At 42.4% G+C, this 57,671-nt stretch carries 62 protein-coding genes and 1 riboswitch (1 of these 63 only partly in view); of the genes, 12 read left to right on the top strand and 50 right to left on the bottom strand.

Annotation, left to right across the window (positions count from 1 at the left end):
• Positions 1-4: 4 nt before the first annotated feature.
• Positions 5-754, bottom strand: coding sequence for a prepilin peptidase (locus tag V6C11_RS11415; RefSeq protein ID WP_333531289.1), 750 nt, complete (start codon positions 752-754; stop codon positions 5-7).
• 180 nt (positions 755-934) lie between these two features.
• Between V6C11_RS11415 and V6C11_RS11410 the strand changes: the two genes are divergently transcribed.
• Positions 935-2,146, top strand: coding sequence for a hypothetical protein (locus V6C11_RS11410; RefSeq protein WP_333531288.1), 1,212 nt, complete (start codon positions 935-937; stop codon positions 2,144-2,146).
• A gap of 171 nt (positions 2,147-2,317) precedes the next feature.
• Positions 2,318-3,136: an EFR1 family ferrodoxin gene (locus tag V6C11_RS11405; RefSeq protein WP_333531287.1), complete on the top strand. Its 819-nt coding sequence runs from the start codon at positions 2,318-2,320 to the stop codon at positions 3,134-3,136.
• A 12-nt stretch (positions 3,137-3,148) separates the two neighbouring features.
• Here the strand turns inward: V6C11_RS11405 and V6C11_RS18720 are convergent, their stop codons facing one another.
• Positions 3,149-3,433 (bottom strand): DUF5658 family protein, encoded by a 285-nt coding sequence (locus V6C11_RS18720; protein ID WP_442886068.1) that lies wholly within the window; start codon positions 3,431-3,433, stop codon positions 3,149-3,151.
• 199 nt (positions 3,434-3,632) lie between these two features.
• Here V6C11_RS18720 and V6C11_RS11400 point away from each other — a divergent pair, with 199 nt between their 5' ends.
• The 4 genes from V6C11_RS11400 (at position 3,633) to V6C11_RS11385 (ending at position 7,148) form a co-directional block, all read left to right on the top strand.
• A complete protein-coding gene (locus V6C11_RS11400; protein WP_333531286.1) occupies positions 3,633-4,397 on the top strand; it encodes an ABC transporter permease in 765 nt (254 codons plus the stop codon).
• Positions 4,384-5,127, top strand: a complete 744-nt coding sequence (locus tag V6C11_RS11395) for an ABC transporter ATP-binding protein (protein ID WP_333531285.1) — start codon at positions 4,384-4,386, stop codon at positions 5,125-5,127. The genes V6C11_RS11400 and V6C11_RS11395 overlap by 14 nt, the downstream gene beginning before the upstream one ends.
• 18 nt (positions 5,128-5,145) lie before the next feature.
• The gene (locus V6C11_RS11390) at positions 5,146-6,132 is read left to right on the top strand and encodes an ABC transporter substrate-binding protein (RefSeq protein WP_333531284.1); all 987 of its coding nucleotides are present in this window, start codon (positions 5,146-5,148) and stop codon (positions 6,130-6,132) included.
• A gap of 182 nt (positions 6,133-6,314) precedes the next feature.
• Entirely contained in the window at positions 6,315-7,148 is an 834-nt protein-coding gene (locus V6C11_RS11385) for an S-layer homology domain-containing protein (RefSeq protein WP_333531283.1), read from the top strand.
• Positions 7,149-7,227: 79 nt separating this feature from the next.
• On the opposite strand, the gene V6C11_RS11380 is transcribed toward V6C11_RS11385, so the two are convergent.
• The 16 genes from V6C11_RS11380 to V6C11_RS11305 all read right to left on the bottom strand — a co-directional run bounded on the left by V6C11_RS11380 (position 7,228) and on the right by V6C11_RS11305 (position 24,088).
• Positions 7,228-9,099 carry a methyl-accepting chemotaxis protein gene (locus tag V6C11_RS11380; RefSeq protein WP_333531282.1) on the bottom strand — a complete coding sequence of 624 codons (1,872 nt, stop codon included), beginning with the start codon at positions 9,097-9,099 and terminating at the stop codon, positions 7,228-7,230.
• A gap of 460 nt (positions 9,100-9,559) precedes the next feature.
• Positions 9,560-10,390 (bottom strand): 4Fe-4S binding protein, encoded by an 831-nt coding sequence (locus V6C11_RS11375; protein WP_333531281.1) that lies wholly within the window; start codon positions 10,388-10,390, stop codon positions 9,560-9,562.
• Entirely contained in the window at positions 10,383-10,541 is a 159-nt protein-coding gene (locus V6C11_RS11370) for a CD1871A family CXXC motif-containing protein (RefSeq protein ID WP_442886066.1), read from the bottom strand. The genes V6C11_RS11375 and V6C11_RS11370 overlap by 8 nt, the downstream gene beginning before the upstream one ends.
• A gap of 67 nt (positions 10,542-10,608) precedes the next feature.
• The gene (locus V6C11_RS11365; protein WP_333531280.1) at positions 10,609-11,694 is read right to left on the bottom strand and encodes a TlpA family protein disulfide reductase; all 1,086 of its coding nucleotides are present in this window, start codon (positions 11,692-11,694) and stop codon (positions 10,609-10,611) included.
• Between the two features lie 488 nt (positions 11,695-12,182).
• Positions 12,183-12,689: a PilW family protein gene (locus V6C11_RS11360; RefSeq protein WP_333531279.1), complete on the bottom strand. Its 507-nt coding sequence runs from the start codon at positions 12,687-12,689 to the stop codon at positions 12,183-12,185.
• 17 nt (positions 12,690-12,706) lie between these two features.
• Positions 12,707-13,195: a prepilin-type N-terminal cleavage/methylation domain-containing protein gene (locus tag V6C11_RS11355; RefSeq protein ID WP_333531278.1), complete on the bottom strand. Its 489-nt coding sequence runs from the start codon at positions 13,193-13,195 to the stop codon at positions 12,707-12,709.
• Positions 13,180-14,682: a DUF7305 domain-containing protein gene (locus V6C11_RS11350; protein WP_333531277.1), complete on the bottom strand. Its 1,503-nt coding sequence runs from the start codon at positions 14,680-14,682 to the stop codon at positions 13,180-13,182. Before V6C11_RS11350 ends, V6C11_RS11355 begins: the two co-directional genes overlap by 16 nt.
• A 595-nt stretch (positions 14,683-15,277) precedes the next feature.
• Positions 15,278-15,652: a type II secretion system protein gene (locus V6C11_RS11345; RefSeq protein WP_333531276.1), complete on the bottom strand. Its 375-nt coding sequence runs from the start codon at positions 15,650-15,652 to the stop codon at positions 15,278-15,280.
• Between the two features lie 30 nt (positions 15,653-15,682).
• On the bottom strand, positions 15,683-16,792 hold the full coding sequence (locus V6C11_RS11340) for a hypothetical protein (RefSeq protein ID WP_333531275.1): 1,110 nt from the start codon (positions 16,790-16,792) through the stop codon (positions 15,683-15,685).
• A 104-nt stretch (positions 16,793-16,896) separates the two neighbouring features.
• Positions 16,897-17,529: a hypothetical protein gene (locus V6C11_RS11335; protein ID WP_333531274.1), complete on the bottom strand. Its 633-nt coding sequence runs from the start codon at positions 17,527-17,529 to the stop codon at positions 16,897-16,899.
• Positions 17,530-17,571: 42 nt separating this feature from the next.
• A complete protein-coding gene (locus V6C11_RS11330; RefSeq protein WP_333531273.1) occupies positions 17,572-18,105 on the bottom strand; it encodes a type 4a pilus biogenesis protein PilO in 534 nt (177 codons plus the stop codon).
• A 2-nt stretch (positions 18,106-18,107) separates the two neighbouring features.
• A complete protein-coding gene (locus tag V6C11_RS11325) occupies positions 18,108-18,824 on the bottom strand; it encodes a PilN domain-containing protein (protein ID WP_333531272.1) in 717 nt (238 codons plus the stop codon).
• Positions 18,825-18,828: 4 nt separating this feature from the next.
• A complete protein-coding gene (pilM, locus tag V6C11_RS11320; RefSeq protein ID WP_333531271.1) occupies positions 18,829-19,872 on the bottom strand; it encodes a type IV pilus biogenesis protein PilM in 1,044 nt (347 codons plus the stop codon).
• A 114-nt stretch (positions 19,873-19,986) separates the two neighbouring features.
• Positions 19,987-21,189 carry a type II secretion system F family protein gene (locus tag V6C11_RS11315; protein ID WP_333531270.1) on the bottom strand — a complete coding sequence of 401 codons (1,203 nt, stop codon included), beginning with the start codon at positions 21,187-21,189 and terminating at the stop codon, positions 19,987-19,989.
• A 139-nt stretch (positions 21,190-21,328) separates the two neighbouring features.
• On the bottom strand, positions 21,329-22,411 hold the full coding sequence (locus tag V6C11_RS11310) for a type IV pilus twitching motility protein PilT (protein ID WP_333531269.1): 1,083 nt from the start codon (positions 22,409-22,411) through the stop codon (positions 21,329-21,331).
• The gene (locus tag V6C11_RS11305; RefSeq protein ID WP_333531268.1) at positions 22,412-24,088 is read right to left on the bottom strand and encodes a GspE/PulE family protein; all 1,677 of its coding nucleotides are present in this window, start codon (positions 24,086-24,088) and stop codon (positions 22,412-22,414) included.
• A gap of 77 nt (positions 24,089-24,165) precedes the next feature.
• A riboswitch (cyclic di-GMP riboswitch) is annotated at positions 24,166-24,249 on the bottom strand.
• Positions 24,250-24,434: 185 nt separating this feature from the next.
• On the opposite strand from V6C11_RS11305, the gene V6C11_RS11300 reads away from it, so the two are divergent.
• The gene (locus V6C11_RS11300) at positions 24,435-24,995 is read left to right on the top strand and encodes a Uma2 family endonuclease (RefSeq protein WP_333531267.1); all 561 of its coding nucleotides are present in this window, start codon (positions 24,435-24,437) and stop codon (positions 24,993-24,995) included.
• 42 nt (positions 24,996-25,037) lie between these two features.
• On the opposite strand, the gene V6C11_RS11295 is transcribed toward V6C11_RS11300, so the two are convergent.
• The 14 genes from V6C11_RS11295 to V6C11_RS11230 form a co-directional block, all read right to left on the bottom strand.
• Positions 25,038-26,489, bottom strand: coding sequence for a TldD/PmbA family protein (locus V6C11_RS11295; RefSeq protein WP_333531266.1), 1,452 nt, complete (start codon positions 26,487-26,489; stop codon positions 25,038-25,040).
• Positions 26,490-26,575: 86 nt separating this feature from the next.
• Complete coding sequence (gene pilO / locus V6C11_RS11290; protein ID WP_333531265.1) at positions 26,576-27,199, bottom strand: type 4a pilus biogenesis protein PilO; 624 nt, start codon at positions 27,197-27,199, stop codon at positions 26,576-26,578.
• Between the two features lie 64 nt (positions 27,200-27,263).
• Positions 27,264-27,944 carry a hypothetical protein gene (locus tag V6C11_RS11285; protein ID WP_333531264.1) on the bottom strand — a complete coding sequence of 227 codons (681 nt, stop codon included), beginning with the start codon at positions 27,942-27,944 and terminating at the stop codon, positions 27,264-27,266.
• Positions 27,941-28,873, bottom strand: a complete 933-nt coding sequence (gene pilM, locus V6C11_RS11280; RefSeq protein ID WP_333531263.1) for a type IV pilus biogenesis protein PilM — start codon at positions 28,871-28,873, stop codon at positions 27,941-27,943. The genes V6C11_RS11285 and pilM (V6C11_RS11280) overlap by 4 nt, the downstream gene beginning before the upstream one ends.
• A 20-nt stretch (positions 28,874-28,893) precedes the next feature.
• On the bottom strand, positions 28,894-30,237 hold the full coding sequence (locus V6C11_RS11275) for a hypothetical protein (protein WP_333531262.1): 1,344 nt from the start codon (positions 30,235-30,237) through the stop codon (positions 28,894-28,896).
• A gap of 57 nt (positions 30,238-30,294) precedes the next feature.
• Positions 30,295-30,933 (bottom strand): PulJ/GspJ family protein, encoded by a 639-nt coding sequence (locus tag V6C11_RS11270; protein ID WP_333531261.1) that lies wholly within the window; start codon positions 30,931-30,933, stop codon positions 30,295-30,297.
• The gene (locus V6C11_RS11265; protein ID WP_333531260.1) at positions 30,897-31,328 is read right to left on the bottom strand and encodes a type IV pilus modification PilV family protein; all 432 of its coding nucleotides are present in this window, start codon (positions 31,326-31,328) and stop codon (positions 30,897-30,899) included. Before V6C11_RS11265 ends, V6C11_RS11270 begins: the two co-directional genes overlap by 37 nt.
• An 11-nt stretch (positions 31,329-31,339) precedes the next feature.
• Positions 31,340-31,912: a hypothetical protein gene (locus tag V6C11_RS11260; RefSeq protein WP_333531259.1), complete on the bottom strand. Its 573-nt coding sequence runs from the start codon at positions 31,910-31,912 to the stop codon at positions 31,340-31,342.
• Positions 31,842-32,321 (bottom strand): type II secretion system protein GspG, encoded by a 480-nt coding sequence (locus V6C11_RS11255; RefSeq protein WP_333531258.1) that lies wholly within the window; start codon positions 32,319-32,321, stop codon positions 31,842-31,844. The genes V6C11_RS11260 and V6C11_RS11255 overlap by 71 nt, the downstream gene beginning before the upstream one ends.
• Positions 32,322-32,347: 26 nt before the next feature.
• A complete protein-coding gene (locus V6C11_RS11250) occupies positions 32,348-33,559 on the bottom strand; it encodes a type II secretion system F family protein (RefSeq protein ID WP_333531257.1) in 1,212 nt (403 codons plus the stop codon).
• A 262-nt stretch (positions 33,560-33,821) separates the two neighbouring features.
• The gene (locus V6C11_RS11245; protein ID WP_333531256.1) at positions 33,822-35,381 is read right to left on the bottom strand and encodes a GspE/PulE family protein; all 1,560 of its coding nucleotides are present in this window, start codon (positions 35,379-35,381) and stop codon (positions 33,822-33,824) included.
• Positions 35,378-35,905: a shikimate kinase gene (locus V6C11_RS11240; protein WP_333531255.1), complete on the bottom strand. Its 528-nt coding sequence runs from the start codon at positions 35,903-35,905 to the stop codon at positions 35,378-35,380. Before V6C11_RS11240 ends, V6C11_RS11245 begins: the two co-directional genes overlap by 4 nt.
• 117 nt (positions 35,906-36,022) lie before the next feature.
• Positions 36,023-36,904, bottom strand: a complete 882-nt coding sequence (gene aroE, locus V6C11_RS11235) for a shikimate dehydrogenase (protein ID WP_333531254.1) — start codon at positions 36,902-36,904, stop codon at positions 36,023-36,025.
• Positions 36,905-36,954: 50 nt separating this feature from the next.
• Complete coding sequence (locus tag V6C11_RS11230) at positions 36,955-37,455, bottom strand: YqeG family HAD IIIA-type phosphatase (protein WP_333531253.1); 501 nt, start codon at positions 37,453-37,455, stop codon at positions 36,955-36,957.
• A gap of 166 nt (positions 37,456-37,621) precedes the next feature.
• Between V6C11_RS11230 and sigK the strand changes: the two genes are divergently transcribed.
• Positions 37,622-38,329, top strand: a complete 708-nt coding sequence (gene sigK / locus V6C11_RS11225) for an RNA polymerase sporulation sigma factor SigK (protein ID WP_333531252.1) — start codon at positions 37,622-37,624, stop codon at positions 38,327-38,329.
• A 12-nt stretch (positions 38,330-38,341) separates the two neighbouring features.
• Here sigK and V6C11_RS11220 read toward each other — a convergent pair whose 3' ends face one another.
• The 5 genes from V6C11_RS11220 to V6C11_RS11205 form a co-directional block, all read right to left on the bottom strand.
• Entirely contained in the window at positions 38,342-38,983 is a 642-nt protein-coding gene (locus V6C11_RS11220; protein ID WP_333531251.1) for a lactate utilization protein, read from the bottom strand.
• Between the two features lie 27 nt (positions 38,984-39,010).
• Positions 39,011-40,699, bottom strand: a complete 1,689-nt coding sequence (locus tag V6C11_RS11215) for a bifunctional diguanylate cyclase/phosphohydrolase (RefSeq protein ID WP_333531250.1) — start codon at positions 40,697-40,699, stop codon at positions 39,011-39,013.
• 66 nt (positions 40,700-40,765) lie between these two features.
• Entirely contained in the window at positions 40,766-40,897 is a 132-nt protein-coding gene (locus tag V6C11_RS18715; protein ID WP_442886065.1) for a cyclic lactone autoinducer peptide, read from the bottom strand.
• Between the two features lies 1 nt (position 40,898).
• A complete protein-coding gene (locus tag V6C11_RS11210; RefSeq protein ID WP_333531249.1) occupies positions 40,899-41,525 on the bottom strand; it encodes an accessory gene regulator ArgB-like protein in 627 nt (208 codons plus the stop codon).
• Entirely contained in the window at positions 41,515-41,970 is a 456-nt protein-coding gene (locus tag V6C11_RS11205) for a hypothetical protein (protein WP_333531248.1), read from the bottom strand. Before V6C11_RS11205 ends, V6C11_RS11210 begins: the two co-directional genes overlap by 11 nt.
• 379 nt (positions 41,971-42,349) lie before the next feature.
• Between V6C11_RS11205 and V6C11_RS11200 the strand changes: the two genes are divergently transcribed.
• The gene (locus V6C11_RS11200) at positions 42,350-43,549 is read left to right on the top strand and encodes a dicarboxylate/amino acid:cation symporter (protein ID WP_333531247.1); all 1,200 of its coding nucleotides are present in this window, start codon (positions 42,350-42,352) and stop codon (positions 43,547-43,549) included.
• A 96-nt stretch (positions 43,550-43,645) separates the two neighbouring features.
• Positions 43,646-43,852 (top strand): DUF3892 domain-containing protein, encoded by a 207-nt coding sequence (locus V6C11_RS11195; RefSeq protein ID WP_333531246.1) that lies wholly within the window; start codon positions 43,646-43,648, stop codon positions 43,850-43,852.
• 59 nt (positions 43,853-43,911) lie between these two features.
• Here V6C11_RS11195 and V6C11_RS11190 read toward each other — a convergent pair whose 3' ends face one another.
• The 8 genes from V6C11_RS11190 to V6C11_RS11155 all read right to left on the bottom strand — a co-directional run bounded on the left by V6C11_RS11190 (position 43,912) and on the right by V6C11_RS11155 (position 51,523).
• Entirely contained in the window at positions 43,912-44,175 is a 264-nt protein-coding gene (locus V6C11_RS11190) for a DUF3243 domain-containing protein (protein WP_333531245.1), read from the bottom strand.
• Between the two features lie 202 nt (positions 44,176-44,377).
• The gene (lgt, locus tag V6C11_RS11185) at positions 44,378-45,184 is read right to left on the bottom strand and encodes a prolipoprotein diacylglyceryl transferase (protein ID WP_333531244.1); all 807 of its coding nucleotides are present in this window, start codon (positions 45,182-45,184) and stop codon (positions 44,378-44,380) included.
• Positions 45,185-45,376: 192 nt separating this feature from the next.
• Positions 45,377-45,694: a thioredoxin gene (gene trxA, locus V6C11_RS11180; protein ID WP_333531243.1), complete on the bottom strand. Its 318-nt coding sequence runs from the start codon at positions 45,692-45,694 to the stop codon at positions 45,377-45,379.
• Positions 45,695-45,802: 108 nt separating this feature from the next.
• Positions 45,803-46,570: a helix-turn-helix domain-containing protein gene (locus tag V6C11_RS11175; protein ID WP_333531242.1), complete on the bottom strand. Its 768-nt coding sequence runs from the start codon at positions 46,568-46,570 to the stop codon at positions 45,803-45,805.
• 60 nt (positions 46,571-46,630) lie between these two features.
• Positions 46,631-48,331, bottom strand: coding sequence for a peptidoglycan D,D-transpeptidase FtsI family protein (locus V6C11_RS11170; RefSeq protein WP_333531241.1), 1,701 nt, complete (start codon positions 48,329-48,331; stop codon positions 46,631-46,633).
• Positions 48,332-48,396: 65 nt separating this feature from the next.
• Positions 48,397-49,620 carry a peptidase U32 family protein gene (locus tag V6C11_RS11165; protein ID WP_333531240.1) on the bottom strand — a complete coding sequence of 408 codons (1,224 nt, stop codon included), beginning with the start codon at positions 49,618-49,620 and terminating at the stop codon, positions 48,397-48,399.
• Between the two features lie 5 nt (positions 49,621-49,625).
• Positions 49,626-50,654 carry an endolytic transglycosylase MltG gene (gene mltG / locus V6C11_RS11160; RefSeq protein ID WP_333531370.1) on the bottom strand — a complete coding sequence of 343 codons (1,029 nt, stop codon included), beginning with the start codon at positions 50,652-50,654 and terminating at the stop codon, positions 49,626-49,628.
• A gap of 128 nt (positions 50,655-50,782) precedes the next feature.
• On the bottom strand, positions 50,783-51,523 hold the full coding sequence (locus tag V6C11_RS11155) for a hypothetical protein (protein ID WP_333531239.1): 741 nt from the start codon (positions 51,521-51,523) through the stop codon (positions 50,783-50,785).
• A gap of 275 nt (positions 51,524-51,798) precedes the next feature.
• On the opposite strand from V6C11_RS11155, the gene V6C11_RS11150 reads away from it, so the two are divergent.
• Positions 51,799-52,347: an SPOCS domain-containing protein gene (locus V6C11_RS11150; RefSeq protein ID WP_333531238.1), complete on the top strand. Its 549-nt coding sequence runs from the start codon at positions 51,799-51,801 to the stop codon at positions 52,345-52,347.
• A 150-nt stretch (positions 52,348-52,497) separates the two neighbouring features.
• Here the strand turns inward: V6C11_RS11150 and V6C11_RS11145 are convergent, their stop codons facing one another.
• Entirely contained in the window at positions 52,498-52,794 is a 297-nt protein-coding gene (locus V6C11_RS11145; protein ID WP_333531237.1) for a hypothetical protein, read from the bottom strand.
• Positions 52,795-53,144: 350 nt separating this feature from the next.
• Here V6C11_RS11145 and V6C11_RS11140 point away from each other — a divergent pair, with 350 nt between their 5' ends.
• Positions 53,145-54,239, top strand: coding sequence for a CotH kinase family protein (locus V6C11_RS11140; protein WP_333531236.1), 1,095 nt, complete (start codon positions 53,145-53,147; stop codon positions 54,237-54,239).
• A 61-nt stretch (positions 54,240-54,300) separates the two neighbouring features.
• Here the strand turns inward: V6C11_RS11140 and V6C11_RS11135 are convergent, their stop codons facing one another.
• The 4 genes from V6C11_RS11135 to V6C11_RS11120 all read right to left on the bottom strand — a co-directional run.
• Entirely contained in the window at positions 54,301-55,293 is a 993-nt protein-coding gene (locus V6C11_RS11135) for an ABC transporter ATP-binding protein (RefSeq protein ID WP_333531235.1), read from the bottom strand.
• Between the two features lie 14 nt (positions 55,294-55,307).
• Complete coding sequence (locus tag V6C11_RS11130) at positions 55,308-56,120, bottom strand: ABC transporter permease (RefSeq protein WP_333531234.1); 813 nt, start codon at positions 56,118-56,120, stop codon at positions 55,308-55,310.
• A gap of 5 nt (positions 56,121-56,125) precedes the next feature.
• Positions 56,126-56,914, bottom strand: coding sequence for an ABC transporter permease (locus V6C11_RS11125; RefSeq protein WP_333531233.1), 789 nt, complete (start codon positions 56,912-56,914; stop codon positions 56,126-56,128).
• Positions 56,915-57,168: 254 nt separating this feature from the next.
• Positions 57,169-57,671, bottom strand: partial view of an amino acid ABC transporter ATP-binding protein gene (locus V6C11_RS11120; protein ID WP_333531232.1) — the 3' portion only. The gene runs 238 nt beyond the window's last position; only the last 503 of its 741 coding nucleotides appear in the window; its start codon lies beyond the right edge, outside the window; its stop codon occupies positions 57,169-57,171.

Below are 57,671 nucleotides of genomic sequence, written 5' to 3'. Positions count from 1 at the left end.
ATATTTAAAAAAAGCCTAGGTACCAGGCAAAAATTTTCTCCCCCCAAAAGGCTGCTATAATTGCCCCAAGGGCCAAAAAGGGCCCAAAGGGAACCGCATCCTTGCGCCCTTTGATACCAGTAGCCAATAATAAAATACCCAGCAAACCACCTAATAAAAAGGAAAGAAACAGGGCCAGGGCCACGTACTTTAACCCCAGATAAAGCCCCATCACAGCTGCCAACTTAATATCACCGCCACCCATACCACCCTTGGAAGCAATGGCAATCAAAAGTAATACGAGACCAGCAGCAAGGAACCCAATCGCACCCCATTTTAATTGATCCATTGATTGCAAGAAAACCATGGGTACTCCCAGCAATCCCCCAACCAACAAAACACCATCCGGGATAATTTGGTGGTATAAATCAATAACCGTGGTGACCACCAACATAGAAAAAAACGTAAGCATAGCCAGGGCCTCCCAGGATATACCCCAGGTAAACACCGTGGCCAAAAAGAGTAAACCAGTGGCCAACTCAACGAACGGATACTGCCAGGATACTTGCACACCACAGTAACGACATTTACCCCTTAAAAGAACATAGCTAAGCACAGGGACTAAATCCCTCGGCCTTAGGCGATTGCCGCAGGCAAAACAGTGGGAGGGCGTGGTAACCACCGTTTCCCCCAAGGGAATCCGGTAAATGCAAACATTTAAAAAGCTGCCCACCACCAACCCAGTAATAAAAATAACACTGTAAAATACAATCACTTTGTTTCCTCCATCAAAGACTACCCTGCAATTAAAGACATGGGGGTCCATTCGGTATTTATTTCTTCTTGGGTTTATAAAAACCCTGTAGACTTCTATCTGAATGGAACCGTTTTTTTGTATAATATATGAAATACTGTTAATTACCTGTACCTTTGCGTCAAGGAGGAATAGAAAATAATGTTTAGAAAAACCATGAGCGGGTTTCTCGTGCTGTTAACTTCCTTATTATTAATCGCCTTTCCTTCCGTTCAAGCCTGGGGGGCAGGTCTAACAATTGAATTTGAAAAGGAGCAAGGCGGTAAAGAGGTTGACCGAGGCATCAGAGCCATCCACACTGCGGACGGCGGTTATCTTGTGTTGGCCGAGACCATGTCGTCCTATCTGCAGGGGCATGGCAAAAACGACGCCTTACTAATTAAATTTGATGACAAAGGCCTGGTTAAATGGCAGAAAACCTACGGTGGGGGCGACGACGACCGGGTCTTCTCCGTAAAACAAACCAAAGACGGTGGATTTATCATGACCGGCGTTAGCCAATCCTTTACCTGGGATTTGGACAAAAACCTTTACCTCGTAAAAACCGATAACTTGGGCCAGCAAAAATGGTACAAAATCTATGGGGGCAAAGGTGATGACAGCGGCAGGTGGGCAGAGGAAACCTCCGATGGCGGTTTTATCGTTGTGGGGGAAACAAACTCTTCCGGTGCCGGGGACAAAGATATTTACCTCATTAAAACCAATGACCAGGGTAAACTGCAATGGGAGCAAACCCTTGGTGGTAAAAAATATGAATCCGGGGTCCAGGTATTCGAAACCAAGGATGGCGGCTACATCCTGGCTGGCCAGACCAATTCCACAAAAACAGGTGATTTTGACATCTACTTGGCTAAGGTTGATCCCAAAGGAAAAAAACAGTGGGACAAAACCCTTGGTGGCAGCGGCTTAGACAGTGTAAATTATTTGCAGCAGACATCCGATGGCGGCTACATCCTGGCCGGGGAAACATCTAGCTTTAACACCACTGGTTCGGATGCTTATCTGCTAAAGACCGATCAGCTAGGCAATCTTCAGTGGGAAAAAACCTTCCCCGGTAACGGCTGGGCAGTGGCTAAATCCGTGCAGCAAGACCAGGAGGGCTCCTTCCTGCTAGCTGGCTGGACCACCGCCAAGGATGGAAAAGGTTTTGATCTTTACCTGGTTAAAACCGACCAAACCGGCAATAAATTATGGGACAAAACCCTGGCCGGAAGTAAATTTGACCAGAGTTTCTCTATCCAACAGAACAACAACAGCATTTTAATCACCGGCTGGTTCACCGAAAAACTTAAGTGGACTAAAAACCACAATAACGATGTGCAGATTTATTTTATGAAGCTTAATCTCGAATAAGGTAATCGCATCCGGCTTGCATTAGGGCAGTTTAATTTTGCAAAATGCCAGCCGGACCCCGTTTTTTGATATATAATATTGAACAAATTAAATATAAAATGACAAAAAACAAGTCCGGAAAGTCATTTTCCGGAAAAGAACAGACAAAAAATATTATTGAGGAGGGTTACGGTGAATAAAAAAATTCATGCCATGTATTTTAGTCCCACTGGTACAACCAGTAAAGTGGTTTCTGGCCTAGCAAAGAAGCTTTCAGAGAATATGCCGGGGACAACTGTCCTTAATCGTATCAATTTTACATTGCCGGGAGTAAGAAAAGAACAATTCTCTTTTTCACAAGAGGATGTTGTCATTATGGGAGTACCGGTCTATGCCGGAAGGGTGCCCAATGTCTTGCTAAATTTTTTAAATACCCTTCAAGGCAATGGTGCGTTAGCCATTGCAGTCGTTGTCTATGGAAACAGAAATTATGACGATGCCTTAATCGAGCTAAGGGATATTCTTGAGTCATGCGGTTTTAAAGTTTTTGCGGGGGGAGCATTTATAGGGGAACACTCATTCTCTAAAACCCTTGCCCAGAACAGACCGGATGACAAAGATATGGCCATCGTAAGTGATTTTGCTGATCAAATATTTAATAAATTAACGACTCAAGATACTTGGCAAACGGTAGTTGTAAAAGGAAATAAACCTTATAGAGCCTATTATAAGCCTAAAAACAAAGAAGATATCCCTGTGGACATTCGGAAAGTCACACCAAAAACCAATAGCGATTGCATCGATTGCAAGCTTTGCGTCGAGGTCTGTCCCATGGGATCGATTGATGATGAAGATGTCTCAAAATTAAATGGCATTTGTATTAAATGTGGTGCCTGTATTAAAAATTGCCCAACAGAAGCGAAGTTTTATGATGACCCCGATTATTTAAGACACAAATATGAATTAGAAGTTGACTTTGCCAGCAGAAGAGAGCCAGAATTCTTTTTATAAAAACAGCTTAACCTAGAATAAGGCAACCTTTAATAACCATCTGCAATGTAAAATCATAACACCCAGCTTTGTGACCATAATAAGCTTTAGTGCTGACGGGAGCCAGGAAATTCGATGGTATACTCTGTAAAGAAAAAGGCAAGCGGAACTGACGAAGCAAAATGCACCTACCATGGTAAATACCGGTTCGTTTGAAAACAACCAGGACAATAATGGGTTCCCTTCCTTAATAACACCCAGACTTATGCCATAGTGGGTTAATAATAGATCCAGCAATGTCAGCAAGCATATAAACATTAACATTTTCAATGCACTACCCCGTATTTTTATAGGGTAGTATAACCAATCTTAGGGGTCAGGCTTACATAGTCTGACCCCTAAGATTGGTTATACGAAACAAAGTACTGCATCTTAGAAATTAAATCTGTGTTACAATTAAATTAAAAAATATTTTCTTCCGTTTAACCTAACAGATTTTCTTTCTAGGGAGGTTTTTATGCAGCGGCTAAAGGGTATTGTTATTCCACTCATGATTCTTTTGCTATGGCTTATTGGTTCAGCCACAGAATCGATCAACCAATATATTATTCCTCCTCCCTCTAGAATCTGGCAAACCTTCCTTTACCTTTCCGCCAGCGGCGTATTGCTTGATCATATCGCCATTAGCCTGTACAGGGTCTTTGCAGGTTTTCTTTTAACTGTCATGTTTGCCTTCCCATTGGCTGTTTTAGTTGGGATGAACCAAAGATTGGCACCTTTTATCGATCCTGTGCTGGATTTTCTGGGGCATATTCCGCCCATTTCCTGCATCCCGATTCTCATTCTCTGGTTTGGCATTGATGAAGCTTCCAAGCTGGCAGTTATTATCTTGGCTACCTTTTTCCCAGTCTTTCTAAACACCGCCAATGGTATCTTAGGCTGCAGCAAGCAACTGCTGGAGGTAGGCGATGTGTTTGGCTTTAATACCTGGGACAAGTTTTCACGCATTATTATGCCTGCAGCCCTCCCCTCCATCATTGTGGGATTCCGACTGGGGTTAGGCTACAGCTGGCGATCACTGATTGGTGCAGAACTGATTGCAGCCTCCTCAGGCATTGGCTATATGATCATCGAAGCGGAACAGCTTTCTCGGCCAGATATTATTATTGTGGGCATTCTTACCATCGGCTTGTTCGGCTATATGATTGATTTCTGTTTCTTTAAACTAACGAATTACCTACTCCCCTGGAATGGAAAGAGGGAATTATATGGCAGGAGTTAACATCGAAGATCTTAGCAAAACATACCTCATTCATGATCAAGAGGTACAGGCCCTCTCAACTATTAATTTAACGATCCAGGACGGTAGTTTTGTCGCACTGGTGGGGAAGAGTGGTTCTGGTAAAACCACTTTGCTGAGACTTCTCTGCGGCTTAGAACAGATGACGAAGGGCCGAATTTCATTTCTTTCACCAGAAAAGCCAACGGCCACAGGAAAAGAAAGAATCAGTATTGTCTTTCAGGAACCCAGGCTGATGCCCTGGTTAACCGTGCAAGAAAATATGGCCCTCCCTTTAATTAAGGAAAAGAACCGCCAGCAGGTAAGCCAAACGGTTGCCCACTTTTTAGATTTGCTGGGTTTGAAAAAGTTTAAAGATGCTTATCCCTCACAGATCTCCGGCGGCATGGCCCAGAGGGTTGCTCTGGGTAGAACCCTTTGCTACGACCCTGACGTCATTCTGATGGACGAGCCGCTGGGGGCTCTGGACGCCTTTACCAGAAAGAATTTACAAACCGAATTGATTGATATTTTTCTATTACAGAAAAAGACCATTATTTTTGTTACACATGATGTGGATGAGGCCGTCTTTCTTAGCCAACGGGTGGTGATTTTTGATGGAGGAAAGATAATGGAGGATGTTCCAGTGCCACTGGACTATCCTCGGGACCCACTGGCGAAGGATTTTTTCCAGATTAGAGAACAGATTTTGCGCACAATTACCGGAAAATAAAGGAAATAAGGTGAAGTTATGAAAAGAATTTCTCAATTGATTGCTATTCTTATACTGACAACACTGGTACTGACAGGGTGCGGCGGGCAGCAAGCTCAACCCACTCCTTCCCCGGCCCAGGATGAGCCAAACCAACCAAAGGTTGAGAGTATTAAAATCTCCTATGTGAAACTACCACTTAATGTTCCTTCCATTGTGGAAAAGAAAATGGGATTATTTGAAAAAGAATTTGAACGGGATCATATACAAGTTGTCTTTCCGGAAATTACCGAAGGTCCAAAAATGACAGCCGCCCTTGCTTCTGGATCTTTGGATTTTTGCAATGCCCTGGGCGGAACTTCTGCCATACTGGCAGCAGCCAACGGCGTTGATCTAAAGATTATTGGTATGTACAGCAGAGCACCCAAGGCCTTTACCCTCATGGCCAAAGACCCCAGTATTCAATCTGTAGCCGACCTAAAGGGTAAAAAAGTTGCCGGTCCTAAAGGTACCATCCTGCACCAACTGCTTTTGGCCAGTCTGCAGGAAAATAACCTAAAAGCCGAAGACGTAGAATACATTAATATGCCCATACCTTCCGGCTTAACTGCCCTGCAATCGGGTAATGTCGCCGCCGCCCTTATTGCCGGCCCGGCGGTACCAGGTGCCCTGGCCAGCGGTGCCCGGATTATCACCACCGGAGAAGGTCTCTTGGATGCCACCATTGTTATAGCTGTATCCGGGGACTTTTACAAAAATCATCCCGATCTGGTGCAGCGCTATTTAAAGGTCCATGCAGAAAGTCTTCAATACATGAAAGATAAACCCGAAGAGGTTTATGCCATGGCTGCCGAAGAAACGAATATCTCCCTGGCAGACGTCAAGCAGATGTACGACTGGTATGATTTTAACCCCTCCATCACAGACAAGGATATCGAAGACCTTGAGAAAACCCAGGAATTTCTGCTACAAAACGATATGTTAACGAATAAAATCGATATTAAGGAACTCATTGTAACACCTTAATTAAAATAAAAAACAAACTCCCCTATCCTTAAATATCCCGCAGAAAGATAGAAGAGTTTGGCTATTTGGGGTCAGGCTTTCCATACTGTAAGCCTGACCCCAAAAAATTCCTGTTACTTTACTAATAATTTCACGTCTTATTGATTAGAAACAAAATAACCAACAACTAGGAGTTGATCCACTTGAAAAAAAAGTTATTTCCATTCGTTTTAAGTGCCCTTATGCTATTTCCTAACATCGGTTTTGGCCAAACTCATTTTACAGATGTTGCAGGCCACTGGGCTGCCAGCGAAATTGAAACCATTTACCAAAAGGGTTATCTAAAGGGCATTAGCAGTGATAAATTTAGCCCTAACACCCAAGTCAGCCGGACCGAGCTGGCCACTGCCTTGGATCGGATTTTTGAATTTAATTCCCATGATTTAAAAATTATCACCCAGGCTAACCCCAATCAGCCAGTGACCAGATTGGAAATTGCTAAAGCCATCAATGATTCATTTAAAGCCAAAAACCTAGGACTTATCACCACCCTAATGATGCCCGTCTATGAGGATACCTTAAATCTGTCCCAGGAAGACCAAAATATCATCGTCCTTATTTTTAACACAGGTATCATGAAAGGCAAGACTACTCAAAACTTTCATCCCCATGACAATGTTACCAGAGCAGAGCTAGCTGTTATTCTTAATCGAACACTTAATGCCAAACAATATGCTTTCCCCCTGAAAGAGGAATCGGACACTCAGCAAAAAACAGATCTCCGGGGTAAAATAATGGATATTACTACTGGTGAGGAAAATACCGAACTTTTTATTGAAGGTCCGATTGAAAAGGACACCCTGTATGATAAAGCCAGGGTGAGGATCACGGAAGAGACCCTATTTATGAAAGGGCCCTCTGAAATTTCACTGCAGGATCTTAAAACAGATTTAAACGTTGAAGTGGAATTTACTGGTCCGGTTACTAAATCCTACCCCGCCATTGGCACCGCTAAGGTTATTCGGGTTATAGAATAAGCCAAAAACTCGGGGTCAGGTTGCATTATGGCCGTTTCAATTTGCCATAACACAACCTGACCCCGACGATCCAATTTCCTTAAACTTTAAATTTTTGTACCATTGTATCAAGTTGACTGGCGATACCGGCAAGGGATTCTGCATTGGCAGACACTTCTTGCATAGAGGCAGTTTGTTCCTCTGTGGAGGCTGCGATGTTTTGAATACCTGAAGCCATTTGCTCAATATGGGACGTAACGCTTTCAATTTCTAGGGTCAGGCCTTGGACACCATTAATGATGTCCTTAAATTTATAGCCCACTTCTTGAACAACCACATTACCCGACTCAACTTCCTTTCTACTTTCTGCCATCGTATTTACTGCCCTCGTGGATTCGTTCTGAATGGCACTGACCAAACCGGATATCTCCTTCGCTGCCTGTCTGGATTGTTCTGCCAGTTTACGAACCTCATCCGATACAACGGCAAAGCCTCTGCCGTTTTCGCCCGCTCTGGCAGCCTCAATGGCAGCATTCAAGGCAAGCAGATTGGTCTGGTCTGCGATTTTGGTGATCAACTCCACGATATGGTTGATCTCTTGGGACTTTTTGCTAACCCCATCAACGGCCAGAGAAACATCTCTGGTAGTATGGGCGATGGTGTCCATTTGCTGAATTACCCGTTCAATACCTTGGTTGCCTTCGTTAGCGATGTTATTTGTTGAATTAGACACCCCCGCTACCCTTTGCATCGTGACACTGACCGTATCGACTGTGTTGGATATTTGGCCCATCGTGATGGCTGTTTCATTGGCATTCGTAACAACTTGGCTAGCCGCCGAGGTAAATTGAGAAGACATATTGGTTAGTTGGCGAGTATTTTGGCCAATGCCTTTGATGATGGAGCTAAATTGATCCAGCATTTTTTGATAGGCACCTGCCATGATACCCACTTCATCCTGTGACTTAACACTTACTTTATGATAGAGTTCCCCAGCGGCAACTTTATTACTGATTTGAGCCAACTCTTCCAGTGGTTTAGCCAGGGATTTAGAAAACAGGAAGATCAAGACAATCAAAATAATGCTTATTCCTAAACAAACAGCAATAATTCTTTGCTGTTGTTTTCCGATTTCCTGAGCAACTCCAGATTTTAGACTGTTCGTTGCTAACCCGATAATAAAATAATTGGCCTCATCCGGCACTACAACCTGCACAAATTCTTGGCCGTTTTTTTCGATGATCTCAGACTGTTCCTGATTCAGCTTTTCTGTTGGGAAAACTTCCAATTCTATCCCTGACGCAAGTTCAACCTTACCTTCCTTATTAACAACCATGACATAATCAACAATGTCCTTTTCAACCAGGTTATCAATAAAGGTTTTCATGCCCAGCTTCTCCTTAAGTTGGACAACCTTTTCTGCTTCCATACCAACCTGAACAATACCTGGTTGGTCGCTTCTACCGACTCCAACATATTTAAAATATTTATCGTCCAAATCTCGATTCATGGATGGTTGGGTAACAACTTCACCGGGCTTACCAATCAACTTGCGAAATTCACTGGCCTGAGCAGCGGGATCAGTGGGAAATACCCAGCCCGTCCCTGCATCCACATTCGTTAATGTTACAATACCCTTGGCATCTGTAATCCAAAACTCCCCAATGCCCGTTTGCTTAGCAATCTGCTTCAATCTTTCATTGGTAACCTTGCCTTGTTTTAATAGTTCATCCATTAAAAAGGCTTGGGCCATCATATCCTGATTTAGGATATCTTCCGCAATATGCTCGGCCTCCTTTGCCGTGTGTCCGTTATTAATTAGTACTTTGGAAATCGTTAAGGCCTGATCCTTAAAGGATGAGAACAACGCTTTTTCAGAATTTAGATAGGAAAAATACCCGATTAATGACCCACCAAGAAATAATAATAATGCTATCGTGGCAGTAAGTTTTGTTGAGATGCTATTTTTCATTTATGTTTTTCGGATATGTAAAACTGCAAAAACATAACCCAACACCTCCCTTTTGTTATTTCTTTAACTTGCAGTTTTAAAAACTACCAAAACTGGCGTTTTTATTAACCCAGCTCCTTCCTAAAAACAAACACCACCCTATCAGGGAAACCTAAAAGTGGCTTCATTCTGATTTTTTAAGATTTGTGTTATATTATGTAGACCTTTAATGGCAATTTTCCTTTGATGATATTTATTTGTATTTTACTAACTTTATCAGAAAATAAAATCTTTTTCATTTCTTTTTTTTTAATTTATTCTTAAAAATTTAAAAGCCAACCAGTCTCTAAAAAACCGTTGGCTTGGAAAAACTGCTATAGATAGGATTAGGTTTCTGCTTCAATCTGGTTATCTTAGGAATTTCTATATACTTCAACTTTGCAGCCATCGCCTAACACAGAGAGTATACCCCTTTAAGATGCTATAATTCAATGCCGCTTTTTAGAGATTTTGTGGGACAAACCTTGATACATTCTCCACATCTAATGCATTCTGGACTGTTAGGATTTTTCTGAACTTCTATATTCATCTTACATTTATCAGTACAAGCCCCACAACTGATACAATTTTTTTTATCCACTTGATATTTATAAAAACTAACTTTATTAAACAATGCGTAAAATGCTCCTAAAGGGCAGATATAACGGCAAAAAGGTCTGTATATACATATAGAAGCCATAATCACACTAATTAGTATGAATACCTTCCAGGCAAATAAATAACCTACGGACTGCCTTAGGGAGGGGTTCATTAAAACCAATGGTATTCCCCCTTCCAGGGTTCCCGCTGGACATATATATTTACAAAAATATGGAGGACTTATACCAAATTCATTCACTAAAAACATGGGGAGCACGATAACAAATAAAGCTAAAATAACATATTTTAAGTAGTTAAGCAGCCCATTCACTTTGTTAGGTATTTTAAATTTTCTAAAAGGTATTTTATATAACAAATCTTCAATAAAACCAAAGGGACATAACCAGCCACATATAAATCTTCCAAAGATTACTCCAAATAATAACATTAATCCAACAACATATAATGAAAAATTATATTTTATCGTTCCAATAACAGCCTGTAGAGAACCTATCGGGCAAGAGCCAATGGCTCCGGGGCAAGAATAACAGTTTAAGCCAGGAACACATATTTTCTTGATATTTCCTTTATAAATGGTGCCTTGTAAAAAACCACCTATATTGGCATTTGCTGTTATAGACGCAATCGCTTGCGTTATTGTTCTTCTAGCCAATTCCAATACACTCTAGACATATGTTTATTGCTTTCTTAAACACAACACCTACTTCATTTCTATGTACTCCCGCATATATTAACATCATGCTTATTCCTAAAATCCCATATTTCATTACCCCTCCAATTTTACAATTCTTAATTATAGCCATACATTCACATCCTACCTTTTTATTAAACATACCTCACCTGTCAAACAGGATGAGGTACGTACTTGTCCTATTTCATATTTTCTAATCTCTCTTGCAACTCTTTCTTATACCCTTCTTTATCCATGGAACCGATCTCTAAATCTCCAATAATATTTCCTTCACTATCAACAAATAGTGTTGTAGGCACTGCCACTATATTATTTAATAAGCTATTTACAATCTGTTCATCTGGAATAATATTCGTATATTTAACACCTGCCTTTGATAGAATTTTTCTGGCTAATTCTTCATTGTCTGAGTCTGGTGTATCCGAAACAATACCAATCACATTAATCTTATCGCCCTTAACTTCCTCATACAGCCTTTGCAGATCAGGCAGTTCCTCTATACATGGATTGCAAAAGGTAGCCCAGACATTTATCATCGTAAGCTTGCTGTCCTTAAAAATACTGCTGTTTATTTCTTTGTTATCTAGCGTTTTAGTTCTAAATTCAACTTTCTTATATTTGCTTAATTCCTCTTCCTTGGAAACAGGTCTAAATGTATTAATTAAACCTTTAAAAGCTTTAATTTCTCCATGTACTTCTTCATAGGCCTGCTTCGATTTTTCTGTTAAACCACGGGTGTTTGGCTTATTATTAAATAGTAAGTAAAATTCAAAATTCCCCTCTTTATCTAGTAAATCCTTATTTTCATATTTTGCGAATAGGTCTTTTTGAATTTCGCCTTCTGGCCTGCTTTTATCAAGAGTTACGATGGTACATACTTCTTTAAATTCCCTATATAAATCAATCAGGTTATCTTTTGCTTTTTGGATTTCCAGTTCATTTTTCGCTTCTAATTGCTTTTTCAGTTCCTTATCTAGGTTAATTCCTTTAGCATTCGTTTCATCCGATATGAAACGAATGTCTATCTGTCCTGTTATATTTTCTTCTGGCACAGATCTATAAATTTCTATATTTTTCCCCTGACTCTCTTTCCATTTATCAGGCAAATTAAATTCAATTCCATTTTCTATAAATTTCACATCTACAGTCCTTGCAGCATCCGTTTTGTTAGTTTGCTTTGAATTTTCTCCTGTAGATTGATTGCACCCAACTAAAGATATTAAAATTGCCCCTAATATTAAAACCGTTAACATTTTTCTTTTCATACTTAATTCCCCCGTAAATCTTTAATTATTTTTCATATAGAAACTCCCTCGCTAGGCAACGGATGCCAATCCATCGGGATAGATGGATCATGCACTCTTTATTTATTAGTGGTAACGCGGAGATGGGCAGTCCCCTTCTGAGGAAAACCGGAAATAACACAAAAGAACCGTCCGAGACCACTGAAAAAGTATCATTTTTCAAGAATTCACTCAATATATTGTGACTAAAACGCATGTTGAATCACAACATATTGTATAGGGTGAATTTTTAGGAGCACTTTTTCAGTGGTCTCGAACCGTCCCCTTGTGTTCTAAGGCAACTGATATTGTCAAATTCCGATACTAAACTCCTCTGCCGGATATTCAGCGGAGGAGTCGTATTATCTAAACACTTTAGACCGTTAAATTGGTAACGCAAGCAGGGGTTGTCCCCTTACGGTAAATTTTGGAATTTCCAGGGAGACATTCCGGAATTTACCCCGAGCAGACTATTCATATTTAAAATATATTTCGTCCCCGGAGTCATTTATACTATTATCTATGTTTCCACCTAGTGCTAAGACCTCGGATGTTATAGAATATTCGTAATCCCCATCAATAGATCCTGTAACAGTAACTTCTATAAATGAATCACTAGTTTTGGTAAATAACAGCCCCATCTCAACTCCTTCCGAAAGATTTCCAAGCAGATAATTAGTATCTTTTTTTATCTTACCGTCAGCAGTCATTATATGGTGATTGTATTTATTAACATCATCTGGTGGTTCTTCTATTTTAATGTAACTTGCACGTCTTATTTCTTTATCTATCAAGTTTTTTGCGAGACGAACATTTTCTTGAACTGCAGACTGGGTTGATGATATTTCAAAGGAACGAACCACATAGAAGTAAAATAAGTAACTTAATCCTATAACAATTAGAATCATTGCCAATGTTATCATTAACTCGATAATAGTAACTCCCTTTTTATTATCTACATAAGTAAATGTCCTCAATATAATCATGTCCTTTATTAATCATCAGTTTCAGATGATTTAGGTTGTAATATAAAAGACTCAAGCTTCACATGATATTTAGCCTCTTCGTAAAAAACTACAACAGTAACCTCATACCCCTCTATTTCACTACCGATTTCATCTTCTACCTCTTTATACTTTGCATCATAATAAAAGACATGCTCTTTAGTTTTTGATTCTTCGGTATATAAATCGTTAAAATCCTCACTTCCTACCCAATCAGCGTCCCCCTCTAAAGCCGCTATTCCTTGTTCGGGTTTCTTTGTAATAGCCACCTTATGGCCTATTCTGTCCGTTATTTCCATTGCAGTTGCAACAGCTTGGCTTTTTACACCCATAGTAAATATATTTGAAGTACTCCAACCTAGGAGATTTGTAAAAGCAACAACAATAATTGATAGAATTGTAATGGAAATCAGTACCTCAACCAACGTCATGCCTTTATTGGAAATTTGTTTTTTTATTAAACTTATAATTTTGTCCATTTTCCATTTACCTGCCAGTTTTCAATAGTTGGCTCATCAGGATCTTCATTAGGTTCTTCCTCTAAATCCCATTGTAGTTGATTAAAAAAATTTATGTTAAAGGAATCATCATAATAAATTCTAGAATTGCCATTCATTTTAATACTTTTAGAAATTACTACACCACTTATAGCGCCACTTCCGGTAACATTTAATAATGCATTTGGTGCATAAACTGCTCTTACATTTGCTTTTGCATCACCAGTCACACTTACAGAGTTTCCTCCAGTTATGATATGACCCTTTACTCCTCCCGAGCCACCAATTATAAAATTTGAGTTTAATGCATATATAGAACCAACATACTTAGTGTTACCACTAATATCAAAAGTTTGTTTTCCTAAATAATACATATAAACATCATCATAATTACCGTCATGATTTATTTTACTACTACCGCTTAATGTAAAAGTATCTTCTACAAACAGTATCACTCGACCTGAGCTGTTTTTATCATTTCTTTTTAATATAATCTTGCCATTATCAGTAACAGTTAAATTTCTAACTCTTATAATTATGTCCTCGTTGCCAACCACTATGGTCAACTCGTTTTCCACATTAATATTAGTGTACTTACCACTTCTGCTTATTTTATAGCCCCCAGGAGGTATAGGATACCAGCCTGCATTGATATCTTGTTCTTCTCTTAAATCAGGAGGAGGATCGGGGAAAATCGGTAAAGGGTAACTACGGGGAGAGGTCAAATTAACAATATTTCCTTCAGGAATATTTGTTACGGGACTACGGTTGTAACCATTAAATATAACTACCTTATCTTGATTCCATTTTGCACCTGGGCCAATGTATAAGTCTCCATCTCTTAACAAAGTGGAATATGCAAATATAACACTCTTGGGTAAGGTTGAATTCGTACCTGCGTTTCCATGTATTTCTGAACTACCACCTTCTCCATCTTTATCTGACAAGTCTATACCATTAAGCGCAAAATGCATGTCTAACCTTATTGGTATTTGACCATTGTTACCACCATCATTGTTATTATTGTCTTCAATTCCAATACTCTTTTTAAGATTACTTTTAGTAATTTCAAAAGCTAATTCATTCGATGCTGCCTGGGCACCCACTGCATTGCCTTTTCTTACAATACCAATTGAATTTATTGTAAAAGTTTCACCCTCATACTCTATAGTAAATTTTATGGAATAATCATCGGATGGAGTATCCGAAAAGGACGTATCACCAAGTTTTCCATAGAACTCCTTCTTTTTTGTCCAGTAATCTGAATCATCTATATGTTCCGTTATAAGACCAATGGCCATTTCAATACCCGATTTTGCGTAATAAAATGCTTGGGCACTTTCTTCGTCCCTTTCAACATGCAATGCTTCGGTAGTACTCGAATGCCATAAAGCAGCACCTGAAACTGATGCAACAAGAACGACAACTAAGGCAAAAATCATGGCCATTCCTTTTTCGTTTTTTAACATGCTTCAACACTCCTTTCCTTAGTTAGGTATATTCAACTCTCCGTTGATCTCTTATAGCCTCTTAAATTATCACTATTACATGTTACATATAAAATTTCCGTATCTGAACAATCCTTAATTTCTATGTTTTTCTGAGAGTCCCCTATTTGGTTCGCACCAATAAGCGGTATAAACCACTTGTACTTTTGTATTCTCTAATGAAGGTCAAAAACGAACTTTCCTGGGCTAACCGATGGTCTATCATTCCTCTTTAAGCACTATATCACTTACTGTTATAATATCGTATAGAAGTAGGTTTAACCACTATATCCTATGAAAATTATAAACTTTTATATTTTTATGACCATAGCATAATTCAGCTTCTACTAAGGCTCTTGCCCCTAGTAAACTCCTGCCAGATTTAGTAAAAGGAAATTGCTTCAGCAAATTTGACGCTTCAAACAAGAAACTCCCTCGTTGATCCAACGGGGGAGTATATAAGACGCTTTAATACGTTAAGTTGGTAACGCAAGTAGGGACAGACCCCCTTCTGGGGGGAATTGGAAGTCCTGGAGGGCTTCCGGTTCCTCCCACGAGCACGTGCACCAATCTCCCATTACTTAGCATGTGAAACAGTAACTGATCCTGTATCTGCTTTTATTGTTACTGAGTATGTTTTATTCCCATCTTTACCTGCAGTTGATTCAGGTGGAACTACTATTGCGCTAAGACCACCCTCGAGGTAAGGATCTAACTCACTAACAACAGTTAAATCAGTAGACGGCGGGCCAGCTTCTGTTACGTACATCATACCTGCCCCTTTTATAGTTCGTATGTTTGCTTCATCTGCACCGTCAGCAGCTCTTGTCGTTACTGTACCATAAATCGGTACTGCGATAGCAGACAAAATCCCAATAATAACCACAACCACCATCAATTCCACCAAGGTAAACCCTTTTCTATTCCTTAACATCTTCGCAATTTTCATCATCCAAATTCACCTCCTTTCGCAAAACATTTCCTATTTCTTATCAGAGTCCTTCTTATCCGAATCCCCCTGCGTAATCTCTTCCAACTTCATCTCCGTCACCAAATCCTTCAGCATCCTAATCTTATCCGGCGTCTCTTCTACCCACAGCACATGAATTGGTTCCGAGCTAGGTCCAAGGTTACGTGAAATATTCATGCTGCCAGAGGAAACACCGCTGATCTCGCTGAGGACATCCCGGGCTGAAACCAAGGCCTGGTGGGCATAATTCCCTTTGGCTGTTAGAATTGGTGCCCTGGTTCGCTTACGTGTACCGTCGATGCTGTTAAGAGCGGTTTTTACTTCGATTTCAATTTTTTTCGGGCAGATTACCATCAATTCATGGCCGTATCTATCACCATCAGTGGAAATGGTGATAACATCCTCAAACCCAAACTTCCCCAAACGAGCCGCAGCATCCGCTGCTACGACGTTAGTTAGCGTATAAACAAACCTAGCCTGCTGCTGCTCCAAAGGTTTCTCCTTGACATCTTCCACGTCTACATTGGCAATTAGTTCGTAAATTTTATCCAGGGCCTGGGCTGTGCCTTGGACCCAGATGATTTGAGGGTTGGTGTCTACGAGAATACTTTTGACCCCTTGTACACCGAGGTCAGCGATCATCTGTTGTACTTTATCGGTGGTAATATAATATGTATCAAATCTGGTTAAGATCATCTGGGTATAAAAATCTTTTTCCAGATCTGCCGGTGTGCCAACAATGAGAATGTTGCCGTTCTGTACATAGGCCAGACCCTGGGCTTGGATAAGCAGCTCAAAGGCTCCCTTGGGGGAGATGTTTTGGGCCTGGAAATCGATTGCGGTGGGTTCGGTGCCCAGGAGGATGATATTTACCCCCATTTTCATGGCCAGGGCAGAAAGGATATCCCTTAGGTCTGCTCCTCTGACATCAAGGGAGAATCCTCCTTGAATGACAGTGTCGGTGGCTGCCTCCGTGAAGGTGGGAAGGTCGTTATCCATTGTCTGGGGCAAGGGTGTTCCGTCTGCAAAGGAGTCACTTATATTAGCCGTATAAGAGAAAAATGTTAACATAAAAGTAAGCAATAATGTCTTTTTGATAACATGGATGTGTTTTAGGGGCATACTTCTCACCCTTCTGTTATTTCTATCTGTGAAAATTAACGTCTATGCGGCGGTTCCAGGCACTTAGGGTTCTGGGTTGACACCTGGTATTGATGAGAATATTACTATTGCTGTGGTTCAATCTTGGTGTCCCGTTCTGGTTCCTGTCCCGATTCCTTTTCCTGATCCTCGGATTTCTGCTTATCTGTATTTAATTTCTCTGTCTTGGTTCTGCCGCCAAATTCCAGGTACATTCTTTCTTCCTTGGACTTTAGCAGCACTAAATCCGGCCTTATTTCCTCCACAAATAACCCCTGGCTTATTTCTGTTCCGGGTTTGGCAATATAGGAGGTGTTGCCCAGCTCAATGATGGCCAGATTGGTTCCCCCGCCGCCGGTCATGATGCCCTTTAACTTCATTTTGCTGGCAAAGGGGTCCTTTATGGTTGTGGTCTGGTCAAGGGTTCTTTTTTCCTGGGGCAGGAAGGTGGACACAGGCAGTTTAGGATCGACAGTTGCCGGTGGGGAAACTGCTGTGGTTTGTCCTGTCTTGCCGGATTTTAGGACGTCCATATTGTACTTAACCAGATAGATACCACCGCACAGAAATACCAGCAGTAAAATTCCCCCCAGGGCAGCCCCTTTGTTTTTCTTGAAGTAGGGGAGAATGTCCTCAACCTTTGTTTCATTCAGCTTCTTCCATATTTGCCGAAAAAATTCTTTATTGATTTCTATGTCTTTCAGGCTTTTCTTCTGCATATATTTCCCCCCGGCCAATGAGCCAAGTTTTAGGTTGTTACATTACTTATTATTGGTGTAAAAGGTACAGGCAGATATCGCAATTTTGATCAAGGGTAAGTCAGGGTCAACCTTGGTGATGTTTATTCCCCTAACCTGAACGGCCCTGGGTCCCCTTTGAAGATCCTTTAAAAAGTAAATTAAGTCCAAATATTGTCCCTCAAGGGTCATATTAAAGGGCATTTCCACGTAATCTTTTTGGCTAGCATATTGGTCAAAGGAAACTTGCACCAGTTGCAGATCATGGCTGCTGGCTTTGATCTGTAAATCACCAATTAGCAAATCTTCCAATGGTTCCTCAGGCATAACCTGTGCCAATTTATCTATTTGTTCCTGCATATCAACTGCTTGGTTCTGAAGCTTTACCAGTGACTGAATTTGTACATTCGTTTGCGACAGGTTTTCCCCTAAGGCTGCGGCCTCCTGTCGGGCCTCGGTCAATGACATTAGCTGATGATGGATAAAGAATAGCATGAGGACACCGGCTATCATTACTAAAAAAATAGAAAGGTAATTTTTTTGTCCCTTTTTTTTCATAATTACTCACCCGCCCTTTGGCCGGCTGACTTTTTATCTTTGGGCTCTGCTAAAGAAGCCCTGATTTCAAAGGTGGTGAATATATCCCCGGCGTTTTCCCTCTCGGCTGTGGACTGTAAGCGAATATCCGTTAGCTGGGGGAACTTTGCCAGTTCCTTAAGCCAATTGGCCACGGCAAAATTATTTAAGGCATAGCCCCGGAGCATCACTTCCCCGTAGGATACCACTTGTTTTTCTTTGCTGGCTGCTTGATTTACATTCTCTGGAACCTTGCCCGCCACAGCCTCTGTCACTTGATTCACTTTATTTAACATTTCATTATCCTTGGTTTCATTCTTACCACTGTTTTTACTGAGGTTGGTTGAAAAATCCTCCAGCCAAATATTGGGCGGCAGATATAAGCCAATCCCCTCCAGCAGTGAAGGGTAGTCAGGCGAGGTGCCCATGGCTTTCTTAACACGGTTGTCCACCTGTTCTTTCTTGGCTTGAAGTTCTGCATAGGGTTTGAGAGTGGCTACTTGTTGTTCTAAAAGCATCTTTTGTTGCTGTAACTTCGCAATATCCCTATTAACTTTTTCCTTTGCTATTTGCAGCCCCACCGCTAGACAAATAAACAGCACGAAGATGACTGCGGCTAGCATCATTATTTTTTGCTGCTTTTTTCTTTGCTCTAACTGATACTTTATTTCTGGGGGTAGTAAATTTATCCTAATGTCCATCTACCTATGCCCCCAATCCTCGAAGAGCCAGACCTAGACAAGAAGCGAAGGCCGCATCTAGCTCGGGAAATCCTAGTCCATCACTTAGCAGAGTTTGCTGCAAATTTTCCAAAGGGTCCAACACCTCTACCGTTACCCCCAGTTCCTCTTGCAAGTGTGCCCCGAGTCCGGGAATTAGGGCCCCTCTGCCGCTGAGAATAACCGTTTCCACTGAACCAGCATCGGCCTGGGCCAAATAATAACTAACCGAGGAACGAATTTCATTGGCCAGAGTGGTACTCCAGTCCTCAGCAAGGCTATCGTTATACCCTTCCGAATCAGTATCCCTGGCTGCTGCCACCAGGGCACGGGTCGTTAGGTCTTGGTCTGCCAGAGACAAGTTAACTTCGTGGGCATAGGTCTGTAGGGAATGGGAGATTATTCTGGCAAAGTGCGGTATCCCTTTATTGATCAGTTGAATGGAGGTAAGACCATTGGCCAGGTCTACCAGAACCACGCTATCTGAAAGCTGTCCTTTGTTCAGGGTTCTTAGTAAGGCAAGGTAGGAAACATCCACCACTTTGGGCTGCAAATTGGCAGCCTCCAGGGTTCTTAGGCTGGTATCCAACAAATCTTTCCTCACACCGACCATTAGTACTTTTAACTGGGCGTTTTTTCCTCCTATATCTTCACCAAGAAGGGCATAGTCAAAAACCAGTTGGGTATTATCAATGGGAAAATATTCCCCGGCATGGAAGCGCAGCGCCTGAGTCAGTTTTTTGTCTGGTAGTTTGGGGAAATTCGTATAGCGCATAAAGACACCGTGATTGGTAATGCCCAACACCACTTCACGGCTGCTGATATTAAGCCTTTCCCATAAATCCTTGATGGCCTGGGCCACTGTTTGTACATCAACGACAATGCCATCTACCACAGCCTGGTCTGGTAGATCAATTTGCCCGGCTGTAACCAGTGCTGCGGAGCGCAGGGTTCCCTTTAACTCCACGACCCTAATGGTTCCGGTGTCTATTTCTAAGCCAACTGCATTGGCGGGTTTGAAAAATCTCATAGGATGACCTCTCTTTTTGTCATCAGCCTTCAGCTTTTTTGGTGTTTTTTCGGAAGCCATCTAGGCCATGAGCCTGAGGCATATTCAGCTCACGGCTTAATTAATAGACGTCGATTAGCCCACAGAAGTTACCACGCTAAATATTGGCAGATAAATGGCTATGACGATGGCTCCGATGGTAATGCCCACTATAATCAATAATAGTGGTTCCAGGATGGAGGAGAGGCCTTTGGTCATGGTGGCCACTTCTTCTTCGTAGAAATCAGCCACTCTGCCCAGCAGGGCAGACAGTTGACCCGTTTCCTCACCCACTGCAATCATATTTATGACCATGGGGGGAAAGAATTTGCTTTCCTTCAATGGTGTGGCAATGCTCTGCCCTTCTTGAATTCGGGTGCCTGTCAAGCGGATGGCCTCTGTTACCTGCCTGCTGCCGGAGGATGGCCCGGCGGATTCCAGGGCCTGCAAAACCGGGATACCGCCACCAAGCAGTGTCGCCAACATGCGACAGAAGCGGGCAATGGTGGCCTTTTTAAAAAGTTCTCCGAAAATGGGCAGTCGAAATTTAATTTCATCCCAGGTTTTACGGCCTAATTCACTGCCCAAATAGATTTTAATTCCCAGAATGGTCAGGACAAAACCCAAGGCATGAAGATACCAGTAGCTCCGCAGGGAATCACTGAATGCCACCACAATTTTAGTGGGCAGGGGTAATTCCATACCCGGGGGGAACATACCAATAAAAATTGGCACCACAAAAAACATCATGGCAATAATTACTAGAGCTGCGAAGGTTAGAACCACAGAAGGGTAAAAAGTAGCAGCCTTTAAACTATCTTTGAGCAGCTTATCCTTCTCCAGTTGGAGGGATAGCCTGGTTAAAATCTCGTTTAGGGACCCACTCAGTTCCCCGGCTTTGACCATTTCAATGTACATGTCGGAAAAAATATTTTTATGTGAACTTAAGGCCTCGGAAAAACTAATACCGCTCTCCACCTTAGCAGCCACTTCACCGGCACAATTGGCCAGCAAAGGGTTGCTGCTTTGCTCGCTGAGGGTATAAAGGCAACGGGTTAAAGGAATGCCTGCCGAAAGCATGGCTGACAGTTGGCGGCTGAAAAAGGCTAGTTCACCGATTTTAACTTTACGCCTGCCAAAGGAGGTTTTCAGAGCTGACTCCCTTAGTTCTTCCACTTCCAAGGGTGTGTAACCCATCTTATTGAGACGGGAAGCCACAGACCATTGGTCCTCTGCCTCTAATTTTCCTTCAATTAGGTTGCCAAGTTTATCCATTGCTTCGTAGGAATATAAAGGCATTTTTCCACCTGCTTTGTTTTTGGTTGGAAACTTTGTTCGACGGTGCCAGGCCCTTGCCCGCTTGTATGGTTAGCTTGATTTGAAGGTTTTTTCTGCTGCAAAGGCCTGGCACCTAGGTTTTCTGCTTTCTGCCAACAATCTAAAACCCTCTGTTTAGGGCACGTTCTAGTTCGATTTTGTCAACACAGCGTTCGAGGGCCATATTGCGGCTAATTTTTCCTGTTAGGCAAAGGTTGGCCAGGGCTTGATCCATGGTCTGCATACCGCTGTTGCGAGAGGTTTGCATGACCGTGTAAAGTTGGTGTTCCTTCCCTTCGCGAATTAAATTTCTGACGGCGGGGTTGGTCAGTAAAAGTTCCACTGCGATGGTTCTTCCTTTACCGTCTGTCCTAGGCATTAGTTGCTGGGCAACGACCGCCTGCAAGGAATCTGCCAACTGCTGTCTGATTTGGCTGCGCATGCTGTCAGAAAACACATCGACAATACGATTTACAGCCAGGGTGGCTGTTTGGGTATGCAGGGTTGAAAATACCAGGTGTCCTGTTTCTGCAGCGGTAAGGGCAATGGAGATACTTTCCAGATCACGCATTTCTCCCACTAAAATAACATCCGGATCATGGCGCAGCACATGTCTTAGGGCATTACCAAAGGAATGGGTATCAATGCCCACCTCCCGCTGCTTAACAATGGATTTTTTATGACTATGCAAAAATTCAATGGGATTTTCGATGGTTACAATATTTAAGCTTCTTTCCTCGTTGATTAAATCAATAATTGAGGCCAGGGTAGTGGATTTACCACTGCCAGTGGGCCCGGTTACCAGCACTAGCCCCCTGGGCAGCCGGGAGAATTCCTTAACCGTTGGCGGCAAACCTAAATCATCAAGCTTGGGGATATTAATGGCTACCACCCGGAAGTTAACAGCCAGGGTTCCTCTTTGCCACATGATATTGCCACGGAAACGGCTAATGCCCGGAATAGAGTAAGAAAAATCCAATTCCCAGTCCTTCCCCAATTGTTCCCGGTGATGGGGTTGGAGAATAGGGTAAATAATATTTTCGATATCCTTTGGCATCAGTTTGGGTACATCTTCCATCCGTACCAGTTCACCGTAAACACGAACTGCCGGCTGGGTTCCCACGTTTAAGTGCAGGTCCGAACCATTCATCCCTACGGTACGTATTAATATTTCATTAATATCCGGTACTTTTCTGTTTTCCATCTATACGACCACCCTTAATACTTCTTCCAAAGAAGTAATACCTTGTTTTACCTTTAACAAACCATCTTGTCTCAAAACAACCATACCCTCTGCCAGAGCAGCCTTGGTTATTTCTTTGGCTGAGGCCTTGGCCAGGGCCAGGCGTTGAATTTTCTCGGTAACAAATAATAGTTCGTAGATACCTACCCTGCCACGGAAGCCAGTGTTGCTGCACCTCATACAGCCCTTTGGCTTATATAAGGTAACCCGATCTTCGCCAGCCTCAAAGGGGAAATCAGGAATCTTGGCCAAATCTTCCCTGGGTAACTGAATCTTTTCTTTACAATGGGGACAAAGCACCCTGGCCAAACGCTGGGCTAAAACACATACGAGGGATGAAGCAATCAGAAAAGGTTCAACGCCCATTTCAGTTAATCGGGTGATGGCACCGGGGGCATCATTGGTATGTAAGGTGGCCAGAACCATATGGCCAGTCATGGCTGATTCAATGGCAATTTTGGCAGTTTCATGATCGCGAATCTCACCCACCATAATAATATCCGGGTCATTTCTCAGGATAGAGCGAAGACCCGAGGCAAAGGTAAGCCCTGCCTGGGGATTAATTTGAATTTGATTAACCCCCTCCATTCGATATTCCACAGGATCTTCAATGGTAATGACATTTTTACTAACCCGATCAAGGGAGTTGAGACTGGCATATAGGGTGGTGCTTTTGCCGCTGCCGGTGGGGCCTGTTACTAAAATGAAACCATAGGGCAATTTTAGAAGATCACGGTATTTTTCAAGTATTTTTGTTGCTACACCAAGTTCTTCCAGACTAATCACCCTAGCTGAACCATCCAACAGGCGCATGGTTAACCTTTCACCATAACCAGTTGGTAAGGTAGCCATACGAATATCAATGGGTCTTCCTTCAATTCTAAGGGACATCCGTCCGTCCTGGGGTACCCTGCGATCGGCTATATCCAGATTGGCCATTACTTTAAGGCGGGATACCAGGGTGGCATGCATCTTTACCGGCGGTTCCATGATATCATGCAATACACCATCAATTCTAAATCGCACCCTCATACGTTTTTCATATCTCTCAATATGGACATCACTGGCCTTAGCGGCCACGGCCTGGGATAAAATCAGGTTAGCCAACTGCACAGCTGGTTTTTGGTCGTCATCTATGTTTTCTGTAAGTTCTTCAACCTGTGGTGTTTCTTCTTCTACCTTATTAAATCCCAGGGCTTCCCGGCTGTATTTTTCAATGGCCACGTCCAGTTCACTATCCGGAGAAAACACGGGCATAACCTCTAGGCCTGTTAAGGAACGTATATTATCAATGGCAACAATATCCGTGGGTTTTTGCATGGCCACCAACAGTTTGCCATTATTAAAGCCAATGGGAAATGCTCGGTAGCGTTTCATCGCATCAACTGAAACGGTCGTAATCGCTGCCGGGTCGATGTTGTATTTCTCCAAAGAGACAAAGGGAACCCCTGCCTGCTTGGCGATAATCCTTGCTATATCATCCTCGGAGCAATAACCTAGATGTACTAAGGCCTTACCTAACACTCCGGTCTGTTCTGGGTTTTGCCTTTGATACTCCAGGGCATCCTCCAACTGTTTCTGTGTGATAATACCCTCATTAACTAACCATGTTCCTAAAAAACCCCGCGTAAACTTCATAGACCTCTCCTGTTTCCTTTTTATTAACGCAAAAAACGAAACCACCAGTAATAAAACTTAGGTTTCGTTAAATATCCTAAGGCAACCCGGCTGCCATGGACTGGGTCTTTAGGCCCGAAGCTTTGCGTCCTTCACTTTCGCGAAGTATGCCCCTATTATTTAATATACTACAAAGATCTAATGTGTTTTATAATTATTCTCTTTTTGTCAACAATATCCTTTTTAGAATGCTTATAAATAAAAAAATTAGCTAGTTGATGCTTTTCCAATTATTTGTAAAATAGAATTGGTGTGTTAAAATATTGCAAAGCATATTAGGTCTTAAATTTTAAGGCAGGTGAACGAGATGAGGAAGGTCAGCCAGAAGCTGTATACCTATGAAGATTACATGGGATTAAATGGTCAAGAACAGTATGAACTTTTGGAAGGGGAGTTATTTGTGGTACCTTCGCCAAGTGTGAATCATCAAAGGGTGGTAGGACGACTGTACACTATTTTAAATAGTTTTGTCTATGAAAATGGCATTGGGGAAGTTTTTACTGCTCCCACAGATGTGGTATTTGACAATCACAATATACTTCAACCGGATATCCTCTATATTACGAAAGAACGGCTTTCTATTATTAAAAAACTAAATATTCAAGGTGCACCTGATTTAGTCGTAGAGGTACTCTCCCCCTCAACCATTAAGCGTGACCGCTTCGATAAAAGAAGGCTTTATTTTGCCCATGGTGTTAGAGAATATTGGATTGTTGACCCTGATAACCGACTCATTGAAACCTTTACTCAGGGTGACAGTGATTTACAAAAAGCTGGCGTCTTTAGTGAGGAAACCCTTTTAACTTCCACTCTTTTTCCTGGCCTTCAGCTTGAATTAACTAAAATATTTGAAATCATAACACCATGATACGTAAACTTTTAAGGACGGCCTGAGCCGTCCTTAACGATTCTATATTCTTCTGATCTTCCCAAAGCCTTCATCCAGTTTGCGGCTAAGTTTATTATCCTCATCACTGTGGGCTGTGCCGCCTACCACCAGTTCCTTAATGGCCATGGTTGGTTGGGCGTCAGATACAGGGGCCCCTTGGCCGTCTTTGCCGCAGGTGCCAATGGTGAAGCCCAGATCGGAACCAACCCTTTCTACCATGCGCAGAACTTCCGGGCCGTTGCCAGTGAGGGTTGCTCCCCGCACCATTTGGCCGATTTCTCCATCTTTAATTAAATAACCCTCTGCCACATCAAAGACAAAATCCCCGGTGGTGGTATTGACCTGACCACCGCCCATTTTTTTGACCAGCAGACCGCTTTTGTAATCTTTGATAATTTTTTCCGGGTCCTCTTTGCCCGGGGCAATGTAGGTATTGCCCATGCGGGGAATGGGTTTGTGTTGATAGGATTCCCGGCGGCCATGGCCGTTGGATTCCCGGCCTTCTTTGGCGGCTGTCAGGTGATCGTAAAGGTAATCGGTCAGGATGCCCTTTTCAATCAGTGTAACTTTCTGGGAGGGCACCCCTTCATCATCAAAGCGGTAGGAACCGTAACGGTTGGTTATGGTGGCATCATCCACCACTGTAACCAATTCATTGGCCACCTGTTGGCCTTTTTTGTTGGTGTAAACAGACAGTTCCCTTTGCTCCAAATCTGCTTCCAGGCCGTGACCACAGGCTTCGTGAACCATGGTGCCGCCAGCTTCCCCGGCCATTACCACAGGCATTTTACCGGAGGGTGCCGGTACTGCCTCAAGCATATTCACTGCACGCTGGGCGGCAATCTGGGCAAATTCCTCGGGGTTATACTGCTCAAACAATTCAAAACCAGCATGACTGCCGATGGCATCATAGCCTGTCTGGATGACATTATTCTCTGAAGCAACCACATTGACAACTAGCCTGGTACGGATTCTTTCATCCTCCACAAAGGTCCCCTCGGTGTTGGCAATGGTTACCTTTTGTACGGTATCGCCGTAGCCAACGATAACCTGCTTAATCTTATCCTTATCCACAGCCCTGGCGGCCCTTTCCACCCTTTTCACTAAATCCACTTTGGTGGTGGTGGGCACACTTTCCGGCCGGGTTTTAATTTCAAAATTAACCAGGGGCTTAATTGAAGTTAAGTCCAGGTTAAGGTCTTTTTTGCTTCCCTTGGCGGCATGACTGACTATTTTGGCCGCCTCCAGTAGACCATCCTTCGTCAGGTCATTGGTATAGGCATAGGCTGTAACCTCCCCGGATAACACCCGAATACCCGCTCCGGCATCCAAGCCAGAATAAACCCGCTCGATTTTGCCAGCCTCCATGCCGATACCAATGCTTTGTTTCTCTTCTATAAAAACATCAGCAAAGTCGCCGCCATTGGACAGGGCAACACCTAAGACCTCTTTTAAACCGTTTTTATCAACCAAACTGGGTCCCTCCTGTAATCCCTATACTTCTTTCTAGTTTCTACCTATTAAATTGAATCTATGTGTACATTTTATATTATATTTCACTAATTGCCAATTAGTTCCTCCAGGGAAGGCTCTCCATTGGGTATGGTCATACCCTCCAGCGGCGAAAGAGGTTCCACACCTTGAAAGGCATTATCCCGGCCGACCTGCCAGCGTTCGGAAAGTTCTTTACCTGCATCTAGGATTCTGGTTCCTTCTTTAACAGAAAAAACAACCAGGTCTAGCTCTGCTGTAATGATGGCCTCTCCTGCCAAAGCACGGACTTCTTTATCCAGGGGACGGAATTCTGCTCTGCGTATTTCCGAAATATTAGGTAAGCTTTCTAGCACCTTAATATAGTTAACAACATCCTGGTAGGTGCCCTGAACCTTTAGGGTAAAGGGCATTTCTAAATAATGCTTTTTATCCACTACCTGCAAAGGTTTGAGATCTTGCAGGTGGGTGTGATTTTGATCGGCCTGCCAATTTAAGTAGGCCAGAGCGTCCCCTTTGTGTAGACGGGTATCAACCAAAGAAATCATTGGCTTAAGTTTATTATCCACTGCCACAGCCAATTCCCTTTGCTTTTTCTCCTCTGCTAAAACCTTGCTGGCCTTGGCTAACTCTTGCTGAGTACCTTGCAGCCTGGTTTCCAGATCGAAATATTGATTTATTTGTTTTTCCAATACCAGCCTATAAAAACCCAGGCACAGCAGTAAACTAAGGAGGCTTAGGAGCCATATCCTCTCCCTAGGACTGAGCGGTTTTAATTTGGGCCACCAGTTCAAATTTTATCATTCCCCTTTGCCGATCATATTTTGCCTCCACCAATTTGACATTTTGGAAGTGGGGTAGTTGGCTCAGGTTATCCACCAGCACACCCACAGAGCCCATAACCCAACAGGCACCATAAATATACAGTATATTGGGCACCGGCGGGGACGGAGGGGTGTTGATGACCGTTTTCTTTGACTCTTTTGGGGGAATCTCCTGGGCTGTGGTTTTGCCCTGGTTGCCCAGAATAGCTGAGACAAATCCTCCTTCACTGGAAATATTCTCTACCTTCTTTATCTCAATGCCCGTAAGCCAAGTATCCATTGGCAACGCCAGAGGTATCTCACGCAGCAGTTCATACCAGCACAAAGGATTTTGAGCTAGTTGGGAAAGGGCTAGGAATTGTTCTTCTTTCATTTTGTTACTGGCTATTAAATTTTGCAGGGACTTCGTTTTTTCCTGAAGCTCAGACAACGCCACTGTTTCCCGATCCACTTGTCTTTGCAGTAGGGTGAGCTTGGTATAAAAAATTCCATAAGCAATGAAAAGCAATAAAAGTAAGAGGCCGGCTAAAGTGGTTAAAAACAGCTTTTTGCCATAATTTGTTGGTTGTTGTGGTTCCAGATAGGGAGGCAAGAGATTTACCTGATACTTCACACGTCTACCTCCCTTAGGGCCAGACCCAAGGGAACTGCGTAGGAAGGATCATAGGGTAAATCTTGGGCCGCTTTTTTACCATAGACCTGCCAACAGGTGGGTATCTCCACCTTAATGGGTATCCCACAGCTATTGCTTAGATATGATTCCACACCCTTTATCTTAGAACCGCCGCCGGTTAGAATGACCCTTTCGATTGTTTCTTCCGCCCTTTGTCCGCAATAGTAGTCTAAGGATCTTTTTAGTTCCAATGCCAGATTATGAATGCCGGCATTGCTGCCAAGGGTAATGCCCCTGAGAAATTTTATCTCCCCCGCTTGCAGCACTAAAACCTGAGAATAGGTTATACCAATATCAAAAATTGCCAGTATGCTGGGACTGGCAGGTCTGCCAAATAACCGCCAAAGTCCAAAGGCTTGCAAATCAATGGCCTTAGGGGTCAAGCCTGCCATGAAAAAGATGTGGTAATATTGTTCCACCAGGGCCGTGGGAACAGCAATCAACATGATGTTAAGTTGGTCCGTACCTTCCTCCTTTTCCTGGCCTAGCTTTACATAACGCAGAGTCAGGTCTTCCACCGGCAAAGGAATATGCCGCGCAGCCTCGGACTTTACAGTATCCTCTAAATCCCGCTCCTCCATAAATGGTATTTTAATTTGCCTGGTAATCACCCTGGCACCCGATATGGCTGTGATTACCTCCTTGCCTTTAACACCTGCCAATTCGGTTAAGCTGGCAAGGACCTGGGCTATTGCCTCCTCAGCTAACGTACCTTCTCTGGGGGGAGGCGTTGCTATACTGGCATATTTATGAATCCGGGGAACACCTCTACTCATTCTTAGCTCAATGAGCTTTATTTCATAGGTTCCGATATCCACTGCCCTTAGGCAGGGCCTTTGTTTAAAAAGATGCCGGAAAAATATCTTCACTTTATATACTCCTCATACCTCTAATTCATGGGAAATACCGGGTATTTTTCTTGCCAGGAAAGGATTTCAATTTCTGTAGTGGTCCAGGTAGGGTGAATATTGTTCAGGATCGGTTGGCTAACGACTGCTGCACCATGACAAATAAACTCTTGACAAATAACAGCCCCAGCCAACCTCGCCTGGTTAGCCAACTGCATGGTCCCAGCAGTATAGACCAAGGCATCAACCTGAGCTTGACTTTCCACGAGAACCTTCTCCTTGGCCAGGATGAAAAGGGAGTCCTTTGCTGCATTTGCTGCTCGCAGGCTTGCGCCAGCGGCAATGGTAACCATACCAGAGGAAATAAGGGTTATATTTCCCTGATAAAGTCCCGTAAGGGTAACATTCCCCTGAATATAATGAATCCCTTCGGTTAAGTCCTCTGCCCGCAGGACTTGATCCCCAGCATAAAAGGAATCACAATTCTTGTCATACCAATTTAGATCCATGTTTGGATATTCCAAAAAGCTGTGGTTTATGATCTGTGGCTGATTGGCATAGGCCTGACCAAACTGTGAGGAGGTTTCCGGAGAGATGGTTTTGCCGGCATAAATATCCCCATCCCAGGCTATATTGCCATCCTCCAAAACAAGGGGGCTACCAACATGACCCTCCTCCACGATAACATGACCCTCGCTTCTGACCGGTCCGCCCAAAATATCTCCATTTATTAAAAGATCTCCTTTGGCCAGTAATTCTCCCTTCATTTGAGCACCGCTGGCCAGGGTTACGTTACCCAAAATTTTTAATGTGTCCGTTGTTAAATCAGTACCTGGCTGAAGAAGACAATTGCCTTTGATATAAATGTTTTGGCCAAAGGTGCCCACTGGTTGACATTGAACATCATTTAGGATATAGAGAGGGGTTTGCAGGCTGGCGTTATTTTGGATGTCAGGAGAGGCTTGGACAAAAATTCCCTGGAAACGATTCAAAGGTAAACCTACTTTAATATTTGCTACCAAGGATTTTTTAGCATCGTAATATTCTGCTGATACTTCAACCCTAAGCTGGCAGACATTGCTGCTGGCAGAGGTTTTGGTAATATTCAGGTTGGGGATCGTTCTTAAAGAAGCAATGCTGGCCGCATCCTTACCAGACAGTGTTTTTTGTAAACTTTCCAACTCGTACCTGCCGTAGGCTTTGTTGAGGGTAAATCGTTCTATAACCACGGCGTTATCTTTAACAATGGAAAATACCTTTTCCATGGCTGCCTCTGCCCGATAGTAGGCCTGTAATTCTTCCTCTGAACCCCTCAGGGTAAGTTTTTCGTTCTGCATCAGTTTAAGTGCTGCGGCACAGACAATACTTAACAGCAGTAGCAGCATACTGACAAAGATGAGTGCCTGGCCCCTTGAATTGAATAATTTGGTTCTCAGATGGTTTCACCATCCCTTCTGAGACCTTAGTTGGATCGTTGAGGTTAATATAATGGGTTTGGCCCCGGAGGCTTGACCCCTAAGGGTAATTCTTACGGTTGTTTTATAAGAATGGTCTGGTGTTTCTATGGGAAAATAGGTCAGTTCCAGGGACTGGATATTGCGGGCAATGATATTAACCCCTTCATTCAAGCGGCCCGGTGGATCGCCCCGGTTGGGTGTTGCACCATCAAAGCCACTGGCAGGAATGTCATAGATACGGCGAAGCAGTTCACCGTTGTTAACATAATAGGAGATCATCTTATCCCTGGCATAGGTGATCGGTATTCGTGTGTTGGCATCGGTCATGTGGTTGGGCAGACGAAACTTTAGTACGGTAGGACTGGTGTTGGTGGTTAGCCAGCGGGCTTCCCTTAGTTCCCTTTCCAAGCGGTTCATGGCAATTCTCATTTGGGCCAAGTCATCACTGTCACGGCTCAGGCGATGGTAGGAGGACAGGCTGCTTAACAGCAGTCCGTAGGCAGCATTGACAACCAACACCAAGATAACCATGGCAATCATTACTTCGATAAGACTAAATCCTCTGTGGTTTAGAATCTTTCTTAGCATCATCGGCGGCATTTTTCGGTGTAAAGGGTCTGCCATTTTTCTTTTCCTGCTTCCTTATAATACACCGTTGCTTCTATGGTATAGCTTAGATTTGTTTCCCCTGGCCATACTTTCACTCGATAGGTAAAATCCCGCTGGGGATCGACCATATACTCAGGACCAAAGGGCAGCGGCTCTATTTCCGTTGGATAAGCAGGATCCGCTAGGTACAAGGCCTTAAATTCCAGCCAACCCAAAGCCTTTATTTCTTCTATTTTGGCCTTAGCTAGATGCAGGGCCGTTAATTTCCCTTGGTTTTCTATATTAGCGCGGTTTGTTTGAAATATGGTTGTATACACGGGCAATAAAACCAGCATTAAAATGGACATCGCAACCAGTACTTCTATTAACGAAAAGCCTTTGATTTGATTAATCCCCCTTTGACCTGCCATGGCCTTCCCCCCTAGGTAGTGGCTACTCTAACCCTGCCTGTTAACACTGTGATATGTATGAAATAACCTTTCCCTGATTTTCGGTTTTGGATGGTTATGGTGCCTGCCCTTTGGGGGTTCCCCTGAATCGTAAAGGTTAAATATTCTCTCATACCCTGTTGACTCAGGTTTGTATCCACTAAATCCACCTCTGGCGGAAAGTTCACGGTGCTTAATATTTGGTTGCCATGTTTGATCAGGTATTGTTCTTGGAATGGCTTAAATTCAATTTCATAGGAAGCATAGGCATCCTCACTTTTAGTGGCTAGTTGTTGGGTATATTGAATATCGGAGACAAGATTACGCACGGTGGTAATGGTTTGGTAGTGGGCTAAGATGTTGTTGAGCTTTGGAAATGCTATGGCTAAGATTATAGCAATAAAGAGAAGGGAAATAATTACTTCTACTAGGGTGAAAGCCTTTGCGCCAAAATTACCCATCTTTTTTATTAAAGCGAAATTCTGCATAACTTGTTTAGGGTTCCGACGGGGCCTTCTTGTTGCTGGCATAAACATGGTCTGTTGGCATTGCTTCCTCTTCTTCATTACCATAAATCTCGGTATCGTCGTGTTTGGCAAGAATATTGTCTGCTAATTCATTTTCCTTTGGCCCTTGGGACCAAATGGTATATTTTTGACTTTCTATTGAAAGATAATAGGCCTTGCCCCAGGGGTCTAAAGCTTTGTCTGTGCCAAACTTCCCGCCAAGTACGCCATGTTCTTCCATAACCTCCGCAATACCCTTTGCATCGGTTGGATAGCTGTTATTTTCCGCATAATAAATATCCAGTGCATTTTTCATCGTTTTAATCTCAATTATCGCCCGGGTTTTCCTGGGTTTATCCAGTTGATTCGTTATTTTAGGGACAAATATAGTTGCCAGGATGCCAATCATGGTTACCACCACCAATACCTCAATCATCGTAAAACCCCGCTTGTTTTTTAATTCTTTCAAAACGGAACCCCCTTTATCTATATAAACTACTGGATTGAGTCCATGATGCTAAAAATAGGCATTAGCATAGCGATCATGATCAGGCCGACAATCCCTCCCACCAGACAGATTAAGATAGGCTCCATTAATGTGGTCAGGCGGGTCATGGATCGGTAAACTTCCCTTTCATAAAAGTCTGTAATCCTTTTTAATGCAGCGTCTAATTTACCCGTCTCTTCCCCAACCCCTATCATATTGCTGACCATGGGCGGGAAGTAGGGGCTACCCTTTAAGGGTAGGGATAAGCCATTTCCTGCTTTCAGACTTTCGATCGTCTGGGAGATGACCTCCTTATAAGCTGTATTTTGGGTTTGCGACTGGATCATTTCTAAACCCGTCATCAGGGTAATGCCGCTTTCCAAAAGGATAGCCAGGGTTCTGCATATCCGAACAATATGGATCTGTTTGATAATGGTGCCGTAAACGGGAATGTGCAAGATGAAGTGATCAAATGCCACTTTGTACCGAGAACTGTGGCTAATTTTTTTATAAAGCGCCCCTAACATAAGCGGCAGCAATATTAATAAATACCAACTTTTTTGCAGCCATTCACTAAGTTGAAGAATAATAACGGTGGGCATGGTAACCGGAGCTTGTAAATCGATGATAATTTGTGCAAAGGTAGGAAGGACAAATATGAAAATACAGCCAATGGTAAACATGGACATCGCCATGACAAACAGGGGATAGGCAATGGCCGTTTTAAACTTAGCCATTAATTCATGAGAACTTTCAAAATAACCAGCCAGGCGGTGGAGTACCTGATCCAGAGAACCACTCATTTCACCAGCTTCGATCATGCTGATAAAAAAGGCTGGGAAAAACGGCTTGTGTTTTGCCAGGGCTTGCCCCAGGGAATTACCAGCCTGCAGGCTTTCGGCAATATCCTTTAGGCAGCTTTTTAAAGCCCTTTGCCCTGTCTGTTTTATTAATATATCAATACTTTGGGTAATCGGTAAGCCGGAGCTGTGCAAGGTAGCAAATTGCCGAGAAAATAGGGCTAACTCCTTGATACCTACCCACCCTGGAAATATTGGAATTTCACCCAAGGGGGTATCTGCATGGACAATTTGCCTTATCTCCGTAACAAAAAGCCTTTTACTTCTCAAAAGTTTGATCGCTGCATATTTATGGGCAGCTTTGATCTCACCTTGAACAAGATTTCCCGTGTAATCCTTGGCCATAAACTTAAAAAACAAAGGCAAAAGAATCACCTACAGAATTTTAAAAAATTGAAAAATATTTACAAATTAACCTGCATTTCAACAAAAAGCAATAAATTCCTGCCTGGGCAGGAATTTATTTTTAATTTTTTCTTCATTCGACGCTGCCAGGCACCTAGTGTCGTTAAAATCCTTCGCCACCGCTCAGGATCACAACGGCTGACCTCTGGTCACACGTTTTCGAACTTCTTCAAAGTTTCTCATCTTCTTTTGGTGCCTTGGATTGTTCTTTAACTGCTTAACGATCCTCAGAATAAGCCACCCGTATAATCTCTTGGATACTGGTTAAACCCTGCAGGGCCTTTTCCAGGCCATCAATTTTCAGGGTAGTCATCCCTCCTTGAGCGGCTGCCTTTCTCATGGTATCAAGGGGAGATCTTTCCACTAACAAGGTTCGAAGGGTATTATCTACCCGAAGCACCTCGTGAATCGCCATGCGACCCCGATAGCCAATGTGGTTGCAGTGTACACAACCCGCTGGTTTGTAAAATAAGCTGCCTTGCCAGGGAGTGCCCCTGAGGAAAAGATACTCCGGGGAATTAATTTCTGGCAGGTATTCCTCCCGGCAAAAGGGACAAAGTTTACGAACCAAGCGTTGGGATACCACCCCCAGAACAGAGGAGGCTACCTGAAAGGATGGCAAACCCATGTGGATCAGCCGGTCTAGGGCACTTAAGGCATCATTGGTATGTAAGGTCGATAGCACCAAATGCCCCGTATCGGATGCATTGCTGGCAATTTCAGCGGTCTCCCGATCCCTTATCTCTCCCACCATAATAATATCTGGATCCTGTCGCAAAAGGGCCCTTAACCCCAAAGCAAAGGTCATCCCAGCCTTTACATTGACCTGGGTTTGATTGACACCCTCTAAGCGGTATTCAATCGGGTCTTCGATGGTGCTAAAATTACTTCCTTCATTATTTAGTTCATTTAATACGGCATAGAGGGTTGTTGTTTTACCGCAGCCAGTTGGCCCAGTAATTAACACCATGCCACTAGAAGCCCTTAGACATTGGCGAAAGCGTCCTAGGTTATGGGGGGAAAAACTAAGTTGGTCAATATTAAATCTTTTTAGGCTATCTGAATTTAAAATTCGAATTACGACCTTTTCTCCGTAGACAGTGGGCATGGTAGAAACCCTTAAATCGTACTGCCAGTTTTCTTTCTCATATTGAATACGGCCATCCTGGGGCAATCGCTTTTCCGCAATATCCAACTGTGACATGATCTTAATTCTGGAAACCACGGACCTTTCAACTTCCGAAGCTAATTCCATAGCCGTCATTAATATGCCGTCAATGCGGTACCTCACCCTTACCCTCATTTCCAAGGGTTCTATGTGAATGTCACTGGCCCCTTGATCAATGGCCCGGTTTATAATTTGGTAAACTAACTGTATAATGGGGATTTCTTTATTTTCTTCCTGAAGCCAAACTGGCTTTATTTCCCTAAGCAAAAGTTCCTTCTTATAACGATCAAAGAAGTGGTCAATGGCTAACTCAATAAGATGCTCCTGGGCCTTCACTGGAACAATCTCACAATTGGATATTACTTTTAAATCATCGATGGCAATGACATTGGCCGGTTCCGCCATGGCCACTGTTAATTTGCAGTCTTTTTTCTCAAGGGGAAATATTTTATATCTGCGCAGGACATGTTCTTGGAACATCTTTAAGAGACTTTGATCAATCTCCTGTAGATTGATAACAGAATCAGATGCTTGCCCCTGGCAATTTAAGGCTTCCCGAAGTTGCTGTGAGTTAATGACACCCTTTTCAACTAAAATATCACCAATCAATGGTTCTCACCAATGGCACCTCTTTCCAAAAGGTATTGGTATATTATGTCAACAATGGCCTCGGGATCTAAATTATCCGTATTAACTGTATAATCCGCCATTTGATAGGCATTTTGCCGTTCCTCCAGCAGCTTCATGACCTTTTCTCTTAAATTTCCCCGGGCCAACAAAGGGCGTGTTCTTTTATTTCTCACTCTTTTGCAGATCGTTTCAGGAGAAGCCTGCAGGCAAATAAAAATACCATTGATTTTAAGCTTTTCAATATTTTGCGGATTAAGTACCAGACCGCCGCCAGTGGCTATAACCAGGTTTTCTCTGTTTGTTAATTTACTTACCAATAATGCTTCCTCGCCCCGAAAGCGTTTCACACCATGTTTAACAAAGATTTGTTCCACTGTAAGTCCAGTAACTTCCTCTATGGCGTAGTCCGTATCTATAAAATCATAGCCAAGCTTACGGGCCAGGCGTCGACCAGTTGAACTTTTTCCAGAACCCATAAAACCCACTAACACAATATTCTTCATAATTTACACCTGCCTAATCCACTGTCTCCAGTGGTTAAGTCTTTCACCATTCCCCTTCACGAGGACTGCCAAAAACAGCCCGTAGGATTCGCCAACTGTCAGAAAGCGCAACCTAAATCACCCTCCTATCTTGGCAAGCTGCTGCTGTAACCCCTGCCTCATGATCTCAACGGGAGCCTTTAAACCTGTCCATAATTGAAAGGCCAAAACTCCCTGGTAAAGTAACATCCCTAAACCGTTCATCGTTCTACTGCCCTGGGCAGCAGCTTCTCTAAGGAATCTTGTTTGATCCGGATTATAGATCAAATCACACACCAGGTGTTGAGGTGTTAAGGCCTGAAAAGGAAATGGCGGAACCTGATCAACCTGAGGTGCCATGCCAAGGGAGGTTGCCTGTATCACCAAATCCGCCGTTGCTACACTTTGCTCCAATTCATTGCTTTCCCAGGGGATGGTATTGACAGTGGTGGCAGCAGCCTGGTTAATCTGACAAGCCAATGCTGCCGCTTTCTCCTGGCTGCGGTTGGTTATATCCAGTGCCTTGACACCTGCAAGTGCCAATTGTATCGCCACAGCCCGGGCAGCTCCTCCGACACCAATTAATATTGCTCTTTTACCCCGGGGTTGAAAATTGGCTTCACTGGCCAGAGACTGTACAAAGCCCCTTCCATCCGTATTGTAGCCAATCAATTTGCCATGATGGTTGACAATGGTATTAACAGCACCGATCAGCTTTGCAGCTGGTTCCAGCTCATCCAAGAAGGGTAACACACTTTGTTTATGGGGAACAGTTACATTGACACCAACAATATTCAAAGAGACAATACTGTCCACCGCCTGCTTTATATGATCTGTATGAACTAAAAAAGGTAGGTAAACCCAGTTTAAACCTAAGTGACCAAAGGCTTCATTATGCATAGCCGGGGAAAAGGAGTGCTCCACCGGATAACCAAATAAGCCACATACACGGGTGCTGCCATTAATTTTAGGAGCTTCCATAAATCCCCCTCCTAGATGTGAGAAAAGCTTGGCCTCTGACCAAGCAGTATTTAGTCTCGCCCTGTTTTAATACGTCCCAAAACTAGCTTCTCCAGTTTTCGATTGACCCTGGTTCCAATAAATTCTTTACCAGACAAAGGAGCCACCAAAATGGTATATAAGCCCAGGCGGTTACCTGCTAAAACATCGGTAAAAACTTGATCCCCCACCAAGGCAGTTTCTTGTATACTGGCTCCCAGCAAATCCAGTGCCCGCCTTAACCCTTTACGGCGCGGTTTTGCTGCTTTATGTACTCCTGGTACCTTTAAGGAGCCTGTAAGGGCATTCACTCTTTTTTCATTATTATTGGATACAAAACAAACCTTAAATCCCTGATCAATCAAGCTGCGAAACCATTTTTCAATTTTCGGGTCTAGATCCTTGCTGTCCCAGGGGATTAATGTATTGTCAATATCAAATAGGATAGCTTTGATACCTTGTTTTTTTAGATGACGAATATCAATATCAAACAAGGAGGGTACATATAGCTTGGGATAAAGCTTTGATAACATGATTTCCCCCATTTTACATATTTTTTGCAATCGTATGCTCTGCTTATTTTACCTTTATTTGGGATACCCCGTCAACTTGTGAAAACCAAGGGCCGGGACAAACACCAAATAAATCTGCCCCCCATACCATATATTGTTGAGTCAATTTATTAGGGGGGATTCATGGATGTTACCGGGCCTTTGGACGGTCACTGTCCTTTCGGTTGTAAACGGTGTAATTGCATTAGTTTCCTATATTGCTAACAACACTTTTCCCCAACCCTTAAATGAGGTGGAAGAGGCCCATTATCTGGCATTGCTAGCCAATGGTGATGAACCGGCAAGAAATGTTTTAACCGAAAGAAATCTACGTCTAGTTGCACATATTGTAAAAAAATTTGATTCCACCGGCGAAGATGTAGATGATTTAATCTCCATCGGTACAATTGGATTAATTAAGGCTATCAACACCTTTAAACCCGACAAAGGAACCCGTTTAGCAACCTATGCAGCCAGGTGTATTGAAAATGAAATCCTGATGCATCTGCGTTTTATCAAGAAGGTTAAGGCAGAGGTTTCTTTATACGACCCCATCGGTGTTGACAAAGAGGGTAATGAAATAAGTTTAATCGACATTTTAGGAACAGATCCTGAAATTGTTGCCGATACCGTGGAATTAACCTTTGAAAAAAACCGGCTTTTAGAAAAGGTACGAAAACTAACAGCCCGTGAAAGAAGAGTATTGGAAATGAGGTTCGGCTTAGGGTCAACGGCTAGGAAAACACAAAGGGAAATTGCCCGTGCCCTAGGAATTTCCCGTTCCTATGTATCTCGGATTGAAAAAAGGGCCTTGAATAAATTAACGAAGGAATTTAACTCAGAAGGCTGCCAATAGGCAGCCTTCTTGTTAATATCCCAATTCTTCGCCAATGATTACTACTGTAATATCTGTTAACATCGGTTTTCGTTTGATCACAGAATAGATGCGACAGATCCTGGTGGGACTTTGGCAGTTTGCACAGCTGCCTGTCACAGTACAGGGATTTTCATATTGCAGACGCTTGTTGTTTTTAGGGGCAGCGGTGGACTGTAAGCGATGGTGTGCTGCCTCCACGTCTTGACAAATTTTATTAACCCCCACAACAATAACTACCTTTTTGGGCCCGAAAGTAATAGCGGCTACCCTGTTGCCAACCCCATCAATATTTACTAAACAACCATCCAAGGTAACAGCATTGGTACTGGCTAGAAAAACATCACAGATCTGTTGCTGCCGCATGACTTCCAGTTTTTCTTCAGCGGAAAGCTGCGGATCACTATGTACTAAGGTTATTGCCCCCTTAGCCTTTACCTTTTCCACCAGTCCCAAGTCCTCTGCTAAGGTCATGGAACCACCAAAGCCAACCTTAGCACCGGAATTAATAAATTGTAAAATATGTTCCTCGGCTTCCCCCTTGGTGGCAAAATAAACTGCATCAAACTGATTCTTAATCAAGGCTTGTACTGCCCTTTGCCCCACCGTATCCCTATGCCATTGATGAACTGTCATAAAATCCCTCGTTCCTTTCTTAACGATTTACTTTTCTGCGGAGCAGGCTGCTTCATTGCATAATTGATGCTCCGTTTCGATCATTCGAACAAATAACTTGCTCAACTCGGGATCGTAATGCTTACCCGCTAACATGATAATTTCACTGCAGGCTTCCAGATAAGACTTTCCTTTTTTGTAGGGTCTGTCCGTGGTCATGGCATCAAAACTATCAGCAATGCGAATAATTCTCGCCCCTAAGGGTATATCATTGCCCTTTATCCCCGCTGGGTACCCTGTACCATCGTAGTTTTCATGATGGTATAGAATATAGGGCCTTACGATTTCCAGACTCTTAATCGGTCTTAAAAATTCACTGCCCCAATAGGAGTGCTGCTTTAGGATTTGCCATTCCTTTTCTGAAAGTTTTTCCGTTGCATTTAAGATGTTTATATCCACTTCAATTTTACCGATATCATGCAGGTAGGCCCCGTACTGGATTAATCGGACCTCGTCCTCATCCAGCCCACACCTTTGGGCCAGTTTTGTGGCATATTCCAAGACCCTTTCGGAATGCCCATAGGTATAACGGTCCTTGGCATTAATGATGCTGAGCAGGGTTTTGGTAGAACTGAGCAGTCCCAACTCGGATTGGTCACAAATTCCCTTTAGTGAATCCAAAACGTTAAAATAGAGTTCTATTTTATTCTTGCTGGTTTTCTTAGCCTTGTACAGTGCTTGATCCGCCAGGTCCAACAGGTCATCCCCTGTTTTACTATGCTCTGGATAACTGGCTAAACCCATGGTAATGCTAAATTTTTCTTCGGGCAACTCCCTAAACTGTTCATTCTCCTCAAAGTACCGTTCAATACTTTCCTTTAGTTTTCGCGCAACCACAACTGCGGCTGCGGAATTGTGCCCCGGCAGCAATATGCAAAACTCATCCCCACCATAACGTGCGGCGATATTAGGCTGTTGAATATGCTGCTGAAGTATTTGTCCTACTCCCCTTAAAACCTCATCCCCGGAAAGATGGCCAAAGGTATCATTGTAAAATTTAAAGTAATCTATATCAAAGATAAGAAGGCTAAGGGGGCTATTAGAACCCTTGGCCTCATCCAGCATTTGTCTAAAGTAGACATGAAAAAAGCGATGATTATAGGTTTCTGTCAAGCCATCTTTATTAGCTAACGCTAACAAATAACCCCTGGTTTCACGTTCAATACTCGCAATACCACCAATGAGCCAGGCACAGATAAACATGACACAAGTAAAGAGAAGACTAGCTTCGAGGTGACCATTGGGAAATTCAAACCCGTAGGATAGTAAATCTCCTATGCATAATAAGATACCGCTCATCAATGCTATAAAGCAGCCAAATGCTTTATTTTTGGCAAAAGATATGTATGCCACGGGAATAATTAACAACTCTCTAAAATAACTGTCATTAAAAATAGCCATTAATACAAAAACAAGCGTCGATAAAAGCAAAAAACCGGTGGAGACACTATTCATACGCACAATTACAATTGAATATATTAATGCCAGAACAAATAAATTGATCGGTACAAAATTTTCAACCAAAAAAACAAATATGTTCTCAAAGGGTTGGTTTACAGAAATATTCCAATTCACCTTTAGTAATAAGGCAACAGTAAAGAGAATACAACACAACAAATAGACTGTATCCTTTAATTCATTAAAATTAATATCCCGTTCTTTTTGCCAATCATTCATTCACATCACTCTTTATGTTAATAATAAAAGAGTGATTTTTTAAATTCACTCTTTTATTATTACTAATTATTTTTTTAGAGCCTGAGGTAACTTGGGTTGATAGTGCGTAGCACCGCATGCTGACGCTGCATTAATGAAAGCCGATAGGGTAAATGCAATAGTAGCTAAGGTTAAGAATGTCGATTTTATAAATCTCATACTAATTACACCTCCTTTTTTTAAAAAAACACTCCAATATTGTGTCAATTTTATGAATTAACTTATGTCCTACAGACGTTAACATTAAAGATTGCCACAGAATTATTAAAGATATTGAATAACTTATGATCGGATTAAGCTTATATAAAACTAGCATCTGAAAGGAGAAAACAATGACTATCGCTATAAAAGATAATTTTCTTAGTAGGGATCGTTGTTGTACAGCCAATGGTTTTTGGGGTGATTCCACAGGTGACTTTAGCATTAATATTATCAAACATAACAAAAACACAATAATTACAATAGTTTGAATATAATTTTCCACAAAATTAAATGAGAGAATGCCAATATAGGCTAGCAAATTATAAATCATTATAGTTATCAATAAACAATTTAACGGATTGTTACTATGTGCTCCCCCTCCGGTTTTCCTAATTAATAAAGATGCTAATAACATCCAAAACACCATAGTGTGAATATTAAGAAAATAAGCAATTAGCATTGTAACCAATATACCTAGCATCATGCCAAAAAAAACTTCAGCACCAAAAAAAATAATTTCTTGTTTATCTTTATCAACAATATTCTTATTTTTAATTAAGTAGGAAGCAACCTTGTCACTCAGCATTAATTCTCCCTCGAATTTTCCTTAAAATAATAGCTATTAGGATTAATAACACAATATGTGGCAAACCAGAAACAAACCACCAAAAGGGCTTTGAAAGCATCACATGATATTTAGATAAAATTTTTGTAAATAATAAAGCTGTTGTCAATTCTGCAAAAAAAATAATCGCTATTGCTAAAATCATGCCAAAAAGTGATAACGAAAGTTTAACCTTATAATAATAACTAATATATCCACCGGTAAGACAGATCAATATTAAAGAGTGAATGCCAAAACTAATAGGTAATTTTCTTAAAAGATACGTTAGCAAAGCATAAATAATAGCATATAAAATTAATCGGCTTTTAGAGCTTGTTATTTTAGTAAAAGTAAATACAAAATAAAAAACACTAATACCCTCTAAAATTGCTAAGCTTAAGTAGAGATAAAACGGTATATTTCCCATAAACTGTCTCCCCTTAAATGTCTTTCTCGTGAAAATATACTATATGTTTTTTCGCCACCCTTTACCTAATTCCTTCTTTTCCAGTAAATATTATACATAAATTGTTACTTATTTCTTCTTTCTTCCCACTAACGAAAATTTCATACTTTGAGAGAAACTATTAAAATTGGCAACAATTCTCTTGCATAACTCACTAAAAATTTATTGAAATTATAATTAAAAAATTGTAAGATTTTCATTAGTGTCCCAACCCACCTCAGGTTGAATTGAATTGTTGCTTTTTTCGTACTAATCAATTACTTTTACACTTCAAAGGAGGGTACGATCGATTTTTTATAGTCCTATCAATCAAAATTTTAGCAGAAGGTGAGGCACAACGATGAGGAAAATCGGACTATTAACTAGATTAATTATTGGTTTAACCCTGGGTATTATATTAGGCTATGTATCAAAGGAATTTTTACATTTTGATGCTCTGGTTCGTTTGCTGGCAACCTTTAATGGTCTCTTTGGCGGGTTTTTATCCTATGTAATTCCTCTGATTATTATTGGTTTTGTCGCCCCAGGTATTGCTGAACTGGGTAAGGGTGCCGGGAAACTTCTGGGTATTACTACTCTGTTGGCCTATGCTTCCACTGTTATTGCCGGTACCTTTGCTTTCCTGGTGGGTACTGGATTATTACCAAGGATTGTCAATGCAGTGGGTGGACAAGCTTCTAACCCAGAAGATGCATTGGTGAAGGGCTTTCTCCAAATTGATATGCCACCCATTATGGGCGTAATGACAGCATTGATCACTGCCTTTTTGTTTGGTCTGGGTATGGCTTACATTAAAAGCAAGTCTTTATATCAAGTGACGAAGGATTTCCAAGAAATAATCGAAAAGGTTATTCAAAGTGTGATTATTCCTTTACTGCCCCTCCACATTGCCGGTATTTTTGCCAACATGACCTATGCCGGTGAAGTGGCCAAGATCATGAAAATCTTTGGTTCCGTATTTGCCATCGTTATTATCAGTCATCTGCTAATGCTGTTATTCCAATACACTGTGGCAGGTACTGTTTCCGGCAGAAATCCCTTTACTGCCTTGAAGAACATGGTACCAGCTTATCTAACTGCCATTGGCACTCAGTCTTCCGCAGCTACCATACCGGTAACCCTGCGCAGTGCTAAAAAGAACGGCATCTCGGATGGTGTAGCAGATTTTGCAATTCCCTTGTGCGCGACCATTCACTTATCCGGTAGTACCATTACATTGACCATGTGCGCCATGGCTGTGATGATGATGTCCGGTACAAATGTAAGTTTCGCTATGATGTTCCCTTTCATTTTAATGCTTGGTGTTACCATGGTAGCAGCTCCCGGGGTTCCCGGTGGTGCCGTTATGGCAGCCTTAGGCCTGCTTCAATCCATGCTGGGCTTTAACGAAGCACAATTGGGCCTGATGATTGCTTTATACCTCACCCAGGATAGCTTTGGTACTGCCTGCAACGTAACGGGCGACGGTGCCATCGCCCTACTGGCTGACAAATTTGCTAAGGGAACAGCAACAGAAACCCTGCAAGAAAAGTTTGCCTAATAGAAGGATTAAAGGAGCCGCTTGGCTCCTTTTTTGTTCATAAACTTTAATGATTAAAGAAATAATACTATAAGCACGACAAAAGGAGTGATGTGGATGGATATTCGTGAGGTAAAGGTGAATGCGGCAGGTGAAGTTACAGATGTAATGATCAACGGAAATACATATAGTATGGAAAAGGCAGTTGAGTTTGCAAAGTCAGGAAAAATTAAAGGAGCCAAAATTGAGGCCAGACACAATGGCGAGCATTATATTTCCCACCTAGGAGATATGGAACTAACTCAATTGCCCCGGTTTGTTTAGCAAACCCCAGGCTAATCACCAAGGCCACCACAAAACAAGAGGAGCAAGCGCTCCTCTTGTTAATTATTACGGTAGCTGGCTTTGTGGGAAACCCGGGTCATCAGGGTGGCCAATGTCTTTCTTTCTTCATCGTTTCCTTCGTCCCACAATTCTTTCATTAAACGCTGTTCATGATTCGCTGGATCCATGTTATTTGCAAAAAAATCGCCTAGTCGAAAAGCTGCGTTGTTAATGGTCTCTTCTTCCATACCGACTCTTTCCCCTAAACCCACTGCATCTCCTAATATTTCCTTCCATTTGTGCCAGTTGTGTCCAAGCTCCATGAATTTCACCTCCCGCCCATTATTTTATCCGATAATTAAAATCAAATTCCTTGGAAAAAGAAAAAAGAGGCTAAAGCCTCTAACCTAAACGCAATTTATATTCCGAACACACTATGAAGATACAGAATTTAACTAGAGGGTCTATATTCATCAAGCCGGGGTCTGACAGCTACAGCTAGACCAAAAAGAACATCTTCTAAAGCTAAATTTGGATCTTCCTTGACTTCTTATTAGGGTAGGATTTGTTTTTTTGTTGATTTTGTTGATACAGATAATACATTAGACCAAGGGCAACTAGCATTGTTATAACGGAAGATACCTGGGCAGCTTTGAAATTCATTAGGGTTCTTAGGCTATCCCCCCGCCAAAATTCCAGGGTGAATCTGCCCATTGAGTAAAGTACAAAATAACTTAGGGCAATGAACCCCGGAAATAATCTACGCCTATAGACCATTAATAGTATACCTAGGGCCAAGAAATCCCAGGCAGCTTCAAACAGAACGGCTGGAAAAAGAGGCTGGGCACCGAAGGCATAGTAGGCATCGGTGCCTGCCGGATAAACAAGACCGAAATGTTCATGGGGCAGTCCATAACAACAACCATTTAAAAAACAACCAATGCGGCCAATGGCTTGCCCCACTAAGACACCTGGGGCCAAGGTATCCATCATTGCCCACAGGGCTATGTTATGCTTGCGGCAGTACCATATGACTGCCAGCAAACCACCCAATATGGATCCTTGTACAGAAATACCACCCTGCCAAATAGCCGGGATCTCTAGCAAGTGCTCTGAGTAATAGTCCCAACTAAACATGACTTCCCAGACCCTGGCTCCAATTAATCCTCCTAGAATAGCATAAAAAGCTAAATCCATGATTTCTTCAAAATATCTTCCTTGCCACTTAGCCACTGCTAGGGAAACTGCTAAGCCTGCTATAATCGCCAGCGAAAGCATAAGCCCAAAGGAACGAAGGGGGAAATCCCCTATATAGAAAAGTACCGGGTGCAAAAAATCAACTCCTTAGAAAATCGAAGTAGATATTTTATGTAAACTAACTGCCAAGACCCTTCGCTATGGCTCAGGATGACAATGGCCCTAGGTGCCTGGCACCGTCGATTATAACGGCTGCAAACACAAATCCCCCGTCCCAAGAACGGAGGATTTAAGATAGCTATTGAACGGAACAGTCAAGAAAATTCCCTACAAGATAGCGTTTAATTTCTTCTCTAGATCTGCTTTACCAGTAAAACCAATGACCTGATCTGCTTTTTCTCCATTTTTAAAAAAGATAATGGTAGGAATACTCATCACACCATACTGCTGGGCCAGTTCTCTGTTTTCATCCACATTTACCTTGGCAACCTTTACCTTACCAGCAAACTCAGTGGATAATTGCTCCACCACCGGTGCAATGGCACGACAGGGGCCACACCAAGCTGCCCAGAAATCTACTAGTACGGGAATGTCAGATTTAATAACCTCAGCTTCAAAATTAGCACCATTTAGTTCTAATGCCATGAAAATCAGCCTCCTTGTATCATATGTTGCCTTAAGTCTTTTTCACCAAACACATATTTATGATACTATATTCGTTCTTCGCTAGCAATAATATTCTATAAAACTTTTTTAAGTTAGCTCTGATTTCTTAAACATCTGAATAAAGTTCAATATAAATTGCAATTCTTTTTCGTTTAAATTACAAACCAAACCCAAAACGGCTTGAACATTGGGATGGATGAGCAGTTCCCTTAATTCTGGGTTCATTAAACTGACCATCTGATCCACAGCACCGGGCTCCATGATGAAATAGCATGGAGAAACTCCCATCACTTCGGATAACTTTTCAAGCGTCTTTAAAGATGGCTGTACCTTCCCCTGTTCGATTTGCCCGATTAGGCCGGCGGTTACTCCAGCTAAATTAGCAAGTTGGGCTTGGGTCAAACCGTATTCTTCCCTTAGGTGCTTTAATTTATACCCCAGAGAACCCTCATGTCCCATTAAAGCAGTTGCCGGCACACCTAACCCTTCTGATACTCTTTTTAATGTGTTGACAGCTGGATACACCGTACCCCTTTCAATTTCACTTAAGTATGATAGTGAGATCCCTATTTTATCTGCTAGTTCCTGTAGGGATAAACCGCTTTCATTACGGATAATTCTAATTTTCTCTCCCAGTCCAAGACCAGAATCCGTAATTTCACCCTCAACCAATTGAGTCTTAGAGACATTTAAGGCAGAAGCTAATTTGTCTATTGTTTTTAAGGACGGTCTCTTAGATCCTCGTTCTATCTCGCTTAAATAGGATAACGATAGTTTTGCCCGGCGAGCCAGGTCCTGTAACGTATAGCCTCGTTCTTCCCGTAAGGCTCTAATTTGATCCCCCCGCACGATCATGCCTTTATCCCCCATAATCCCAAAAATATACTAACATTCTACGATAATTTTGAAGCAGCGTCAATGAGACGGTAAGAGAATTTCCTCCACGATCTGCCGAAAAACCGGGGCGGCCGAAACACCGCCACTTACCCCTTCTTTAACCAATACAGTCACAATATACTTAGGTTTTTCATAGGGAGCATAGCCAACAAACCAAGCATTGACCTTATCTGATTCAGCAAAAATTTCCGCAGAGCCAGTTTTACCGGCACTGCCAAAGCCTGTTACAAAGGCTTCTTTGCCAACCCCTTGGGTAGTAACAAGTCCTAGTAATCTCTGTAATTCTTTGGCAGTCTCATTGGAAATAACCTTACGGCTTTCCCCCATCGAAAAATGCTGCGTATATTTTCCTTTTTCGTTTTTAATCCCCTTGACCATTCTTGGTTTTATGTAAACTCCATTGTTAACAATGGTATTTAACATCGCCGTTAGCTGGACAGGTGTTGTTAAAACAGGGCCTTGGCCTATGCTGCTGTTAACTAAATTATAAGGTTGAGCGATTAAATCAAGTTGCTGTCTCTTATCCTTTGGCACTGGGTAACCAATAATATCTTGGGATTCCAGACCAAAGGCCCGGGCATAACGAATGAGTTTTTCCGCCCCTAGCTTCAAGCCAAGTTCAACAAATACAGGATTACAAGACTCTGCAAAGGCCTCTTCAAAGGTAATGGGGCCATGGCCGGTTTTGTGCCAACAATTGATCAGGTGGTCATTCCCACCTAGACAAACAAAGGTATCAGTCGGTTTGACAATTTTTTCTTCCAGGGCTGCTGCTGCCACAACCATTTTAAATATAGAGCCTGGTTGATATAAGGCCGTGCATTGATCTAAAAAGGTATCTTCATCCCCCGGTAAGTATAAAGAAACATTCGCTGGGTTAAAGTTTGGCCTACTGGCTAAGGCCAACAAATCCCCGGTCCCGGCATCCATTACTACCACTGCGCCCCGCTCTACCCGCTCAGCCATGATTTTTTCTACCACCTGCTGAATATGGATGTCAAGGGTCGTGACTACATCCTGTCGTCCCGTATCCTGTGTGCTTTCCCTTTGAATGCCCAAACCAGAAATTAAGTTGCGATATACATCAACGTAGGCCCTGGTAATACTGGCTGGTTCATCGGCTTTTAATTGAGCCTCATAATAGTATTCCAAGCCGGTTTTACCGATTAGGTCCGACAAGGTATATTTCTTGTTGCCCAAACGATTAAGTTGTTCTAGTTGATCCTGTTCTGAAATTCTCCCCAAGTGTCCTACAACATGGGAAGCCAGTGGTGTTTCCCCATAGCGAAAATAAATATCTTCCACCATAAGTCCAGGAATCTTTAGGTTTTTTATGGCCGTTATTTGTGTTTGGTTAAGCCGATAGGAAAGAAACCCGCTGGTTCCGGTAAAATAAGGTGCCAGTTCCTGGGTTGCACAGCCAAGGATGGTGCTTAATTGCTCGATCACCTCTTCTTTATTTTTAATAACCTGTGGGTAAAGAACAATCCTTGGTATTTTTTCTCCCCTATTGAGGGAATTCACCCCATATCTGTCTAAAACCTGCCCCCTTGGGATCTCTTCCATGGCAACCTTGAGGCTTCGTTGGTCCAGGGCCTTCGTATTGTATTCGTCACCGTGGATTAGTTGAATAACACCAAGATGTACCAGAAGAGGTAGAAATAGAAATAAAATAAGGTAAAAGGTTTTAACCAGTCTTTTTTGCAAAAAATAGCCCATTGGTTAACATTCCTTTGGTGAGTATACTTCCTATTAGCTTCACCAAATTTTGCCATCTTTATCCCTTATTCTATTCTCCTTAACATTGACATGGGCTCAATACCATGCTCAACTGCTAATTCAACAATCTGCTGAGGATGAGGAGCAACCGCCAAGGGTTCTCCGGTCTCTCCATCAAACATTGCCGTCACCTCAAGTAGTTTGTTTTCACCTGCAGGAGTAAGGACTTCTAATTTATCCCCGACTTTAAAGTTATTTCTTTGTTCTACAATAATTCTTTTGGCAGCATCATTATAAGCCAATACCAGACCCACGAAGGCCGCCAGGCGGGTATAGCTTTTTTGTCCCGGCTCAACGGTAGCAGTTTTGCCTTGATCTCCCAACAAAAAACCCGTGGTATATTCTCGGTGGCTTACTTTACGAATTTCATCCAGCCACTTTTGATTCATTTGATAGCTCGATGGATGATGGATAAAGGAATCAAGGGCTTGCCGGTAAGCCTTAACCACGGTGGCCAGATAATGAATGCTCTTCATGCGTCCTTCAATTTTAAAACTGGTGATGCCTGCCTCAACCATCTGAGGCAGATATTCCATGAGACATAGATCCTTACTGCTCATGAAATAAGTTCCCCGTGCATCTTCTTCCACTGGGAAATATTGTCCTGGCCGCTTTTCCTCTACCAAGTGATACTTCCACCGACAGGATTGGGCACAGTCACCCCGGTTGGCATCTCTGCCGGTCAGATAATTGCTGAGTAAACAACGACCTGAGTAAGACATACACATGGCTCCATGAATAAAAGCCTCAAGCTCGATGTCAACCCGCTGGTTTATTTCATGAATTTCCGGTAAGGATAACTCCCGGGCCAAAACAACCCTTTCAACGCCTAACCGTTTCCAAAATGCAGCACTGGCCCAATTGGTTGTATTTGCCTGGGTGCTTAGGTGAATTGGCAGCTTTAGCTGCATCCTTAAAATTGTATCAATAATGCCAGGATCACTAACAATAACTCCATCTGCCCCGGCTATTGCTAAAAACTTTAAATATTCCGGCAGATTTGTCAAATCCGCATTGTGGGCAAGAATGTTGATGGCTACATAAACCTTGACCTGGTGCCGGTGAGCAAACTCGACCCCCTTAAGCAAGGAGTCATTATCAAAATTGGCAGCACCAGCCCTTAAACTAAACTGCTGCCCTCCCAGATAAACTGCATCTGCCCCATAAAGAACGGCAATCTTTAATTTTTCTAAATCTCCTGCCGGAGCCAGGAGTTCTAATTTTCTCAAACGGATCACCTCAAATATTTTTGTTTATTGGCATTATGCTCGGCTAAGGTTTTACTAAAGACGTGGGAACCATCCGGTTTAGCCAGATAATAAAGGTAGTCCGTTTGGGCCGGAGTAACAGACGCCAGCAGTGCTTCCTTACCAGGTGAAGCAATTGGTCCCGGTGGTAACCCAGGAATTTTATAGGTATTATAGGGTGAATCTACCTCTAAATCCTTATAATATATTTTTTCCCTGTGTCCCCCAAGGGCATACTCCACCGTGGCATCGATTTGCAGCCTCATACCAATCCTTAGGCGATTGTGAATAACGCTGGAAATTAACACCCGATCCTGATCTACCTTCGCTTCCCGTTCAATCATGGAGGCAATGGTCACAGCCTGGTGTAAAGACAAATTCATGTTTTGGGCCTTTTCTTCCAATTGAAGATCCTTAATTTGACGCTCCATGCCCGCTAGCATTACGTTAATAATATCTTTCTCCGTGCTATCTAAACCTATATGATAGGTTTCTGGGAATAGATAACCCTCTAATCTCCTTTCTCCAGCTGGTAACTCCTTCATAAAAGAGTATTGGAATTGACCCTGTTTTAATAAATCCTTAAATATTTCTTCCTGGATGAACCCTTTGCTGGCCAATGTATCGGTAATCTTGGCCAAGTTATATCCCTCAGGTATGGTAAAACCCTTGGAAGCGATTTTACCGTGAATCAGAATATGTAAGATTTCCTCCACAGACATGGTTGGATTCAGCACAAAATAACCCGCTCTAATTTGATTATCCAATTTTTGATAGCGGGTATAAAGTTTAAAAGTCTGAGCGTTTTGGATCAGACCTTGCTGTTTTAATAATATAGCAACTTGTCCTGTGGTCGTATTAGGGGCAATCCGAACCAAGGTATCCACCGCTTTGCCAGCCGAATCAACTGGTTCCAACGTGCTACGTGCAAAATCAAAACAGGCACCTACCAGTACTAGCAAAACTAAGAAGTATATTCGTTTTTTTGCACGGTATTTTTTAGCCAAAAACAACACAACCTTATATAATTTAACCAATTATATCATTTATCTACTAAATCAGACAAGGAATGCGTTCGCAATGTAAAAAGGGAGTGTCGCTTGCCTACAAATTAGTAGTTTCGCAACATTCCCTTTTCGCTTACTTAATTTATTCTTTTACTGGTTTCCTCTGGCAGGATTGGCTCAAACAAAACCATGGGATCAGCCAATCCCTTAATCACTTCATCCAGGACCAAGTTCATATGAACCCCTTTGGTGGCTACCACTGGTATGATGGGCTTGGTGCGGTAAATCCGCTGCAGCAGTTTTAAGGTGGTAGAGGTAACATCCCGTGGGGTCTCATCAATCTTTGTTACCACCAATACGTCTGCTTCATCTAAAAGAAAGTTACCAGCTTCCATGATAATTTCTCCCTTTAAGCCAGCAGGTATGATGGTTACCAATACATCCGCCAGTTTGCGGCATTCCTCGGACTTATAGCCATCGTTAATGCCCACCGCCTCAATCAAAACCACATCTGGCAGTGCTGCCGTCTGGGGAATATCCCTTTGCGAAAGGTTACCCAATTCCAATACGGAGCGCACCTTATTTAATTCTTCTAAAGCCTTGCGTGCATTTTCAATCAGTTTGTTCTTTTCCTTAATTTGATTAATGGCATTACGGATAACTCTATCAATATCCGAGATAATATCTCTGCCTGGTTCAGGAACAGCAATGGTAAGGTAACTAGGGTCTATTCCTTTATGCAAATAGGGTTTTTCATCCTGTACACCGGAGCCAACTGCCAAGGGCTTGTAATTCCTATTCTTTAAACCTTTATAAAGTTCGCCCAATATGGTTGACTTTCCGCCATCATTCCGACCACAAATTACTATTTTTTTCACTGGGCCCCCTCCTTGACCACAATTATCCTTAGGTAAATTTATATGTCCGAGGGCCGGGAAATTTTCCATTAATTTAAGGAAATTTTTATTAGCTAATGATTATGGCAGTTGTACCAATTGGTGGTGTTTTACATGTATGGTTATAGATGCTACTATACATTTTTAACAAAATTAAGTTGTGCAGTAACCGTTCCTAAATAAACCCATATAATGTCATATATACCAAAAGGGCCTATGTTTTGTAGGTATTAGGAATATTTAGGAGGATGATTTATATGAGTCAATCGGCTGATGTCGTTTATCAAGGATGTACCCAAGTGGTTTGCGAAGCTATCTCCCATGTGAAGCCGCCCATGTCGAAGATAGTGGGAGAAAATTTTGATGCAAAGGTCACTCACTATATCACTTTTTGTGATAAGATCCTGGTCAAAGGAACAATTGAAAGAACCGTATTGTATTTGCATCCACATCATCACAAGGAAAATCAATGCTGCAATCAAAAGGGCCACAATAAAAATGACTGTCATGATGAATGCAAAAACAATAGTATAAACTGCAAGAAATTTTCTTGTAAGCAAGTGGATTGCTATGGAGGTATCGTTCATTTCTTTGAAAATATTTATGAATTTACTGCAGTTGTCAACGTTCCCGGGATTAGGGCCGGAGATATCTGCAAGTTTAATGTCTTTGATGTTAAGATAAAAGATGTCAGCGACTTCTTTGCACTGGATTGTGATAAAAATGGCCTGGTTACCAAAGGTAAAGAATTTTTCTTGTTGGATATAAGAATCAAATGCAAAGGCAAAGGAAAGTGCCACAAATAAATCATACAGCGGTCATGAGCCATGAGCTTACAACTAAGTCTCATGGCTCATGACTTTTTCCATATCCAGGTCCAGCCTAACGGCAATAAAAAAAGCACCTCCCACTATCTAGGAAGTGCATTTTTTGATATTAACATATTTTTAATTTTTTCACCTTATGAGGACATTTAGAACCCTTTGAGCCCTTAGAATGCTTAGGAACTTTCCAACCATTGGAGCATTTACTACCTTTTGACCCTTTGGAACATTTACTACCTTTCGATCCCTTTGACCCTTTAGAACATTTACAGCCCTTAGATCCCTTCGACCACTTGGGACCCTTGGAGCATTTACTATCTTTTGATCCCTTTGAACCTTTGGAACATTTACAGCACTTGGAGCCCTTAGACCATTTGGAATCCTTGGAGCCTTTAGAGCATTTACTACCTTTCGATCCTTTGGAACCATCCGAATCCTCGCATCCATCACTACCCTTGGAGCCTTTGGAACCATCGGAATTCCAACAGGAATCCCAGGGGTTATTTTTCATAAACATTCTTTTTAGTTCATCAACGTTTTCATCGCAGAATAATTGTCTTAATTCATTCTCATTCAAATCCCTCATCATAACACTCCCTTATGAAAAAATTCCCTATGCGATATAGGTTTTCATACATAATATGGGTTATCTTACGTTTTGTGCTAAATGAGAGAAATGAAATTGAATTATATTCGTTAAACTTCTGTATACTGGGTCACATTCCAATTGATGCTTTATAAAATGTTAATAAGATTTGGTGAAAGGACTGTTGTATTCTATGAATGAAAGTACAGCAAATATACCAGCCTATTCCCTTTTTATTAACCCGAAAGACCTGCAAGAGTTAAATCGCGATATATGGCGTAATGAACATGTGCCAGCCCAGTTAAAAACAAACCAAAACTCTTTTAAAATCGAGATTGCCTATCGGGGTGCCCTCACCCGGGAATTGCCCAAAAAATCCTACCATATCCTTTTTAAAAAACCTGGCCGCTTTTTAGGAGGCAGGGAGATCCATTTAAATGCTGAATACCTTGATCCTTCTTTGCTTCGTAATAAACTGTCTTTTGATTTTTTTAGAGACCTCAACATACTAAGCCCCGCTGCCAAATTTGTTCTATTAAAGCTAAATGGATCTTTCAAGGGTGTCTACCTTCATTTAGAATCCGTTGATGATCTGTTTCTAAAGAACAGGAATTTACCAGCAGGGGCTATTTACTATGCCCGTAATGATGATGCAAATTTTTCCTTACTCAACCCGGATAACTATGAAGTAAAGAAATCTCTATTGGACGGATACAAACAAAAATATGGCTCCCCATCGGATGATGGCTTTCTCCGTGAACTGATTTTCAAAACCAACACGGTTCCCCGGGCGGATTTTGCCAAAGAAATCGTTAAACATATCGATATTGAAAAATACCTGCGCTGGTTGGCAGGAGTAGTATGCACCCAGAACTACGACGGTTTTATTCAAAATTATGCCCTGTACCGTAATTCTGTCACTGGCTTGTTTGAACTTATCCCCTGGGATTATGACGGCACCTGGGGGCGCAGTTGTCACGGTAAGGAAATGGCCTACCATTACGTTCCAATTCAAGGCTCCAATACCCTTACAGCACGGATCCTTGATATCCCCGCATTTCGTCACAGCTATCGTAGATTATTAGAGGAAATCCTAGAGACTTCCTTTACCAGGAACCTGCTTGAACCAAGAATTACTTCTTTATACCATCTGCTGCGACCCCATATCCCCTTGGACCCGTATAAAAAGGATGATATAGAAGGGTTTGATGCAGAACCTGAGTATATTATTCGTTTTATCGTAAACAGGAACCATTATTTAAAGGAGCAATTCGTGGCATTAAAATAATTTAGAAAGGCTTGGCCGATAGAAAATGCATCGTTTTATTGAGTTTTTGTTCCCGCATTTATTAAACTATCTGGTCGATCCCTTTTTCATAAATTTGTCTAATCATCTCATCAATCTCAGGATCACTAATGGCCAGATCCTTAATTTCGTAGCGTTCGGAAATTTGGTTAATTAATTGGGAGGCGGATATTTGCCGGCGGTTAAAGCGCAGCCATTTGCGGTTACCCTCTTCACGGATAACTTCTGCTCCCGCCATAGAAAACCCTGATTCTTCACCCTCCAAGTCAATAATTAGCAGACGATGCTGGCCAAATTTTTCCTTAATCTTGGCCAGTTCACCGTCATACATAACTTGGCCCTTATCAATTAAAATCATGCGCCGGCAGAGTTTTTCTATATCGGACATATCGTGGGTGGTTAAAATAACCGTGACGCCCCGTTCCTGATTAATTTCCTTAATAAAGGTACGCATTCTTTCCTTGGCCACCACATCCAGGCCAATGGTTGGCTCATCCAGAAAGAGGATCGAGGGATCATGCAAAAGAGACGCCGCTATATCTGCCCTCATTCTTTGGCCCAGGGAAAGTTGGCGCACGGGAGTCTGCATAAATTCCCCCAGCCCTAAAATCTCAGCAAAGGTGTCCATGTTTTTCCGATAGCGCTGCTGGGGAATTTGAAATACCTGCTTGAGGAGTTCAAAAGATTCAATGGCAGGCAGATCCCACCAAAGTTGTGTCCGCTGGCCAAAGACTACACCAATTTGCCTGGCATTTTTTTGCCTTTCTTTATAGGGTACGATGCCATTGATCAAAATGTCTCCGGAGGTGGGTACTAATATTCCCGTCAACATCTTGATGGTGGTGGATTTGCCGGCACCATTGGGTCCGATATACCCAACCACTTCTCCGGCCTTGATGGTAAAGGAAATATCTTGCACTGCCATTTTGCTTAGATACTCCCGGTGAAAAAGGCTGCGTACAGCCCCCCACATACCCTCTTGCCGCTTGGCCACATCATACTGTTTGTATAAATGCTTAACTTCAATCAAACTCATGATTTCCTCCGTTCTTAGGAGCCAGCACTCTTATAATGATTTAAACCATGCATCCAAAAACGTAAACAGAGCCAAAAGAAAATCGGACCCACCACCGGACTTAAAAACCCCCAATAGGGTGCATAGCCGCCGCCGGTCTTATCCAATAAAAGCAAGGAAGGCAGGTAATTGACAAAGGCAAAGGGAAGGATAAAGGTGACTACCCACTGTACCCCCGGAGGGTAAATGGTCAGGGGATAGTTCATGAGGCTTTTGGCGGGCCACATGACTGCCCAGTATAATCGTTCCGACCGGGTGGTCCAAAAGGCGATGGCTGATATAAGGATTAAAAGTCCACCCTGGATCAGGGTGCCGCCAACCACTGCTCCCCCAAAAACAAGCCATTTCCAGAGGGGCCAGTGCATTTGAAGGTGATGGTAGGCCAATGCCACAGCGATCGTACTAAATAAAAATTGACCAAAGGCACCCACATCAAATTTCATGGCCATGAAATGAAAAAAGGGGTGCATGGGCCTTACTAAAAAACGGTCAAAGGTACCGTTAACAATATATTGATCCAACCCCCTAAAATGAAAGAAAAAAACCATGCATACACCCCAGGATAAAACCGCCAGGGCAAATAAAAAAATCAATTCCCAAAAGGTCCAGCCCTCTATGGCACCAAAGGAATATAGCAACACCCACATGGTAATAGCCGTACCGGCATAGGTCATGGCCCAACCCAAAATATTCATGACAAAGGCATAGCGATACTGCATCTGGGCACGGATGCTGGCACCTACCATATATAAGTACATACGAATGTTCCTCAACCAAATCTGCGGCATGAATCTTAGCCCCCTTGTACGACTACTTTCCTCGATGCCTTTAGCCAAACATAGCGTAAAACTGCATAAAACACAATTAGCCACATCACTTGCCCCAAGAGGGCATGGATCAAAGCCTGTCCAGTAAGTTCACCGATAAAAATAGAGTTGGGTACAAAAAAGATGGCTTGAAAGGGCAGCCATCCGGCCAAAGTGGCCAACCAGCCAGGAAAAAACCACAGGGGAATTACCGAACCAGAGAATAGTGAAATAGAGAAATAAAAAATATCTTCTACCCCACCTGTTTCCACCAGCCAAAAGCTAAACAGGCCAAAAGTTAGTTCAATACAGTAGCGTAACAAATAGCCCAAGACCGCCGACACCACAAACATACTCCATTGGTAAAGGGAGCTGGGCAAGGTGGTATCCAGCAGATAAAACAACAAGCCATAGAGAGGCAAAATTGCCGTTAAAAAATAAAAGGCAATGCTGCCAAAATCAGAAAACAACATACGCAGCGGGTAATCGTAAGGGCGCAGCAGTTCCATGGCAATATCCCCTGTGCGCACCCGCTCCTGTATCTCCCAAAGGGGTGTCCCGGCCCCATGTATCCCCTGCAGGGCTTGACTAATCAAGATATAGCCTAACATGGCCTCAAAGGATACCCCTTCCACTGTATCCTGTCCGCCATATAGCCCATACCAGATAAAACCCCACATGAACAATAACATAATATTTGAAATTACCCTGATCCAGGCATCAAAACGATAGGCCGCTGCCCTTTGAAAGGATTTGCGGGAAAATTCCCAGTACAATCTTAAACTTCCCATTGTCTCACCTAATCTAAAGTATACTGATCAAAGAATTCCACGCCGTTAACAGCACCAACAAAAAATGAAAATGGAGGTCCTACCCCCATCCGCTTCGCAGGGTTCAGGATAGCCTCTTTTATTCGGTTCACCCTGTTAACGATTATGTAAAAACTATACTAGTAAAAAGCTAATCCCGTCAATTATTGAATAAAGCACCTTGCCAAAGCAAAGTGCCCTACTTTTCTCTCAGTCTCAGGTTAAATCTGTGCTAAGGTACGCTTTAAAAACTCCCTGGTACGTTCTTGTGTTGGGTTATTAAAGATTTGTTCCGGGGGTCCTTCTTCTGCTATAACTCCCTTGTCCATAAATACTACACGATCAGATACCTCTTTGGCAAATCCCATTTCGTGCGTGACAATTAACATGGTCAGACCAGATTCGGCAAGTTCCTTCATTACTTTCAGGACTTCTCCTACCATCTCAGGATCAAGGGCTGATGTTGGTTCATCAAACAACATCACATCCGGTTCCATAGAGAGTGCCCTGGCAATAGCCACCCGTTGCTTTTGACCCCCTGATAATTGTCTTGGTTTGGCGTTAATATATTGATCCATACCAACAACCTTTAAATATTGCATGGCTATTTTTTCCGCCTCTGACCTAGACCGTTTTAGCACCTTTATTTGTCCGACTACACAATTGTTTAAAACGTTGTGATTATTAAATAGGTTAAACTGTTGGAAGACCATACCCAACTTGG

Source organism: Desulfotomaculum sp. 1211_IL3151 (assembly GCF_036763075.1).
GTDB lineage: Bacteria > Bacillota > Desulfotomaculia > Desulfotomaculales > Desulfotomaculaceae > Desulfotomaculum.
The sequence above is the reverse complement of the archived record's forward strand: the minus strand, read 5'-3'. Positions and strand labels throughout refer to the sequence as shown.

What these genes read in the sequence shown, in the direction of transcription:
- V6C11_RS11345 (WP_333531276.1), bottom strand. Translation starts at nt 15,652, where the DNA reads ATGATGAAAATTGCGAAGATGTTAAGGAATAGAAAAGGGTTTACCTTG.
- V6C11_RS11175 (WP_333531242.1), bottom strand. Translation starts at nt 46,570, where the DNA reads ATGATCGTGCGGGGGGATCAAATTAGAGCCTTACGGGAAGAACGAGGC.
- V6C11_RS11240 (WP_333531255.1), bottom strand. Translation starts at nt 35,905, where the DNA reads ATGAAGAATATTGTGTTAGTGGGTTTTATGGGTTCTGGAAAAAGTTCA.
- V6C11_RS11220 (WP_333531251.1), bottom strand. Translation starts at nt 38,983, where the DNA reads ATGACAGTTCATCAATGGCATAGGGATACGGTGGGGCAAAGGGCAGTA.
- V6C11_RS18720 (WP_442886068.1), bottom strand. Translation starts at nt 3,433, where the DNA reads ATGTTTATATGCTTGCTGACATTGCTGGATCTATTATTAACCCACTAT.
- V6C11_RS11210 (WP_333531249.1), bottom strand. Translation starts at nt 41,525, where the DNA reads ATGCTGAGTGACAAGGTTGCTTCCTACTTAATTAAAAATAAGAATATT.
- V6C11_RS11190 (WP_333531245.1), bottom strand. Translation starts at nt 44,175, where the DNA reads ATGGAGCTTGGACACAACTGGCACAAATGGAAGGAAATATTAGGAGAT.
- V6C11_RS11340 (WP_333531275.1), bottom strand. Translation starts at nt 16,792, where the DNA reads ATGCCCCTAAAACACATCCATGTTATCAAAAAGACATTATTGCTTACT.
- V6C11_RS11395 (WP_333531285.1), top strand. Translation starts at nt 4,384, where the DNA reads ATGGCAGGAGTTAACATCGAAGATCTTAGCAAAACATACCTCATTCAT.
- V6C11_RS11380 (WP_333531282.1), bottom strand. Translation starts at nt 9,099, where the DNA reads ATGAAAAATAGCATCTCAACAAAACTTACTGCCACGATAGCATTATTA.
- V6C11_RS11365 (WP_333531280.1), bottom strand. Translation starts at nt 11,694, where the DNA reads ATGAAAAGAAAAATGTTAACGGTTTTAATATTAGGGGCAATTTTAATA.
- V6C11_RS11275 (WP_333531262.1), bottom strand. Translation starts at nt 30,237, where the DNA reads ATGCTGCTACTGCTGTTAAGTATTGTCTGTGCCGCAGCACTTAAACTG.
- V6C11_RS11335 (WP_333531274.1), bottom strand. Translation starts at nt 17,529, where the DNA reads ATGCAGAAGAAAAGCCTGAAAGACATAGAAATCAATAAAGAATTTTTT.
- V6C11_RS11260 (WP_333531259.1), bottom strand. Translation starts at nt 31,912, where the DNA reads ATGAAGAAGAGGAAGCAATGCCAACAGACCATGTTTATGCCAGCAACA.
- V6C11_RS11145 (WP_333531237.1), bottom strand. Translation starts at nt 52,794, where the DNA reads ATGGTTCCAAAGGATCGAAAGGTAGTAAATGCTCTAAAGGCTCCAAGG.
- V6C11_RS11355 (WP_333531278.1), bottom strand. Translation starts at nt 13,195, where the DNA reads ATGGACAAAATTATAAGTTTAATAAAAAAACAAATTTCCAATAAAGGC.
- trxA (WP_333531243.1), bottom strand. Translation starts at nt 45,694, where the DNA reads ATGGCATTAGAACTAAATGGTGCTAATTTTGAAGCTGAGGTTATTAAA.
- V6C11_RS11330 (WP_333531273.1), bottom strand. Translation starts at nt 18,105, where the DNA reads ATGAAAAAAAAGGGACAAAAAAATTACCTTTCTATTTTTTTAGTAATG.
- V6C11_RS11150 (WP_333531238.1), top strand. Translation starts at nt 51,799, where the DNA reads ATGAGTCAATCGGCTGATGTCGTTTATCAAGGATGTACCCAAGTGGTT.
- V6C11_RS11265 (WP_333531260.1), bottom strand. Translation starts at nt 31,328, where the DNA reads ATGGCAGGTCAAAGGGGGATTAATCAAATCAAAGGCTTTTCGTTAATA.
- V6C11_RS18715 (WP_442886065.1), bottom strand. Translation starts at nt 40,897, where the DNA reads ATGAGATTTATAAAATCGACATTCTTAACCTTAGCTACTATTGCATTT.
- V6C11_RS11270 (WP_333531261.1), bottom strand. Translation starts at nt 30,933, where the DNA reads ATGGCAGACCCTTTACACCGAAAAATGCCGCCGATGATGCTAAGAAAG.
- V6C11_RS11350 (WP_333531277.1), bottom strand. Translation starts at nt 14,682, where the DNA reads ATGTTAAAAAACGAAAAAGGAATGGCCATGATTTTTGCCTTAGTTGTC.
- V6C11_RS11195 (WP_333531246.1), top strand. Translation starts at nt 43,646, where the DNA reads ATGGATATTCGTGAGGTAAAGGTGAATGCGGCAGGTGAAGTTACAGAT.
- aroE (WP_333531254.1), bottom strand. Translation starts at nt 36,904, where the DNA reads ATGGAAGCTCCTAAAATTAATGGCAGCACCCGTGTATGTGGCTTATTT.
- V6C11_RS11310 (WP_333531269.1), bottom strand. Translation starts at nt 22,411, where the DNA reads ATGGAAAACAGAAAAGTACCGGATATTAATGAAATATTAATACGTACC.
- V6C11_RS11135 (WP_333531235.1), bottom strand. Translation starts at nt 55,293, where the DNA reads ATGAGTTTGATTGAAGTTAAGCATTTATACAAACAGTATGATGTGGCC.
- V6C11_RS11370 (WP_442886066.1), bottom strand. Translation starts at nt 10,541, where the DNA reads ATGGCTATAATTAAGAATTGTAAAATTGGAGGGGTAATGAAATATGGG.
- V6C11_RS11205 (WP_333531248.1), bottom strand. Translation starts at nt 41,970, where the DNA reads ATGGGAAATATACCGTTTTATCTCTACTTAAGCTTAGCAATTTTAGAG.
- V6C11_RS11215 (WP_333531250.1), bottom strand. Translation starts at nt 40,699, where the DNA reads ATGAATGATTGGCAAAAAGAACGGGATATTAATTTTAATGAATTAAAG.
- pilM (WP_333531271.1), bottom strand. Translation starts at nt 19,872, where the DNA reads ATGAGATTTTTCAAACCCGCCAATGCAGTTGGCTTAGAAATAGACACC.
- V6C11_RS11315 (WP_333531270.1), bottom strand. Translation starts at nt 21,189, where the DNA reads ATGCCTTTATATTCCTACGAAGCAATGGATAAACTTGGCAACCTAATT.
- V6C11_RS11130 (WP_333531234.1), bottom strand. Translation starts at nt 56,120, where the DNA reads ATGCCGCAGATTTGGTTGAGGAACATTCGTATGTACTTATATATGGTA.
- V6C11_RS11390 (WP_333531284.1), top strand. Translation starts at nt 5,146, where the DNA reads ATGAAAAGAATTTCTCAATTGATTGCTATTCTTATACTGACAACACTG.
- sigK (WP_333531252.1), top strand. Translation starts at nt 37,622, where the DNA reads ATGTTACCGGGCCTTTGGACGGTCACTGTCCTTTCGGTTGTAAACGGT.
- V6C11_RS11170 (WP_333531241.1), bottom strand. Translation starts at nt 48,331, where the DNA reads ATGGGCTATTTTTTGCAAAAAAGACTGGTTAAAACCTTTTACCTTATT.
- V6C11_RS11305 (WP_333531268.1), bottom strand. Translation starts at nt 24,088, where the DNA reads ATGAAGTTTACGCGGGGTTTTTTAGGAACATGGTTAGTTAATGAGGGT.
- V6C11_RS11400 (WP_333531286.1), top strand. Translation starts at nt 3,633, where the DNA reads ATGCAGCGGCTAAAGGGTATTGTTATTCCACTCATGATTCTTTTGCTA.
- V6C11_RS11300 (WP_333531267.1), top strand. Translation starts at nt 24,435, where the DNA reads ATGAGGAAGGTCAGCCAGAAGCTGTATACCTATGAAGATTACATGGGA.
- V6C11_RS11325 (WP_333531272.1), bottom strand. Translation starts at nt 18,824, where the DNA reads ATGGACATTAGGATAAATTTACTACCCCCAGAAATAAAGTATCAGTTA.
- V6C11_RS11410 (WP_333531288.1), top strand. Translation starts at nt 935, where the DNA reads ATGTTTAGAAAAACCATGAGCGGGTTTCTCGTGCTGTTAACTTCCTTA.
- V6C11_RS11140 (WP_333531236.1), top strand. Translation starts at nt 53,145, where the DNA reads ATGAATGAAAGTACAGCAAATATACCAGCCTATTCCCTTTTTATTAAC.
- V6C11_RS11200 (WP_333531247.1), top strand. Translation starts at nt 42,350, where the DNA reads ATGAGGAAAATCGGACTATTAACTAGATTAATTATTGGTTTAACCCTG.
- V6C11_RS11230 (WP_333531253.1), bottom strand. Translation starts at nt 37,455, where the DNA reads ATGTTATCAAAGCTTTATCCCAAGCTATATGTACCCTCCTTGTTTGAT.